Source organism: Mannheimia haemolytica, from assembly GCA_900638155.1.
Classification (GTDB): Bacteria; Pseudomonadota; Gammaproteobacteria; order Enterobacterales; family Pasteurellaceae; genus Mannheimia; species Mannheimia glucosida.
Window position 1 is genome coordinate 403,701 of sequence record LR134495.1, and the last position, 57,671, is coordinate 461,371.

The window sequence follows — 57,671 nt, forward strand, 5'->3', positions numbered from 1 at the left end:
TTTGCCAATTTACGGGCATCTTCATCATCTTTAAACACACGCCCTTGTGCCACTTTCAAACCAGTTTTGCGGAATACCTCTTTCATTTGGGCTTTGGTTTTAATTGAGAGCATATCATCGCTCTTATAACCAAACACATTGAAATCGGTACGCAATTTCGCATCTAACTCCAGCCAATATTCATTGTGCGATTCAATGCGGTCAATTCGCCCGTATTTATGGGCAAAGTACGCGACCGCACGATAAACTTGTTCGTAATCTTCCATATTATCTACACGATAATATTCAGTCAGGGAATGACGCAGATTTTCGCTCAATGATTCATAAGGGGCATCTGCAACTCCCAATGTATTAAAACCGGCTTCGCGTAAACGCACCGCAAAGGTTTCAAAATTGGTTGGGAAGTGAGGGGAAATCATCACAAAATTTAGAGGTTTGGACATAAGTTTTCCTTTCGAGTTTGCATATTATTAAAATGATTAGAATAGATTTTAGGCTAAATTTATTAATTTTCAAAATGTATTCACACAAGCAATAATTTTTACAATAAATTAACTTTTATAAAAACTCAATTTAACATCAGAATAAATCGTATAAATTTAGTCAGGTATTTTTACAAAAAAACCATATTTATGATTTACATTAATATTTCCATCTATTATCCTAAATATGTTGTCAGTATTTATACTGATAAACACATAACAAAATTCATTTATATTAATGGAGATTCAACATGGCTGAACAAATTGTTCCTTCAAATGAAGCTGTTTTAAAAGCAGTCCACGATACTTTAGTTATTTCAACAACTGATTTACAAGGTGTTATTACTTACGCTAACGACCTTTTCTGCAAATTAACCGGTTTTACCCGTGAAGAATTAATTGGACAACCGCATAATATCGTACGCCACCCAGCTGTACCAAAAGAAGTTTATAAAGATATGTGGGATACAATCCAAGCCGGTAAAATCTGGACAGGTATCGTACCAAACTGCGGTAAAGGCGGTGTAGTTTATGTGGTTGATACCACCGTTCAACCAATGTTTGATGAAGCGGGCAAAATTACAGGCTACATCAGCGTTCGCCGTGTAATTAACGATTTAATGACCAACTTTGAAGCAGTAGAATCAGCAAAAGAAATCTTTGATGACTTCTACGGTGAATAATTAAAAAACAATGATTGCGTGTAAAAGATGATCTCTTTTACACGCAATTTTTTATTTTCGAGGAGTTTGTATGTCTCTCATTCCCCATATCCACATTGCTTATGGTTCGGAGTCTGGTAACGCAGAAAAGCTTGCCCAACAATTAGCTCTCCAACCCTTTTTACTTCCCTACTCGCCCACACTTTCTACATTAAATGAAACCGATTTAAGCCAATTATCTCCCAAGAGTTTATTGCTTATTGTAACCAGCTCCTTTGGTGATGGCGAACCGCCGGAAAACGCCGATGAATTTACAGAAAAGTTGGAAAATTTGACCGCTTGTAATCTGCAATATGCGATATTCGGGCTGGGTGATATTACTTACGATAAATTCTGTGGCTATAGCAAACAATTAGATGCATTATTACAACAAAAACAAGCGAAAGCAGTAATTGCAAGGGTTGATGCCGATTTAAACTATCAAGAAATTTTTAAACAATGGCTACCGTTAGTGGAGCAGGCATTGCATTCAACAAACGACGAAACCATTCAACATTCACTTTCTGTTCAAGCTTACGGCGAGGAAATGGCATACCAAGCAGAAGTGTTGGAAATTAAGCATTTGGCAAACTCAAGCCCTGCGGTGTATCATATTCGTTTATCATTAAAAGAGAGCGGTATTTTCTATCAAGCAGGGGATTTAATTTATGTCAAAGTGCAGCAACCGGACAGACTATTAAACGAATACGCAGAATGGTTTAACGATCAAAATGCAGTTGCATTACTACGCCATAAAGAACTCCGACTACTAAGTAAAAATGTACTGCGTGATATTCAAAAAATTTGCGGCAGTAATGAACTCAAAGATTTAACTAAAATTTCCAATAAAAAAGCATTGGAACAATATGTCTATGGGCGGGATTTATTAGACGTATTACGCGATTTTGACCCAAACAAAAGCGTGACATTAGCCGATTTAGAGCCAATTTTATCTAACTTAGCCGCACGAGCCTATTCAATTAGCTCTTGCGGTAAAACTCACCCTGATTATGTTGATTTATGTATCCGCCACGTTTCGTATCATTTAAACGGTAGAGATTATCAAGGGACTGCAAGTGGGTATTTATCCGAATTACAAGCGGGCGATTTTGTCTCGATTTTTGCAAATGCCAATCCGAATTTCCGTTTACCCGAAACATTAACAGCCCCGGTGGTGATGATTGGCTCAGGTACTGGCATTGCTCCGCATATCGCATTTTTACAAGCGTTAGAGCAGCAATATCAGGGGGTTGAAAGCTATTTATTCTTCGGCGAGCGTTATCGTGATAAAGATTTTCTGTATCAAACGGAACTGGAAAATTACTTAGCAAAAGGCACCTTAACTCAGCTGTTTACTGCTTTTTCACGTGATCAGGCAGAGAAGTTTTATGTGCAAGATGCCCTATCGCAACAAGCAGAGTTAGTTTGGCATTTAATTCAGCAAGGGGCTTATTTCTATATTTGTGGCAGTAAAGCAATGAGTAAAGCGATAGATGCGGAACTCATCAAAATTGCAGATCAAATCGGAGGAGAGCCTTATGTTGATGATTTCAATAATATTATTGCAAAATTGGTCGCGGAAGGCCGATTAATGCGAGATGTATATTAGAAAATGACAAAAACTAAAAACCCAGCAAAAGCTGGGTTTTTATTTAATCATAGTTCATTAAGCAACAACTGCTTTCTCAACTACACGAACTAAAGTCCAAGATTTAGTTTTTGAAATAGGACGACATTCCTTAATTTCAACAACATCACCTAATTTAGCTTCGTTGTTTTCATCGTGTACATGAAGTTTAGTAGTACGACGGATAAACTTACCGTATAACGGATGTTTAACTGTACGTTCGATAGCAACAACAAATGATTTATCCATTTTGTCGCTAACCACTTTACCTTGTACTGTACGAATTTTATCAGTCATTATTCACCCGCCTTTTCGGTTAATACAGTTTTAACTTGTGCAATACTACGACGCACTTGTTTTAACTGGTGGGTTTGTTGAAGCTGACCGGTGGCTGCTTGCATACGCAATTTGAATTGTTCACCTAAAAGGTTCACTAACTCACCATTCAGCTCTTCAACACTTTTATTACGTAGTTCTTGAGCTTTCATTACATCACCGTCTTAGTTACAAATGTGGTTTTGAACGGAAGTTTAGCTGCCGCCAATGCAAACGCATTGCGTGCAACTTCTTCAGAAACACCATCCATTTCATAGAGAACTTTACCCGGTTGGATTAAGGCTACCCAGTACTCAACGTTACCTTTACCTTTACCCATACGGACTTCTAATGGTTTTTCAGTAATTGGTTTGTCTGGGAACACACGGATCCAGATTTTACCTTGACGTTTAACCGCACGGCTCATCGCACGACGAGCTGCTTCAATTTGACGAGCTGTTAAACGACCACGGCCAATAGCTTTTAAACCAAATGAACCGAAGCTCACTTCTGTGCCACCCGCGATACCACGGTTACGGCCTTTGTGTACTTTACGGAATTTTGTGCGTTTTGGTTGTAACATTCAGTGATTCTCCTTATTTACGACCTTTGCCACGTGGCGCCTTTTTAGGCTGTGCCGCTGGTTCTTTTTCAGATTCAATCACTGCAGCCATTCCACCAAGAATTTCACCTTTGAAGATCCACACTTTTACGCCGATTACGCCGTAAGTAGTGTGAGCTTCAGCAGTACTATAATCGATGTCTGCACGAAGCGTATGTAGAGGTACACGACCTTCACGATACCATTCTGAGCGAGCAATTTCTGCACCACCTAAACGACCGCTAACTTCAACTTTGATACCTTTAGCACCTAATTTCATCGCGTTTTGAACTGCTTTTTTCATTGCACGACGGAACATCACACGACGTTCAAGTTGAGAAGCGATGCTATCTGCGACTAATTTCGCATCTAGCTCTGGTTTTTTCACTTCAGCGATGTTGATTTGAGCTGGAACGCCAGCGATTTTCGCAACTGCGTTGCGTAATTTTTCAACATCTTCACCTTTTTTACCGATAACGATACCCGGGCGAGCTGTGTGAATAGTTACACGAATGCTTTTTGCAGGACGCTCAATAGTGATGCGTGATACAGAAGCGTTCGCTAACTCTTTGTTTAAAAATTTACGTACTTTGAAGTCGCCGTCTAAGTTATCAGCGAAATCTTGTGTATTCGCGAACCAAGTAGAGTTCCAAGGTTTAACAATACCTAGGCGAATACCATTAGGATGTACTTTCTGACCCATTTGTTATTCTCCTACTTAATTAACGATCTGACACAACCACAGTGATGTGGCTTGTACGTTTTAAAATACGATCTGCACGACCTTTTGCACGTGGCATTACACGTTTCATGCTTGGACCTTCATCAACGAAGATTTTAGCAACTTTAAGATCATCGACATCTGCACCGTCATTATGCTCTGCGTTTGCAATAGCTGACTCTAATACTTTCTTAACAAGCGTCGCTGCTTTTTTGTTAGTGAAAGTTAAGATTTCTAATGCTACAGAAACTTTTTTACCGCGAATTAAATCAGCAACTAAGCGAGCTTTTTGGGCAGAAGTACGAGCGTAACGATGTTTAGCAATAGTTTCCATCTTTTACCTCTTATTTCTTAGCTTTCTTATCTGCGGCGTGACCGCGGTATGTACGAGTCGGTGCAAATTCACCTAATTTATGACCGATCATTTCGTCGGAAACATAAACAGGAACGTGCTGACGACCATTATGGACTGCGATGGTCAAACCAATCATTGATGGAATGATCATTGAACGACGGGACCAAGTTTTAATTGGTTTTTTATCCCCGCTTTCCACCGCCTTCTCTACCTTCTTCAACAAGTGTAGGTCAAGGAAAGGACCTTTCTTGAGGGAACGTGGCATTGGTGTTTACCTTTTAGTTAATGAATTAAATTATTTGCCACGACGACGTACGATGAATTTATCAGTACGTTTGTTGTGACGAGTTTTCTTACCTTTGGTTTGAACGCCCCAAGGTGTAACAGGGTGTTTACCGAAGTTACGACCTTCACCACCACCGTGTGGGTGATCTACTGGGTTCATTGCAGTACCACGAACGGTTGGACGAATACCTCTCCAACGGTTTGCACCTGCTTTACCAAGAACGCGAAGCATATGCTCTGAGTTACCTACTTCACCAATGGTTGCAGTACATTCAGCTAATACTTTACGCATTTCGCCTGAACGAAGACGTAAAGTTACATAGTTACCTTCACGGGCAATGATTTGAACGTAAGCACCAGCAGAACGTGCAATTTGACCACCTTTACCAGGTTTTAATTCAACGTTGTGTACAGTTGTACCTACTGGGATGTTACGCATTGGTAATGCGTTACCTACTTTAATCGGAGCTGAAGCACCCGCTTGAATTTGATCACCAGCAGTTAAACCTTTTGGTGCTAAAATATAGCGACGTTCACCATCTTTATAAAGTACTAATGCGATATTCGCAGAACGATTTGGATCGTATTCTAAACGCTCAACAACACCCGGAATGTCTAATTTATTACGTTTAAAATCAATTAAACGGTAGTGTTGTTTGTGACCGCCACCAATGTGACGAGTTGTGATACGACCTAAGTTGTTACGACCACCAGTTTTAGATTTAGTATCTAAAAGTGCTGCAAAAGGTTTACCTTTGTGAAGCTCAGCGTTTACAACTTTAACAACGTGACGACGACCAGCGGAGGTCGGCTTACATTTAACGATAGCCATTTATTTTATCTCCTCTGATTACTCTGCCGCACCTTCAACGAAGTCAAGTGATTGACCTTCTTGAAGAGTTACATAAGCTTTTTTCCAGTCACTACGACGACCAACTTTAGCACCACGGCGTTTAGTTTTACCTTTAACTACTACGGTACGAACAGAATCAACTTTTACTTCAAACAGTTCTTCAACTGCATTTGCAATCTCAACTTTGTTTGCATCTAATGCAACTTTGAATACGATTGTATTGCCTTTTTCTGCGTTGTTTGTCGCTTTTTCAGAGATATGTGGTGCTTTAAGCACGTTTAGCAAACGTTCTTGTTGAATCATGCTAACATCTCCTCAATTTGTTTTACTGCATCTACGGTTACAACCACTTTATCGAAAGCAATTAAGCTAACTGGGTCAATACCTTGCACATCACGCACATCAACTTTATATAAGTTGCGTGCTGCTAAGAATAAATTCTCATCTACGTTTGCAGTAATGATAAGAGCGTCATTTAACGCCATATCTTTTAATTTTTGTGCTAATACTTTAGTTTTTGGTGCATCGATCTCGAATTTCTCAACAACCACTAAACGGTCTTGACGAACTAATTCAGAAAGAATGCTTTTGATTGCACCACGGTACATTTTTTTGTTCACTTTTTGGCTGTGATCTTGTGGTTTCGCAGCAAAAGTTACACCACCCGAACGCCAAATTGGTGATTTAATATCACCAGAACGCGCACGGCCTGTACCTTTTTGACGCCAAGGTTTTTTACCTGAACCAGACACTTCAGCACGAGTTTTTTGAGCACGAGATCCTTGACGAGCACCTGCTGCATAAGCAACAACTACTTGGTGGATTAATGCTTCATTGAACTCACGTCCGAAGGTAGTTTCAGAAACAGTTAGTGCGTTTGCACCTACAACTTGTAATTCCATCTCTATCTCCTAGACTTATGCTTTAACTGCCGGTTTTACGATAACATCACCATTAGTTGCACCAGGAACGGCACCTTTAACTAATAATAATTTACGCTCAACATCTACACGAACAACTTCAAGTGATTGAACGGTTACACGCTCTGCACCTAAGTGTCCTGCCATTTTTTTACCTTTAAACACACGACCTGGAGTTTGGTTTTGACCAATAGAACCAAGTACACGATGTGATAAAGAGTTACCGTGAGTTGCATCTTGAGTACGGAAGTTCCAACGTTTAACACCACCTTGGAAGCCTTTACCTTTTGATGTACCAGTAACATCGACTTTTTTAACATCAGTAAAGATGTCAACATTGATTTCTTGACCTAAAGTGAATTCTTCACCTTCAGTAGTACGAAATTCCCATAAACCGCGTCCAGCTTCAACACCTGCTTTCACGAAATGACCTGCTTCTGGTTTAGTTACACGGCTAGCTTTTTTAGAGCCAGTAGTAACTTGAATTGCAGAGTAGCCATCGTTTTCAAGGGTTTTAACTTGAGTAACACGGTTGGCTTCGATTTCGATAACGGTAACTGGAATAGACACGCCGTCTTCAGTGAAAACGCGGGTCATACCAACTTTACGACCGATTAAACCAATCATTGTAATAACCTCTTAAAATTCCCAATTAACCTAGACTAATCTGAACGTCAACGCCAGCAGCTAGATCTAAACGCATTAATGCATCAACAGTTTTTTCTGTTGGTTCAACAATATCAACTAAACGTTTGTGAGTACGGATTTCATATTGGTCACGTGCATCTTTATTCACGTGTGGAGAAATCAATACAGTGAAACGTTCTTTACGAGTTGGTAAAGGAATTGGACCACGAACTTGTGCACCAGTACGTTTAGCTGTTTCTACGATCTCCGCAGTAGATTGATCAATTAAACGATGATCAAATGCTTTTAAGCGGATACGGATTCTTTGGTTCTGCATTAGACCAGAGCTCCAATTAAAAAATTTAGCTAATAAAAAAACCAAACTACCACTTAACAAATTAGTTAAGGGAGCTCAGTTAAACCTATATAGTTCCAAAATTAGGAACATTGTATACACTACAATATCTGTAGTGCCATTTGATAAATGATTACATCAAATGTCTTTAGATACCTAAAGCTTTGCTATCATACTCGTTTCATTTCCCTTATGCAAGTAATTTTTGTTTTTTATATTGACAATAATTTGATTCGATAAAACTTCTAAAGATACACAATATTTCCAACACTTCATTTGAAGTGGCTCAAATAAATTGTATTTATGCATTTTTTTATTCAAACTTTTCGAGCCACTTCACAAATCTAAAAAATCCTAGTTGAAATTTAATCCATAAGAGTATTTATTATTAAATAAGTTTCATGACCTTACATCGGAGTACATATATGCAAACAATCAATGAAATTAAAGAAGAAATCTACCCTATATTTGAGCCTATCATTGGAACAATTCGGCTAAAAACCTACTTTTCCTACTACGCAGTTTTTAAGGATGGATTGATGATTGCATTGTATCAAAATGGAGCAACTTATTTACGTATTGCGAAAAAAGATATTGAATACATTCGTCAGTATCCTAAAACCTGTATCTTATGCGATGAAAAAATTGGTATACAAAGTAGAAAATTTCATTATATTCCGCAAGTTCTCATAGATGATACACCAAAATTTAGCTCGCTACTCTTTGGAATTATAGAGGAACTCCGAACGGAGAAGTACAAAATAAGCCAAAAGCGAGCTACACAAATCCGAAACCTACCAAATATGAATTTAAAGTTAGAAAGAATGTTGAAAAAAATAGGGATTCATTCCATTCATGATTTTACTCAAGAAGGGTATATGTCAACTTTTATCAAACTGATTCTCCAGGGCTTTGATGTTACCGAAGACTTACTGTTTAAGCTAAACGGGGCCTTAAATCACCAATATATTTATACCTTCACAGATCAACAAAAAAGGGAACTAATGCAAGAAGCAAATCAAGCGCTATATAATTCAGGCCTAAGAAAAAGATTTAACGCCCTGTAGTTAAATAATGTGATCCAAATCATAAAATATAAAAAAACCAATAAGGAATTGCACTTCGCAGTTCCTTTCTTTTTCTTTTATATGCTAGTATCACCTTATACCTCTAAATTATTAGTGCCTACTGATTTTCAATTAATCCAACAATTTAGGAGAGCGAATCATGGAATTCCGTATCGAAAAAGACACCATGGGCGAAGTGCAAGTCCCTGCCGATAAATACTGGGCGGCGCAAACCGAGCGTTCACGCAATAACTTCAAAATCGGGCCGGAGGCATCAATGCCGGCGGAAATTATCGAGGCGTTTGGCTATCTGAAAAAAGCGGCTGCCTATGCCAATCACGATTTAGGCGTACTAGCGGTCGAAAAACGGGATTTAATTGCAAAAGCCTGCGATGAGATTTTGGCGAATAAGCTGGGCGATCAGTTCCCTCTGGTGATTTGGCAAACCGGCTCGGGTACGCAATCAAATATGAACGTGAATGAAGTAGTAGCAAACCGTGCCCACGTTTTAAACGGCGGTAAATTGGGCGAAAAATCGATTATTCACCCGAATGATGATGTGAATAAATCCCAATCTTCCAACGACACCTACCCGACTGCAATGCACATCGCTGCTTACAAAAAAGTGGTGGAACACACCCTGCCTTGCGTCAAACGTCTGCAAAAAACCTTAGCGGAAAAAGCCGAAGCCTTTAAAGATGTGGTCAAAATCGGGCGTACTCACTTAATGGACGCCACCCCGCTCACCCTCGGTCAAGAGTTCTCTGCCTATGCGGCACAGTTGGCTTTCGGCATCAAAGCATTAGAAAACACCCTGCCACACCTGCGTGAGCTGGCTCTCGGCGGCACGGCAGTCGGCACCGGCTTGAATACCCCGAAAGGTTACGATGTGAAAGTGGCGGAATACATTGCGAAATTTACCGGCTTACCGTTCGTTACCGCCCAAAACAAGTTTGAGGCACTTGCGACTCACGATGCGATTGTCGAAACCCACGGGGCATTAAAACAGCTTGCGGTGTCGCTCTATAAAATTGCTAACGATGTGCGTTTATTAGCCTCCGGCCCGCGTTCAGGCATTGGCGAAATCTTAATTCCGGAAAACGAGCCGGGTTCATCAATTATGCCGGGCAAAGTAAATCCAACCCAATGCGAAGCAATGACAATGGTCTGCGCCCAAGTATTAGGCAACGATGTCACTATCTCCTTTGCCGGTACGCAAGGGCATTTCCAACTGAATGTCTATAAACCGGTGATGGCGTACAACTTCCTACAATCGGCTCAACTGCTAGGCGATGCGTGCGTGTCGTTTGACGAACACTGTGCAGTCGGCATTGAACCGAACTACCCTCGCATTAAACAACAGCTCGACCAATCGCTAATGTTAGTGACTGCATTAAATACTCACATTGGTTATGAAAATGCAGCGAAAATCGCCAAAACTGCCCACAAAAACGGCACAACACTGAAAGAAGAGGCGATTAACTTAGGCTTAGTCATGGCAGAACAGTTTGATGAATGGGTTCGTCCGGAAGATATGGTAGGCAGTTTGAAATAAGCCAATTTTTCGCTTGTAGCCTAATTTACACCTCAATCTACCAGTAAGATTGAGGTGTAATTTTTTATAGCGAGGGTACTAATTTTGTTTTAGAATGAAGCATCATTTTTTAAGCGGGAAAACCTATGAAAAAACTCATTTTAATCGCATTAGTAACTACTTTAGGCTTAAGTGCTTGCGGGGTCAAAGGCCCACTCTACTTCCCTGAGCAAGCCCCTAAACACGAACAAAAATAAGCATTGCAAGCGGTCTATTTTTGCTAAAATTTTGCAAATTTTTGTGAAAAAATGACCGCTTGTTGCCTCTTCTCTTTCAAAATCCCAAACACAACGGACTTTCAATGAACCATTTTGAATATAAAAACAATCAACTTTTTGCTGAAGAAGTCGCTATTGCCGATATTATCGAGCAATACGGCACGCCGGCTTATGTTTACTCCAGAGCCACCCTTGAACGCCACTGGCACGCATTCAATAATGCGTTTGGCTCACACCCACACCTCGTTTGCTTTGCAGTCAAATCTAACTCTAACATTGCTCTATTAAATGTAATGGCTCGTCTCGGCTCAGGCTTTGATATTGTCTCTCAAGGCGAATTGGAGCGAGTTCTAGCAGCTGGTGGCGAAGCCTCTAAAGTTGTCTTTTCCGGTGTGGCAAAATCGCACAGCGAGATCAAACGAGCGTTGGAAGTCGGGATTCGTTGCTTCAACATTGAATCGGTTTCCGAACTTCACCGCATTAACCAAGTTGCCGGTGAGGTAGGCAAAATCGCACCGATTTCACTGCGGGTAAACCCGGATGTGGACGCCCACACTCACCCCTACATTTCCACCGGTTTAAAAGAAAACAAATTCGGCGTGAGCGTTACTCAAGCCCGTGAAGTGTATCGCTTAGCCAAAACCTTACCGAATGTGAAAATCACCGGTATGGATTGCCACATCGGCTCGCAATTAACCGAATTACAACCGTTTTTAGATGCAACCGATCGCTTAATCGTCTTAATGGAACAACTGCGTGAAGACGGCATTGAGCTACACCACTTAGACTTAGGCGGCGGTTTAGGCGTGCCTTACAATGGCGAAGAACCTCCGCATCCGACCGAATATGCCAAAGCCTTGCTGGAAAAACTCAAAGGATATGAAAACTTAGAAATCATCATTGAGCCGGGGCGTGCCATTACCGCAAATGCCGGTATTTTGGTGACGAAAGTGGAATATTTGAAACAAAATGAAGATCGCAATTTTGCGATTGTTGATACCGGTATGAACGATATGATTCGACCGGCTCTGTATGAAGCCTATATGCAAATTACCGAAGTGGATAAAACCTTAAACCGTGACAAAGCTGTTTACGATGTGGTCGGCCCGATTTGCGAAACCTCGGATTTCTTAGGCAAACAAAGAGAACTGGCGATTGCCGAAGGGGATTTAATCGCTATTCGTTCTGCCGGAGCTTATGGTGCGGCAATGTCTTCAACCTACAACTCTCGCCCACAAGCGGCAGAAATTATGGTTGATGGCAACCAAGCCCATTTAATTAAAGCCAGGGCCACTTTTGCTGATTTATGGCGTTTAGAAAAATTATTACCTTAATGAGGAAGAAAAGATGAAATTATATGGATTAACCGGTGCTTGTTCATTTGTGCCACACGTTGCCCTAGAGTGGGTGAAATTGCGTGCCAATCAAGATTATGCGTTTCAAGCTGTCAGCCGTGAATTTATTAAATCGGCGGAATATCTGGCTTTAAACCCTCGTGGCAACGTACCATTGTTGGTTGATGGCGACTTGGCCCTCACGCAAAACCAAGCTATTGTCCACTATTTAGACGAGCTTTATCCGGAAGCTAAATTATTCGGCAGCAAAACTGCTCGTGATAAAGCCAAAGCGGCTCGTTGGTTAGCTTTTTTCAATTCAGATGTGCATAAATCATTCGTGCCACTGTTCCGCTTGCCAAGTTATGCGGAAGGCAATGAAACGCTCACCAAAACTATTCGCCAACAATCGGCTGAGCAAATTTTAGAACAACTGGCTTTTGCGAATGCTCATTTAGAAAATCATATTTTCTTTGGTGAAGAAATTTCGGTTGCCGATGCGTATCTCTACATTATGCTCAACTGGTGTCGCCTGCTAGGGTTGGATTTCTCTCACCTTTCCCAACTTTCCGCCTTTATGCAACGAGTGGAGGCAGACCAAGGTGTGGATAATGTGCGTGAACAAGAAGGCTTAAAAGGTTAATTCACCATTGTTCACTTAAGACGGTAGATTTTATGTTAAAATTTACCGTCTTTTATTTTTAGGAATCACCATGCTAAATCAGGTTTCAAACAGCTTGCTTGCTCCAAGCGGGCTTGAATTATCACACTTAACTCAAGTGTTAGATCACTTCTCCGGCCGTCATATTGATTATGCCGATCTCTACTTCCAACTCAGCCAAGATGAAAGCTGGAGCTTGGAAGATAGCATCATCAAAGAAGGCGGTTTTTATATCGAGCGAGGGTTCGGTGTGCGTGCCATATCAGGCGAAAAAACCGGCTTTGCCTACGCCGATCAAATCACATTAAAACAGCTTGAGCAATGTGCCGCTGCCGCTCGTTCAATCAGCCCAACAAGCGGTCAATTATCGGTAAAAAATTTCAAAAAAACGACCGCTTGTTCTCGCTATCCGGCAATCAACCCGCTAGAGACGATCAGCCGTGAACAAAAGGTCGAATTGCTCCATTTGGTGGATAAAACCGCTCGAATGGCAGATCCGAGAGTGATTCAAGTAAATGCGAATCTCTCAGCGGTATATGAAGAAATGTTAGTAGCAGCGACTGACGGCACACTGGCTGCGGATATTCGCCCGTTAGTGCGTTTATCTGTGTCGGTACTGGTGGAACAAAATGGCAAGCGTGAACGAGGTTCAGCAGGTGCCGGGGGGCGCTTTGATTTAGACTGGTTCTTAGCAGCAAGCGAAACCGGCTTTAGTCGTGCGGAATCGCTTGCCAAAGAGGCTGTTCGCCAAGCCCTCGTGAATCTCACAGCCATTCCTGCACCGGCAGGCACAATGCCGATTGTTCTCGGTGCCGGCTGGCCGGGCATTTTGCTCCACGAAGCAGTTGGGCACGGCTTGGAGGGGGATTTTAACCGTAAGGAATCTTCACTCTTTAGCGGTAAAATCGGGCAAATGGTCACCTCTGAGCTTTGCACCATTGTAGATGACGGCACGGTGCCGAATATGCGGGGCTCAATCACAGTAGATGACGAGGGCGTGCCTTCACAACGTAATGTGTTAATTGAAAACGGCATTCTAAAAGGCTATATGCAAGACAAACTCAATGCCCGCCTAATGGGGGTTGCCCCAACAGGCAACGGCAGACGCGAATCTTACGCTCATTTGCCAATGCCACGAATGACCAACACCTACCTCACCGAAGGCAATCACGAATTTGAAGAGATGATTGAATCGGTCGAATACGGTTTATATGCTCCACACTTCAGCGGCGGGCAAGTGGATATTACCTCCGGCAAATTTGTGTTCTCCACCGCCGAAGCCTACTTAATCGAAAAAGGCAAAATCACCAAACCTGTCACAGGAGCAACCCTGATCGGCAGTGGTATTGAAGCAATGCAACAAGTTTCAATGGTCGGTAAAAAAATGGAACTCGACCCCGGCATCGGCACTTGCGGCAAAGAAGGGCAATCCGTACCGGTCGGCGTAGGACAACCTACGGTGAAGCTGGATAAAATCACGGTGGGGGGAAGAGGGTAATGGAAAAACCAATGGTTTCATATTGGAAAGAAGATACAATAGAAATTTATATTGATGAAGATGGAGATGGAGATGGAGAGCAAGTTATTATTTTAGGCACATATGATCACAAAAACTCAGGAAATCCTCAATTAGCTATTGGCATCATTGGAGAAATTATCCAAACTCTCGAGGGTATCTCTCCCCTTGTGTTCTTTCTACAAAAAATGCAACAGCATTATTAAATGGTTTGCTACTTGGGGAGCAAGATAAAAAGAAAATAGATATCCTACAAAAGGCCCTCTTACGAATTAATAAACAATAGGAAAATCAAAATGGCTTGGGTACAAATTCGTTTAAACAGTACAGATAAACAGGCTGAGGAAATCAGCGATTTTTTAACCGAGATTGGAGCGGTGTCGGTGACTTTTATGGATAGTCAAGATACTCCAATTTTTGAACCTCTTCCGGGGGAAACCCGTCTTTGGGGAAATACCGATGTAGTTGGGCTTTTTGATGCGGAAACTGATATGAATCTCATCGTAGAAGCACTAAAAACCAGCAAATTAGTGGACGAAAACTTTGCTCACAAAATCGAGCAAATCGAAGACAAAGACTGGGAACGGGAGTGGATGGATAATTTCCACCCAATGCAGTTTGGCAAGCGTTTATGGATCTGCCCAAGCTGGCGTGAAGTGCCTGACCCGAATGCAGTTAATGTGATGCTCGACCCCGGGCTTGCATTTGGTACCGGCACACACCCAACAACCTCGCTCTGCTTACAATGGTTAGATAGCTTAGATTTAGAAGGCAAAACGGTTATCGACTTCGGCTGTGGTTCAGGTATTTTAGCTATCGCTGCACTTAAACTCGGTGCAAAACAAGCCATCGGGATTGATATCGACCCACAGGCGATTTTAGCTAGTCAAAACAACGCCGAGGCGAACGGCGTAGCAGAGAAACTACAACTTTTCTTAGCCAAAGATCAGCCAAAAGAGTTACAAGCCGATGTTGTTGTTGCGAATATTCTAGCCGGCCCACTCAAAGAGTTAGCACCAAATATTATCACACTGGTTAAACCAAACGGAGATTTAGGCTTATCTGGTATTCTTACTACTCAGGCTGAAAGTGTGTGTGAGGCTTACACCGAAGCCTTTACGCTAGACCCTGTTGTAGAAAAAGAAGAATGGTGTCGTATTACAGGTCAAAAAATCTAATAAAAGCCCTGTTTAAAACAGGGCTTACGTTTTTTTAAATACTACGACTTACTACTCCCCTATCTTAGCAACTATCTCCCGGACACTAACTAACACAAGCGGGAGAAATAACAGAAAAATTTACAAATTATATAAATGAAAAAACCGACTGAAATTTCAGTCGGTTTCTAATATCTGGCAGGGGCGGAGAGGCTCGAACTCCCAACACCCGGTTTTGGAGACCGGTGCTCTACCAATTGAACTACGCCCCTATTGATAGCTATTTATTTTGTACTTATAGGGGCAAATAATTATTTGCCCCTATGTTTAAATTATTGGCGGAACGGACGGGACTCGAACCCGCGACCCCCTGCGTGACAGGCAGGTATTCTAACCAGCTGAACTACCGCTCCTAAATTAATAGATTGATAATGCCCTACTCTCACATGGCGAATCACCACACTACCATCGGCGTTACTGCGTTTTACTTCTGAGTTCGGGATGGAGTCAGGTAGAGCCACAGCACTCTGGTTATCAATCAAATTCGTTCTATTTAGTCAGTTTACTAATTGTTGTTTGTTTACTTATTAATAAACTCACTAAATAAATTAAAACCCCGACGATGCTCTACTCTCACATGGCGAATCACCACACTACCATCGACGTCACTGCGTTTTACTTCTGAGTTCGGTATGGGGTCAGGTAGGACCACAGCACTCTTGTCGTCGGGAAAATTCCTTTCTATCTTATGATTTCTTTATCTTTTCTTTATTCGTTCTTCTCAATACAAAAACAAGCCTAAAAACATTTGAGCGTTGTATAGTTAAGCCTCTCGGGCAATTAGTACTGGTTAGCTCAATGTCTCACAACACTTACACACCCAGCCTATCTACGTCGTAGTCTCCAACAACCCTTACACACTTATAGTGTGGGAGAACTCATCTCTTGGCAAGTTTCGTGCTTAGATGCTTTCAGCACTTATCTCTTCCGCACTTAGCTACCCGGCAATGCGTCTGGCGACACAACCGGAACACCAGTGGTGCGTCCACTCCGGTCCTCTCGTACTAGGAGCAGCCCCAACCAATTCTCCAACGCCCACGGCAGATAGGGACCGAACTGTCTCACGACGTTCTAAACCCAGCTCGCGTACCACTTTAAATGGCGAACAGCCATACCCTTGGGACCTACTTCAGCCCCAGGATGTGATGAGCCGACATCGAGGTGCCAAACACCGCCGTCGATATGAACTCTTGGGCGGTATCAGCCTGTTATCCCCGGAGTACCTTTTATCCGTTGAGCGATGGCCCTTCCATTCAGAACCACCGGATCACTATGACCTGCTTTCGCACCTGCTCGACTTGTCTGTCTCGCAGTTAAGCTTGCTTATACCATTGCACTAACCTCACGATGTCCGACCGTGATTAGCAAACCTTCGTGCTCCTCCGTTACTCTTTGGGAGGAGACCGCCCCAGTCAAACTACCCACCAGACACTGTCCGAGACCGCGTTCCGCAATCTTCGTTAGAACATCAAACGTTAAAGGGTGGTATTTCAAGGACGCCTCCACAATCACTGGCGTGACTGCTTCTAAGGCTCCCACCTATCCTACACATCAAAATTCAATGTTCAGTGTCAAGCTATAGTAAAGGTTCACGGGGTCTTTCCGTCTAGCCGCGGGTACACCGCATCTTCACGGCGATTTCAATTTCACTGAGTCTCGGGTGGAGACAGCCTGGCCATCATTATGCCATTCGTGCAGGTCGGAACTTACCCGACAAGGAATTTCGCTACCTTAGGACCGTTATAGTTACGGCCGCCGTTTACTGGGGCTTCGATCAGGAGCTTCTCTTTCGATAACACCATCAATTAACCTTCCAGCACCGGGCAGGCATCACACCCTATACGTCCACTTTCGTGTTTGCAGAGTGCTGTGTTTTTAATAAACAGTTGCAGCCAGCTGGTATCTTCGACCGGTTCAACCTTCGTGTGCAAGACACTACAATCTACGCCGGCGCACCTTCTCCCGAAGTTACGGTGCTATTTTGCCTAGTTCCTTCACCCGAGTTCTCTCAAGCGCCTGAGTATTCTCTACCTGACCACCTGTGTCGGTTTATAGTACGGTTTATAATAACCTGAAGCTTAGTGGCTTTTCCTGGAAGCGTGGTATCAGTTACTTCATCTCCGTAGAGACTCGTCATCACTTCTCGGTGTTAATAAGCGTCCGGATTTGCCTAAACGCTCCACCTACCGGCTTAAACAGACATCCAACAGTCTGCTAACCTAACCTTCTCCGTCCCCACATCGCAGTTATTACAAGTACGGGAATATTAACCCGTTTCCCATCGACTACGCTTTTCAGCCTCGCCTTAGGGGCCGACTCACCCTGCCCCGATTAACGTTGGACAGGAACCCTTGGTCTTCCGGCGAACGAGTTTTTCACTCGTTTTATCGTTACTTATGTCAGCATTCGCACTTGTGATATCTCCAGCAGACTTCTCAATCCACCTTCATCGACTTACACAACGCTCCCCTACCCAACAGACTTTCATCTGATGCCGCAGCTTCGGTGCTATATTTGAGCCCCGTTACATCTTCCGCGCAGGCCGACTCGACTAGTGAGCTATTACGCTTTCTTTAAATGATGGCTGCTTCTAAGCCAACATCCTAGCTGTCTAAGCCTTCCCACTTCGTTTCCCACTTAATATAGACTTTGGGACCTTAGCTGGCGGTCTGGGTTGTTTCCCTCTCCACGATGGACGTTAGCACCCACCGTGTGTCTCCTGAGTATCACTCTTCGGTATTCGCAGTTTGCATCGGGTTGGTAATCCGGGATGGACCCCTAGCCGAAACAGTGCTCTACCCCCGAAGGTGTCCGCTCAAGGCTCTACCTAAATAGATTTCGGGGAGAACCAGCTATCTCCCGGTTTGATTGGCCTTTCACCCCCAGCCACAAGTCATCCGCTAATTTTTCAACATTAGTCGGTTCGGTCCTCCAGTTAGTGTTACCCAACCTTCAACCTGCCCATGGCTAGATCACCGGGTTTCGGGTCTATACCTTGCAACTAGACGCCCAGTTAAGACTCGGTTTCCCTTCGGCTCCCTTATTCAGTTAACCTTGCTACAAAATATAAGTCGCTGACCCATTATACAAAAGGTACGCAGTCACAGAATAAATCTGCTCCCACTGCTTGTACGCACAAGGTTTCAGGTTCTATTTCACTCCCCTCGCCGGGGTTCTTTTCGCCTTTCCTTCACAGTACTGGTTCACTATCGGTCAATCAGGAGTATTTAGCCTTGGAGGATGGTCCCCCCATCTTCAAACAGGATATCACGTGTCCCGCCCTACTTGTTGTTAGCCTAGTACCACAATGGAGTTTTAAGGTACGGGATTATCACCCTCTACGATTGTCCTTCCCAGAACATTCCCCTAACTTCACTGCTATCACTAACTGGCTCTTTCGCGTTCGCTCGCCGCTACTAACGAAATCTCGGTTGATTTCTTTTCCTCGGGGTACTTAGATGTTTCAGTTCTCCCGGTTTGCCTCACACAGCTATGTATTCACTGGGTGATAGTAGGTTCTTCACCTACTGGGTTTCCCCATTCGGACATCTTGGATTAAACGCCTCTTATCGACTCATCCAAGCTTTTCGCAGATTAGCACGTCCTTCATCGCCTCTGATTGCCAAGGCATCCACCTTGTGCGCTTAGTCACTTAACTATACAACCTCAAATGTTTTCTAAAACTTCTTAGAAATAAAAAGTAAAAAACAATGAAGTCAGTTTTACAACTAAACACTTGACTGCTTTTGTTCAGTCAAGATTTTTTTACTACTCAGACTTTCAATTTATTCGTTATCACTTATGTATAATTACTTATGCGTAACGAACTTGAAATATCTCTCAGTTTTTCAGCTTGTTTCTATATTGTTAAAGAACAGAAGACAATAAAAATCATCTTTAAATGGCGTCCCCACGGGGATTCGAACCCCGGTTACCGCCGTGAAAGGGCGATGTCCTAGGCCTCTAGACGATGGGGACAACATTTAAAGATGCTTTCCACTTTGCCATTTGAGAGTAAAATATTCTAGCCAATTTTGTAAAAATCTTCAAGATTTTCACCGCTTGAATGGCTATCTTTCACTCATCTTCTCTCATTCATCTATCAAACAATCTGTGTGAACACTTGCTGTCGTTCTCGATTTTGGTAAGGAGGTGATCCAACCGCAGGTTCCCCTACGGTTACCTTGTTACGACTTCACCCCAGTCATGAATCATACCGTGGTAAACGCCCCCCTTTCGGTTAAGCTATCTACTTCTGGTACAACCCACTCCCATGGTGTGACGGGCGGTGTGTACAAGGCCCGGGAACGTATTCACCGCAACATTCTGATTTGCGATTACTAGCGATTCCGACTTCATGGAGTCGAGTTGCAGACTCCAATCCGGACTTAGACGTACTTTCTGAGATTCGCTCCCCATCGCTGGCTCGCCGCCCTCTGTATACGCCATTGTAGCACGTGTGTAGCCCTACTCGTAAGGGCCATGATGACTTGACGTCATCCCCACCTTCCTCCGGTTTATCACCGGCAGTCTCCTTTGAGTTCCCGACCGAATCGCTGGCAACAAAGGATAAGGGTTGCGCTCGTTGCGGGACTTAACCCAACATTTCACAACACGAGCTGACGACAGCCATGCAGCACCTGTCTCAGAGCTCCCGAAGGCACCCTCGTATCTCTACAAGGTTCTCTGGATGTCAAGAGTAGGTAAGGTTCTTCGCGTTGCATCGAATTAAACCACATGCTCCACCGCTTGTGCGGGCCCCCGTCAATTCATTTGAGTTTTAACCTTGCGGCCGTACTCCCCAGGCGGTCGATTTATCACGTTAGCTACGGGCACCAAGCTTAAAGCCCAATCCCCAAATCGACAGCGTTTACGGCGTGGACTACCAGGGTATCTAATCCTGTTTGCTCCCCACGCTTTCGCACATGAGCGTCAGTACATTCCCAAGGGGCTGCCTTCGCCTTCGGTATTCCTCCACATCTCTACGCATTTCACCGCTACACGTGGAATTCTACCCCTCCCTAAAGTACTCTAGTTGTCCAGTCTGAAATGCAATTCCCAGGTTAAGCCCGGGGCTTTCACACCTCACTTAAACAACCGCCTGCGTGCCCTTTACGCCCAGTTATTCCGATTAACGCTCGCACCCCCCGTATTACCGCGGCTGCTGGCACGGAGTTAGCCGGTGCTTCTTCTGTGATTAACGTCAATCGACTGTTCTATTAAAACAGTCGCCTTCCTCGTCACCGAAAGAACTTTACAACCCGAAGGCCTTCTTCATTCACGCGGCATGGCTGCATCAGGGTTCCCCCCATTGTGCAATATTCCCCACTGCTGCCTCCCGTAGGAGTCTGGACCGTGTCTCAGTTCCAGTGTGGCTGGTCATCCTCTCAGACCAGCTAGAGATCGCGGGCTTGGTGAGCCTTTACCTCACCAACTACCTAATCCCACTTGGGCTCATCTTATGGCAGGTGGCCAAATGGTCCCACCCTTTAGTCCTAAGACATTACGCGGTATTAGCTACCGTTTCCAGTAGTTATCCCCCTCCATAAGCCAGATTCCCAAGCATTACTCACCCGTCCGCCACTCGTCAGCAAAGAAGCAAGCTTCTTCCTGCTACCGTTCGACTTGCATGTGTTAAGCCTGCCGCCAGCGTTCAATCTGAGCCATGATCAAACTCTTCAATTCAAAAAGTTTAATCGCTCAATACTGCTGACATAAAATCGCACTTTCAAATTTAAACCTAATTAAAATCAGGTTAAACGAAAGTAATGAATTTCTAGTTAGCACCTATTAAGACTTCAAAATTAAAAAAATATTTTCAATCAAGTCAATCAACAAGTGCCCACACAGATTGTCTGATAAATTGTTAAAGAACAAAAAGAAACGACGCACTGGAAATCAATTTTAAATCGTTCACAACAGTGCGTCGTTGTGTGCTGCGTATTATAGGGAAAAACAAAAACAACGCAAGCGGTTTTTGTAAAAAAATTGAAAAAAGATCTTTTTTGCAGATATTTAATACAAAACGATCGTTTTATCGGCAGAATTTCCAATATTTGCAAATTTCCTTATAAATTCGACCGCTTGTTAGTATATAAAAATGAAAAGACCATCTGCTTTATACCAGATGGTCCTCTCAAATTAGATCTGCACGACTGCAATGATTACTAGAATTGTGTATAAGATAGACAATCCGTAGAAAATCACATTACCTGCCGGCGTGTGAACTTTCAAGTCATGTAGTCCGTGATGGATACGGTGCATTCCTGCCCACATAGGGAAAATCGCTAATACCATTATGGCGAGCTTGCCGATCCAAGTGTGAGCAAAAGCAATAATGTTATCCGGTGACACTAATCCAAATGGAAGCAGTAAGCCGATAATAAAGATTACCACAGGGAAAAATAATGCACTTACCATTCCTCCGGCACTAAAAAGCAACCATACAGGCGGTTCATTCGAACGTTTTGGGTTTTGATCAAGACTCATTTTCTTCCCCTTCTTAAATATAAACCAAGATTAATGCAATTACGCTAATTACGCCTGTTGCTGCCCAAAGAATATTTCTTCCAACCGAGACTGGTAAGTGTTTACCTTTAACCATCACGGACATGACGGCAGGTGTCATCACAAAAAGTGTTGCCGCATGATATAACATTGCTGCCAATGAAATTATGTTTAGGATAACAACTAACGGATTTTGTAAGAAATCTACAAAATCGGTGGCGAATGTGCCTTTACTTAACGCAACTGCTCCATAAAAGAGCACAATACAGAACCAAACCGTTGGAAGACAGGTAGCTTCACGCACCATATACATTTTATAGAAGTCGAGTTTTTTCCACCAGCTGGCTTTCATTCCCCTTACATAAGGTCTACGTTTTGTTGCTGACATTTCTTCCTCCTATCTCGGTTTGATCATTGAGATAACATAATCTTTCGCACTTTCAAGTTTACCTTGGTTTACAGCCGAAGCAGGGCCGACGTGTTTCGGACAGACTTCCGAGCAGTAACCCACGAAAGTACAGCTCCAAACACCGTTTTTGCTGCTGAGTAGCTTCATACGCTCTTCACGACCATTATCACGGTTATCCAAGTTATAGCGGTGAGCCAATGTAATCGCAGCAGGTCCGATAAATTCAGGGTTTAAACCAAATTGTGGGCAAGCCGCGTAGCATAAACCACAGTTAATGCACATTGAGAATTGACGATATTTCTCTAATTGTGCCGGCGTTTGTTTAGTACGTTGCCCTTCCGGTGCTTTATTATCAATAATATAAGGTTTAATTGCCTCGATGCTATCAATAAAGTGGCTTAAATCCACTACTAAGTCACGCTCAATCGGGAAGTTCGCTAGCGGCTCAATTCGCATAAAACCGCTGTAATCACGCAGGAATGTTTTACAAGCTAACTTCGGCTTACCGTTTACCATCATTCCGCAAGAACCACAAATCGCCATACGGCAAGACCAGCGATATGAAAGCTCAGGCTCAAGCTCGTCTTTAATGAAACCCAATGCATCTAAAAGTGAAGTTTGGCTGTCATACGGCACTTCATATCTATCTAAATGTGGCTCGCTATCTGATTCAGGGTTGTAGCGTAGCACTTCGATGGTCATTTTATCTAAATTTGCCATTTTACTGCTCCTTCTCTATTGTTGTGCTTGAGCTTCTGCTGCTTTTTTGGCTTTTTCTTGGGCTTCAGCCTCTGCACCATACACACGTTTAGCCGGTTGTGATTTGGTGATTTTCACATCGCTGTATTTAATCGTCGGTGTACCGTCTGCATTATAGTAAGCTTGTGTGTGTTTTAAGTAGTTTACATCATCACGCTCAACATAGTCTAAACGCTGGTGAGCCCCACGAGATTCTTTACGCTCTACCGCAGAGCAAGCAATGGATTGAGCCACATCTAAAATAAAGCCTAATTCAATTTTGTAGAGTAAATCGGTGTTAAACACGCTGGATTTATCTTTTACGCTAATTTTTTTATAACGCTCTTTTAGCTCTTGGATTTTGTTTACAGTGGCTTCCATACTTTCTTGTGTACGGTAAATACCACAGCCTTCTTCCATCGCATCACCCATTTGGTTACGGATATCCGACCAAGATTCATTACCCTCTTGGTTCGCTAATGCGTGCAAGCGAGCCACCACATCTTTTGCTTGTGCATCAATTTGTGGCTGGTTGCGAGCAGTCACTTCTAACGCACGGCGAGCCGCATTTTCACCGGCAACTTTACCGAACACCACAAGCTCTGCTAATGAGTTAGAACCCAAACGGTTCGCACCGTGCAAGCCTGATGAAGCACATTCACCTACTGCGAATAAGCCTTTAATTGAGGTTTCCGCATTCATATCCACTTCAATACCACCCATCGTGTAGTGAACCACCGGGCGAACAGGAATCGGCGCTTTAGCAGGATCGACCCCTTCATAGGCTTTCGCTAATTCACAAATAAACGGTAAACGCTCAAGTAAATATTTTTCACCTAAATGGCGTAAATCTAAGTGAACCACATCAACACCTTTTGCTGTTTTTAAGGTGTTGCCTTTACGCCATTCTTGCCAGAATGCTTGTGAAACCTTATCACGAGGGCCTAATTCCATATATTTATTTTCCGGTTTGCCGATTGGTGTTTCCGGTCCTAAACCATAATCTTGTAGGTAACGATAGCCATCTTTATTAACTAAAATACCACCTTCACCACGACAACCTTCTGTCATCAAAATACCGGTATTTGGCAAACCGGTTGGGTGATATTGTACAAACTCCATATCACGCAAAGCCACGCCGTGACGATACGCCATTGATAAACCGTCACCGGTTACAATACCACCATTAGTGTTAAAGCGATAAGTACGGCAGCCACCACCAGTTGCAATCACAACCGCATTGGCATTAATTTGCACCAATGTGCCTTCCATCATATTCATTGCCACACAACCGCGAGCTTCGCCGTTGTCGGTGAGAATATCCAGCACAAAATGCTCATCAAAACGCACAATATTTGGGTATTTAATCGAAGTTTGGAACAAAGTATGCAAAATGTGGAAACCAGTTTTATCCGCCGCAAACCAAGTACGCTCGATTTTCATTCCCCCAAAACGGCGAACATTCACTTCACCGTCTTCACGACGACTCCAAGGGCAACCCCAGCGTTCTAATTGTGTCATTTCAATCGGCGAATGCTCTACAAAATACTCCACTATATCTTGCTCACATAACCAGTCACCACCACCGACGGTATCATTAAAGTGATTGTCAAAAGAGTCGGTATCTTTAATTACCGCTGCAGAACCACCTTCTGCTGCAACCGTATGGCTACGCATTGGGTAAACTTTTGAAATTAAAGCAATTTTTAGATTTGGATTTGCTTCAGCCGCCGCAATAGCAGCACGCAAGCCACCACCACCGGCACCTATAATCGCGACATCAAAATTAACACTTTGCATAATGCACTCCGAAAGTTAAATAACTTAATTCATTAAAAAGTAATCATATTGTGCCACTATTTGAGCAATGAGATAACCTATTTTTACAAATTTGTAACATAAAAAATGTAATTTTGTGATCTACCTCAAAAAAGGTAATAAAGCTTCATAAAGGTATTGAGAATGGCTCTTAATTGGACAGTGATAGAAAGAAAATTTCTAATGTTTAAAATGAGAAAATTTAATTTGTTGCAAAAAAGTTAAAACCCCCTCTTTATTTTTCTTGATCGGTAACTAGGGCAACTCATTTTTTTAGGCTAAAATAGCTACACATTTTCAAGCGGTCATTTTTTATGAATAATTTACAACTCGATAATATTGATTGGCATCCAACAGCCACTATTCCTCACCTGATCCAACGTTCAAAAATCATTACGGAAATCCGCAAATTTTTTACCGATCGTGGCATTTTAGAAGTAGAAACCCCGATTTTAAGCGAATTTTCGGTGACCGACGTTCACCTTTCGACTTTCAATACACAGTTTCAATCGCCTTTTTCCCCCGAGGCGAAAACACTCCATCTGATGACCAGCCCGGAATATCATATGAAGCGACTACTTGCGGCAGGCAGTGGACCGATTTTCCAACTGTGTAAAGTATTTCGCAACGAGGAAGCCGGTAAGCGACACAACCCTGAATTTACGATGCTGGAGTGGTATCGCCCGCATTTTGATATGTATCGCTTAATCAATGAAGTGGATGATTTACTGCAACAAATTTTGGACTGCGAGCCGGCAGAATCATTCAGCTATCAATTTGTGTTCCAAACCTATGTCGGATTAGATCCGCTTTCTGCCACCAAAGCACAACTTGTGGAAAAAGCCCGAAAACACGGCTTGCAATGTGACGATGATGAACAGCGTGACACCTTGTTACAATTTTTATTCAGCGAGGTTGTCGAAGCCAATATCGGGCAAGAAAGACCAACGGCAGTTTATCATTTCCCTTCCACCCAAGCGGCATTAGCCCAAATCAGCTCGGAAGATCACCGTGTTGCCGAACGTTTTGAGTTTTACTACAAAGGCCTGGAACTCTGTAACGGCTTCCACGAATTAGACGATGCCGATGAGCAAATTCATCGCTTCGAGCAAGATAATCTGCAACGTGAAAAAATGGGGCTGGAGCCACAGCAGCTAGATGTACGTTTTCTTGCTGCCCTCAAAGCCGGTTTTCCAAACTGTTCAGGTGTCGCCCTTGGGGTTGATAGGCTGTTAATGCTGGCAATGGATGCGGAAAAAATTGAAGAGGTTATTTCTTTCGGCATTGAAAAAGCCTAATTTTTTATGCCGTTTTGTGATTTGCAATTTGCAAAAAAATCGACAAATATGACCGCTTGTACACTCGTTTAGGAAAGCAAAATGAATATTTCAGGCAAATTACAGGGTTGGCACTATGCCCTACTGTGCTACTTAACTTGGGGAACCTTTCCGATTTATTGGTATCCGATCAACCAATCAGGAATGCCTGCCGAGCAAATTTTGGCTCAACGGGTGCTTTGGTCTGCCCTATTTGCTGTGTTTCTGCTGCTGATTTTCCAACAAGGCCGAGCGGTTATTAATGCCTTTAAACAGCCAAAAGTACTGGGGCTGTTCGTGCTTTCTTCTTTTATGATTGGCGTGAACTGGCTGGTTTACTTATGGGCAATCGTCAATGAGCATATTTTAGATGCCAGTCTAGGTTATTTTATCAACCCCATTTTTAACGTGTTTGTCGGTAGGCTTATTCTAAAAGAGCAGCTGAATAAAGCCCAATTATTGGCTCTGCTGTTTGCAATTAGCGGCATTTTATGGCTTGCCATTCCTGCCGGACAAATTCCGTGGGTCGCATTGATTCTAGCCGCCAGTTTCTGTATTTACGGGCTGATTCGTAAACTTGCCCCAATGGAACCTTTGTCTGGTTTGGCGTTAGAAACTTTGCTGATGTCGCCTTTTGCCATCGTCTATCTATGTTTTTGTTACCACCAAAACAGCTTAGTATTCAGTGAACTCAACCCTTTACAAATGACGGTACTACTCTGTTCCGGCATTGCCACCACCTTGCCACTCCTGTGGTTTGCAATGGGCGCAAGACGCATTTCAATGTCGCTACTCGGTATGCTGCAATATATTTCGCCTACTCTGCAATTTTTATGCGGTGTGCTGATTTTTAATGAGACACTCTCCATCGAACGTGCTATCGGCTACATTTTGGTTTGGATCGGTGTGGGGGTTTTCTTATTGGGTATGAAAAAAGCTGGTGTCAAACGCTAAAAATAAAACGTTAAATATTTCGTTTTGGTAGCCCTAATGCAGCAAAACCAAGCAGTGGCAAATAGGCACAGGCTTTAAAAATACTCTCCAAGCCATATTCATCCGCAAAAAAACCCAATACGGCGGCACTTAAGCCGCCAATACCAAACATTAAACCGAACATTGTGCCGGAAATCAGCCCTACTCTGCCTGGTACGGCTTCTTGAGCATAAACCACCATAGCGGAGAACGCTGATGACATAATAAAACCGGCAAAAATCGCACACACAATCGTCCAAAAGAGATCTGCGTGAGGCAACAACAAAGCAAAAGGTGCCATACCTAAGAAAGAGAACCAAATCACCGCATTTCGTCCAATCTTATCGCCAATCGGCCCGCCGACAAAAGTGCCTAAAGCAACTGCACCTAAAAAGGTAAATAGAGATAGCTGTGCCGTTGCCATATTGAGTTGAAATTTTTCCATTAAATAAAAGGTGAAATAGTTACTGAGGCTCGCAATATAAATAAATTTCGCTAACATCAATAAAGCGATAATTAATAATGCTCTGGCTAATAATTTACCGTGTAAGCGTTGTTGAATATGGTTTGGTGAAACAATGAGCGGTTTGGCTTCATATTTCACCCAACGGCTTACTTTATATAAAACCCATAATGCCAATAATACAAATGCAACAACCCAAATCACCGCACTTTGCCCTAACGGCACAATAAATAAAGCAACCAAGAGCGGACCTAACGCCGATCCACTGTTTCCGCCCACTTGGAAAAGCGACTGAGCTGTACCAAATTTACCGCCCGATGCCATTCGAGCCACCCGAGAGGCTTCAGGGTGAAAAATGGCAGAGCCTATCCCCATTAACGCAGCGGCTATCAGTAACACGCCAAAATTCGGCGAAAAGGCAAGTAAAATCACGGAAAGAAGCGTAATCAGCATACTGATGGGCAATAAATTCGGTTTTGGGTATTTATCGGTATAAAGCCCAATACCCGGCTGAATAATAGATGCGGTAATTTGATAAATGAGTGAAATCATACCAATTTGAGCAAAACTCAGTTGGTAATTTTCTTTTAGCATTGGATAGATCGAAACCATTACTGCTTGAACTAAATCATTCAACAAATGAGAAAGGGAAATCAGCAGTAAAATGGGCAAAACCATTTTTTGAGCGTTATGTTGTGTGTGCATTCTTTATTCGTTTTTTATAAATGAAAAATATTCTACTCGCAAATAATGAATGTGCAAGAGCGGTCAAATTTCCCGATTTTTTTACCAAACCCATTAGGTTGCAATATTATTACCAATACGTCTTAAATTTGTTATTTTTATATCTTTTTGCTATATTCAAGCCTCTAACCATTCAAAAATAGAGGAAATAGCATTGGATTTAATCAAAAAATTAAACACAGGAAGTACCTTTAGAGCACCGATTTTCCTACCGAGTTTACTCTTTGTCAGCTTTGTTGCCGTTTTCTGTATCATCTTTCCACAGCAAGCACAAACCTCACTTGATACCATCAAAAATAGTCTCTTCCAACATTTTAGCTGGTTCTATATTTTTGCAGGCTCAATCTTTTTCCTGTTTCTAATTTTTCTCTCTTTCAGCCGATTGGGTGATATTAAATTAGGGGCAGATACCGATGAGCCTGAATTTGGTTTTGGCTCTTGGATTGCGATGTTATTCGCCGCCGGAATGGGGATCGGGTTAATGTATTTTGGGGTAGCAGAACCTATTTTGCATTACCTTAAACCCGTCCAACAAAATTTAACTGAGCCGGAGCGTATGAAAGAAGCGATGATGACAACGTTCTATCATTGGGGTATTCACGCTTGGGCAATTTATGGTGTGATTGCCTTAGCTCTTGCTTATTTTGGCTTCAGATATAAGTTAGCACTAACTATTCGTTCCGGATTTTATCCCTTACTAAAACATCGTATTTCAGGCTTCTGGGGGCATTTAATTGATATTATTGCCCTTTGTAGCACAATTTTTGGTCTAACTACTACGCTTGGCTTTGGGGTGATGCAGGTCAGTGCCGGCTTTAACAATCTAGGTTTAATAGAACAAAGTAATTTTACTGTTCTTGCGGTTATCGTAACAGTAGCAATGGCTCTTGCCGTGTTATCTGCCGTTTCGGGCGTAGGCAAAGGGGTTAAAATCTTAAGTGAAATCAATCTCACATTAGCCGGATTGCTACTTATTTTTGTGATAATCACTGGCCCAACTCTATTACTTTTCTCAAGCTTCACCGAAAATTTAGGCTATTATTTTAGCTCGCTGCTTGAGATGAGTTTCCGTACCTTCGCTTATGAACCAGAACATCAAGGCTGGCTAAGCGGCTGGACGGTGCTTTATTGGGCATGGTGGGCGTCTTGGGCGCCATTTGTTGGACTGTTTATTGCCAAGATCTCGAAAGGCAGAACCATTCGTGAATTTATTTTAGGGGTGTTATTTGTTCCATCGCTGTTTAACATTTTATGGATGACCAGCTTCGGCAGCTCTGCCATTTGGTTCGATCAACAAACTGCCGGTGCTTTAGCTGAAGTCAGCGGCAATACCGAACAACTGTTATTTACCTTTTTTGAGCAATTACCGTTTGGCTCTATTGCCTCTTTCGTTGCTGTCATTGTTATCAGTATTTTCTTTATCACCTCTGCCGACTCAGGGATTTTTGTTCTCAACAGCATTGCTTCACAAGGCGAAGAAAATGCACCTAAATGGCAAAGTGTACTTTGGGGGGCATTATTAGCCATCTTAGCGCTATCGCTACTCTATTCGGGTGGCTTGGCTTCTCTGCAAACAATGACACTGATTATCGCCTTACCATTTACCTTCATTATGCTGATTCTCTGTATCGGCTTATGGAAAGGATTAATGGTAGATAACCAATACTTCAACAAAAAATTCTCGCAAGGTAGCCAACATTGGGCTGGTAAAGATTGGAAACAACGCTTGGAGAAAATCATCAACCCAAGCAATAAGCAAGATGTCCGTCACTTCTTTATTAAAGTTGCCAGACCGGCATTTTTAGAACTTATCGAGGAATTTGAAAGCTATGGCTTAATCGCTAAAATGAATTTCACCAACGAACAAAACCCGAAATTAGAGTTTGAAGTGGTGAAAGAAAATTTACGCAATTTCATTTACGGCATTGAAAGTGTGCCACGGGAATTATCGGATTTGGTGGTAGGTGACGACAACCTACCGAACATTGAGCAAAATACCATTTACGAGCCGATTACTTATTTTTTAGACGGGCGGAAAGGTTATGATGTGCAATATATGACCAAAGAAGAGTTGATTGCCGACGTGCTGCAACAGTATGAACGCTTTATCAATTTAGCGATGGACAACTCGCACGACTTAATGACTGCTGATTTCAATCACTAACCCCACAAGCGGTGAGATTTTCGGAAAAATTTGCAAATTTCCAACAAAATCTCACCGCTTGCATTTAAAGCCAACGCCTTACTTGGGTGCAATACTCAGCATAATGCGTGCCGAATTTTTGGGCTAAAATTTGCTCTTCCGGCTTGATTTGAAAATAGGTTATCAACCATACAAACAGCGGTAAAACCAGCCACGCCAACATAGAACCCAACCATAATGCCCAAGCAATCAAACCTAACAGTAACGAAAGATACATTGGATTGCGACTTTTGCGGTAAATGCCCCAAGTGACCAATTTAGCGGTCTGTTGCGGACGAAAAGGGCTGTGTGTCGTTTGAGCTTGGTGTATGACCCAAAGTGCCGAGACGGCAACCGCTCCGCCAATTATCGCCACAACTAAACCGCTAAAAAATATGGCTGTATGCTGATAATTCGGCAAGCTCGCCGGCACATATTGAGCTACTAGCCACATTAAAGCGGCACAAAGCAAGAACCAAGCCGGCGGCGGGATTTTCAGTTTTAATGATTTCATTTTATGCCGAGCGGAAATCTTTTTTACGAATGCCTAACACCAAAATAGAGGCAAAATAACTACCGCCGGCTAAGATCATCAGCCAAATCAGCCAATACATTTTCTGCCACATTGTCATTAATGCCCAAAGTTCAATCTCAGGCGTGAAATAGGCAACCAACGCCCCCATTACACAAGCGGCGATGAATAGTTTCAACACAAAAAGCACGGTTTTACGGCTTACTTTATAGTAACCATTCTTTGAAAGGTTCACATACAGCAAGCTCACATTCACTAATGCCGAACACGCAGAGGCTAACGCTAAACCAATGTATCCCAAAAACGGAGCAAACGCCAAGCCAAAGCAGATATTACTTAAGGCGGCAATAATTCCGACTTTTACCGGTGTTTTGGTGTTTTGGTTGGCATAAAAACCGTTTGCCAGCACGCTAATCAACATATAGCTGTTTAACCCCAAGCACATTACCCAAAGTGGATAAGAGGTTGCCAGCACATCTTCAAAACCAAATTTACTCCGCATAAACATTGTCATAATAATCGGCTGAGCCAGCACTGCCATACCGATCATTGCCGGAATGCCGAGCAACAGCACCATTCTCACCCCCCAATCCATTGTGTTTTGAAAGTGTTCTCCACGTTGGATTTCGGTGAGTTCTTTGTTTTTCGCAATACGGGAAAGGCTAGGTAATACCACAGTTGAAATCGCAATCCCAAATAAACCGAGCGGAAATTCAATTAAACGGTCGGCATAATACATCCAGCTAATCGAGCCGGTAATCAAAAACGAGGCAATCACTTGGTTTAGCAGTAAATTTAACTGGGTAACGGAAACGCCAAATAATGCCGGAATCATTAATTTACGGACTTTAGTGACACCTTCGTCTTTCCACGCCCATTTTGGCTTAACCAGTAAGCCCTCTTTTTTCATAAATGGAATTTGGAATAAAAATTGCAACAAGCCGCCTAAAAATACCCCCCACGCTAAGGCAATATCCGGGGAATCGAAATAATCTCTGCCCCATAACGCTACCGCAATAATCGCCACATTCAGCAACACCGGGGAAAATGCCATCACCCCAAACTTACCGATGGTATTTAACACCGCACCGGATAACGCCACAAAGGTAATAAACCACAAATAAGGGAAAGTGATTTTGAGCAAAAAAGAGGCTTGGGTGAATTTTTCGGCATTTGGCCCGTCGTAAAGCCAATCTAAAAACCAACCTGTACCAAAAAGAGCGGCAACCACAGGCGAGGCAATCATTGCCACAAGGGTAACAACAGTTACCAAACCTCCTAATGTACCCGATACTTTGGCAATAAATTCTCTCGTTTTGTTTGGATCGTTATCCGCATTATATTCCGCCAACACCGGCACAAAGGCTTTAGAAAATGCCCCTTCGGCAAACAAACGGCGAAGAAAATTGGGAATTCGGTTCGCAAACAGGAAAATATCGGCACTCACGCCCGTGCCTAAAATAGTCGCCACCACAATATCGCGGATTAACCCGAGTATGCGGGAAATTAATGTCATTCCGCTTACGATCATGCCTGATCTTAAAAGTTTTTTGCTCATAATAAAGAGTAATATTGGTAAAATTATTGGAAAATCAGACCGCTTGTAGGCTGATCCTAAAAATCGATCATAATTTTAGCAGTTTGTTATAGGAAAATCAGAAAAAAACTGTTAAAATCTCGCCCTATCGTTTTCTATCAGAAAAACGGTGTTATTTTCAAGCACGTGTCTCGTTGAAAATGAATTAAAAACTATCGATAGGCAATATAAACAACGATTTTGTTTATATCTAATTTTTACACAGATATTTTAGGAGTTTGACCTTGGCTAATATCAAGTCAGCAAAAAAACGTGCGGTTCAATCTGAAAAACGCCGCCAACACAACGCAAGCCAACGCTCAATGATGCGTACATTCATCAAAAAAGTATATGCAGCAGTAGCAGCAGGCGATAAAGCAGCAGCTCAAACGGCTTTCGTTGAAATGCAAAAAGTTGTAGACCGTATGGCGTCTAAAAACTTAATCCACGCTAACAAAGCGGCTAACCACAAATCTAAATTAGCAGCGCAAATCAAAAAATTAGCGTAATATCGAACAGATATGAAAAAAACCGACTTTATGTCGGTTTTTTTCTTTTTAACCATAACACAAAGGGCTATTCTAGATATTCTAAAATAGCCCTTATTTCAAAATCAGTTAATTATTTTTTCAATAAATCACGGATTTCAGTTAATAATTTCTCTTCCGCTGTTGGCTCTGCAGGAGCTTCTTCTACAACTGGAGCTTTTTTCAGTGAGTTAATCACTTTCACCATACCGAATACCGCAAGTGCGATAATTAAGAAATCAAATACGTTTTGGATAAATGCACCGTATTTTAACATCACTGCTTCCGCACCTTCTTTTGCCGGGGCGATTTCAATGGCTAAATCTTTGAAATCCACGCCACCGATTAACCAACCGATAGGTGGCATTACAACATCGCTAACTAATGAAGAAACAATTTTACCGAATGCACCGCCGATAATCACACCGACAGCCATATCAACAACATTACCTTTTACCGCAAATTCACGGAACTCTTTTAAAATACTCATAGGGGGCTTTCCTTTCATTCAATGATTAAACACGGTCTTCGCAAGAACGTGGGCTGGCGATTATAATCAAAATCTTTAAAATTTATACAACATTTAAATAAATTTACATTTTTTTGATTTAGATCAGTTTGATTATAACTGATTGGCTAATAATTTGCCAAAATTCTCTACCTGTTGCCAATCGGTGTACTCATATTCTTTAGAGGTATCGGTTTCGCCTTTGGTGATTTTCATAATAAAGCGAATCATCACTCGGTCGAATGGCTTATAGCGTGGGTAGAACAATGCTCCGGCAATCACCTCAACCAGAGTTGGCTTCCATTTCACTTTGGCTAAAAATTTTCGCACATAAGTATTGGTTTCAGGCGTGTTGCGATTGTCTTTGCGAGCGGTTAAATTCACGCCGTAAAAGGCGGTTTTCTTTGCATTTAACGCCAAATAATGCTGTTCCACAAACTGATAAACCAACGGGTTAAAATGCCCATAGCGAATTGAAGCTCCGATGACAATTTGGTCTGCATTTGCAATTTTTCCGGCAAAATCGACCGCTTGATCTTTCAGCGAAATCAGTTCGACTTCGTGGGTAATCACGCTCGCCAATCGTTCGGCAATTTTTTTAGTTTGACCATCAGTCGTAAAATAGAGAATTAAGGTTTTCATTTAATCTTTCCAAAAAACAGGGCTTAAAATCACCAACAAGGTGAACACTTCCAAACGTCCACATACCATCGCAAAAGTCAGCACCAATTTGGCACTGTCCGGCACTTGGGTGAAATTGCTGCTCACGCTACCTAACGCCGGGCCTAGATTATTCAGGGTGGCAATCACCGCATTTAGGGCATCAAAGGTTTCCATTCCACAGGCGATTGAGGCAAGCCAGCAGATCACAAACACGAAAAAGTACGCCGAGAAAAACGCCCAAATACCATCAACTACCCGTTCCGATAAAACGTGGTTGCCTAATTTAATCGGTTGAATCACATTGGGGTGAATGTAGCGGTGGATTTCACGTTTACTTTGTAAATAAAGTAACAACACCCGAATCACTTTCAAGCCGCCACCGGTTGAGCCGGCACAACCACCGATAAAGGAAGACAATACCAACAGCGTGGGTAAAAACGAACTCCAATGGCTAAAATCATTAGTAGTAAAACCGGCAGTAGTGGAAATGGACACCGATTGAAACAATGCTTGCTCAATGGTGACAGAGGTGTTATCGAAATAACCGTAGCCCACTAATACCAAGGTACAGACTAAGAAAAGCCCTAACTGTACCATCAAGAAAAAGCGAAATTCGTAATCGCCCCAATACAAGCGGCTTAAAATACCACCTTTTTTGCGGGTCTGAATATCACGCAACCGGTCGATCACCGCAAAATGCAATGCAAAGTTGCAGGCAGAAAGTAGCAGGAAAAACACGGTAATATAACTAATTGCCGCATTATTAAAATAACCGATGCTAGCATCGTGGGTAGAGAATCCGCCAATCGAAACCGTGGAAAAGCTATGCGAAATAGCATCAAATACCGTCATTCCGGCAAGCCAAAATGCCACTGCACACAGAATCGTCAGGCTGAGATAAATCAACCACAACGCTTTTGCCGTTTCCGCAATGCGAGGTCGCATTTTCTGCTCTTTGAGCGGGCCGGGCATTTCCGCACGGTAAAGCTGCATTCCACCAATGCCTAACAGCGGAATAATCGCAACCGCTAATACGATGATCCCCATTCCCCCCAACCATTGCAGAAATTGGCGATAGAATAAAATCGCTTTAGGCAGACTGTCTAGGCCGGTGATAACAGTTGCCCCCGTGGTGGTTAAGCCGGAAAAGGACTCAAAAATGGATTCCGCCACATTTAAATCGGGGTTTTCCAAAATAATAAAAGGCACAGCCCCGAGCAAACCCAACACCACCCAAAACAGCACTACAATTAAAAAGCCCTCGCGGGAACGTAGCTCATTTTTGTTGTCACGGCACAGCCACCAAAGCAGCGTACCGACCATAAAATTCAAGGCGAAGGCTTCTAAAAATGCCCGCCCACCGCCATCGCCATAAATTAGGGCAACCGTTGCCGGCACAAGCATTGTGAATGAAAAACACATCACCAAAATGCCAACAATTCGGATAATCGAAAAAAATTGCATAGACTAGATTTCTTCTTTTATTAATGCGAGCTTGCCCGAAAAGCGTTGAGTTAATTCATCTGCAAAGGCCTCAACCTCGCTCGGGTTAAATGCCAGCAACAAATCCACTTTATCGCTAAAAAGTTGCTCGACAATCACAATATCTTTCTCGCTAATGAGATGAGAAATGGTATTAAACTGCTCATATTCACACTGCAAGCGGTAATTTTTTCGCAAAACTTTGCGAACCCGTTCCAACTGCAATAACGCCTGCTGAACACCATTGCCATAGGCTTTCACCAAGCCGCCGGTGCCAAGCTGGATACCGCCATAGTAGCGAACTACCACCGCCGTAATTTCCCCCAAGCCTGAACCAAGCAAATAATTGAGCATTGGCTTACCTGCTGTGCCGGACGGTTCTCCATCATCAGAAAAGCCGTATTGTTGCGAGTCATTCGGCAAGCCTGCTACCGTTGCCCAACACCAATGGCGTGCGTGCGGGTGCTGAATTTTCAACTCCTGCCAAAATGCCTTGGCTTGCTCCATACCTTCAGTGTGGCGAAGGTAGGTGATGAATCGGCTTTTTTTAATCTCTTCTTCAAAAATTGTATCCGCTTTGGGGATAAAAAATTCCATTGTTTAATTCTCTTATCTTGAATGTGGCAATGATACCATATTCAAGCCACTTTTTATTTGTGCTGTTTAATGGTTTAATAAGTCTTTCATTGATAACTTGAACGAATAAAAAAATATGTCAAAACTCAATATTATTTTTGCCGGCACGCCTGATTTTGCCGCTCAACATTTACAAGCCTTATTAAATTCCGAACATAACGTGATTGCAGTTTATACCCAGCCGGATAAACCTGCTGGGCGAGGGAAAAAACTGCAAGCCAGCCCGGTGAAACAACTTGCTGAGGCTCACAACATTCTGGTTTTTCAACCTAAATCTCTGCGTAAGGAAGAGGCTCAAGCTGAACTGAAAGCCTTAAATGCCGATGTGATGGTGGTGGTGGCTTACGGCTTAATTCTACCTGAAGCGGTATTGAATGCCCCTAAATATGGCTGCCTAAACGTACACGGTTCGCTACTGCCCCGCTGGCGTGGTGCAGCTCCGATTCAGCGTTCGATTTGGGCGGGCGATAGTGAAACCGGTGTAACCATTATGCAAATGGACGTTGGCTTAGACACCGGCGATATGTTACATAAAGTCACGACCCCGATTGAGCCGAATGAAACCTCCGCCTCACTGTATGCCAAACTGGCAGAACTTGCCCCTCCGGCATTGCTTGAAGTGTTAAACGGTTTAGAAAGCCACGCATTCAAAGCCGAAAAACAAGACGAGAGCCAATCTAACTATGCCGAAAAATTATCAAAAGAAGAGGCAAAATTGGATTGGCAACTCCCCGCTGTTCAACTGGAACGCAATATCCGAGCCTTTAACCCTTGGCCGTTTAGTTTTCTAACCTTAACCGTTGATGGCGTTGAGCAAAGTATCAAAATTCACCAAGCCACGGTGTTACCTCATCAAGAAAAAGCAGCTGGCACGGTACTCAATGTGGATAAAACCGGGATTCAAATCGCCACTCAACAGGGCGTGCTGAATATTACCCAGCTTCAACCGGCAGGCAAAAAACCAATGTCGGTGCAAGATTTCTTAAACGGTCGAGCGGATTGGTTCGTCAGCGGTACACAACTAAGTTAAAACGGGAAAGATATGCAAACACAACCTTTACTCACAATAACCAATGCCCGATTTTCACTGGTTAAACAACATAAACTCACGATTGATGCCTTACAGATCCAACCCAATGACTTTTGGGTGGTCGTAGGCGGAAACGGTTCGGGGAAAACAGCTTTTTCACTGGCTTTACAAGGAAATATCTCGCTCTATTCCGGCGAATATGACAATTCGTTCCAACATATCCAACTGCTTTCTTTTGAGCAACAACAAAAAATGCTGGAGCAGATTTTCAAAGATCGCAACAATGACAGCGTCTCACCCGATGATTTCGGCTTAACCGCCCGACAAGTGATTTTAAACGGTAGTCAAAAAGTGGCGTTATGTGAGAACTATGCCCACAAATTGCATATTCAACATCTGCTTGAACGCCCATTTATGCACCTTTCCACCGGTGAAAGTCGCAAAGTGCTATTTTGCCAAATGTTAGTGAGCGAGCCGGATTTACTCATTTTAGATGAGCCGTTTGAAGGGCTTGATCAGCAGTCGGTGCAATATTGGCAACAACTGATTGCCGAACTACAAAGCAAAATGGCGTTAGTGCTGATTGTAAATCGTTTTAACGATATTCCTGACGCAGCTAGCCATATTGCCTTATTAGATAATTTATCGCTGATTTTACAAGGAAAGCGAGCAGAAATTGAACAGCAAGCGGTCTATTCTCAGCTAAAATTTGCAGAACAGAATGTGAACGTCCCTTTGCCTGAAAGTGCCGCTCCGCTACTCAGCCTGCCGGAAAATATCAATCCGTTTGAGCTGGAAAAGGTGACTATCCAATACGGCGAAAAGAAAATTTTAGACAACCTCAGTTGGACGGTTGAGCCAAAACAACATTGGTGGATTAAAGGCCCGAATGGAGCAGGAAAATCGACCTTACTTTCGATTATCACCGGCGATCACCCCCAATCTTATGCCAACAAAGTCCGACTATTTGGCAAACAACGAGGAAGCGGCGAAACTATTTGGGATATTAAGAAAAATATTGGCTATGTCAGCAGCCAGTTGCATATGGATTATCGGGTAAATTGCTCCGCGATGGAGGTCATTCTTTCCGGCTTTTTTGACAGCATCGGCGTGTATCAACAAGTGCCGAATGCCTTGCAATTAAAAGCAATGGAATGGTTGGAACGCCTCAATTTAAGCAATGTTGCCAAAAAGCCGTTTCGCTCGCTCTCGTGGGGGCAACAACGCTTACTTTTGATTACTCGAGCAATGGTTAAACACCCACCGATTCTGATTTTAGACGAACCACTACAAGGCTTAGACGGCATTAACCGCAAATTAGTCAAACAGTTTATCGAACAATTAGTGACCAACAGCCAAACGCAACTATTGTTTGTATCACACCAAGACAGCGATGCTCCAAACTGCATTACGCATTTGTTTGAGTTTGTACCGAAAGGCGAAACCAACGAGTTTGGGTTTGAGTATCACCAAACAGCACTTGGAGCATAAATGAATTTTCTTGCCCATTCGCTGATTTCACTTGAAATTGACACCCAAACCAAGCAACAAACCCTATATGGCAACTTTGCCGGCGATTTCTATAAAGGTTTAGTTCAACATCTCAATTTAGCGGAGAGCTTAAAAGGCGGTGTGGTTTTACACCGCTTGATCGATAAGATTTCAGACAGACCGGACAGCCTGACAACCCAATTACTCCAAGGCACATTTGGGCGCTATAAAGGTATTGTGTCGGATATTATGATTGATCATTTCTTAGCTAAAAATTTTCAAGCCTTATTTAGCAAAGATTTGAATACTATACAAAGAGATATCTTTCAACAGATAAATCAATATCGAGCAATTTTTCCTGAAAACTTTATTCCTATGTTTAATTGGCTTGAATCCCGTAATGCATTAAGTAGTTATGCGGATTTAGATTTCTTAGAAAAGGTATTCTTGGGAATGTCATCAAGAGTTAAGAAAGGCGAGATTTTAAGAAATGCCGTAACCGAAATTCGGCAAAATTATACTCTTTTAGAAGAAGCAGCTATTCAGGAATTTTTTACGGTAAAAGACAAGGCTACTAGAGGACTTGGTTGAATACTTTAGTCTGTATCTCTGATATTCTTGAATTTATCGATCTTTTCTCTTATCCTGTCTGATAATAATTCTCAAACATTACATTTTTATGCAAACAACGCTCTCTCCCCAACAAATAGCTAAAAAGCAGCGAACTATCGAAAAGAAACGCAGTTTTTTATTACTCTTTTTCTTACTCATTTGTTTACTCAGCCTCATTTTCGATATTATGACAGGCCCTTCCCTGCTTCCGTTTAATGAAGTTTGGAAAGCCTTATTCCAATTAGGCGAAACTGAAGAAACCACCAAAGTGATTGTCTATGAGCTACGCTTACCAATGGCAATAATGGCATTGGTGGTTGGAGCGGCTCTTGGTGTCGGAGGAGCGGAAATTCAAACTTTGCTTAATAATCCAATGGCAAGCCCTTATACACTGGGTTTAGCAGCTGCAGCTGGTTTTGGTGCTTCGATTGTTATTGCCTTTGGCGGTTTTAGTTTACCCACCGAGATTGCTGTACCTATCGGGGCTTTTGTGATGACACTATTCTCTTCCGCTATTTTATTTGCCTTTTCCTCTTTAGGGCGTTTTAGCTCGGCAATATTAGTACTGGTAGGAATTGCCTTATTGTTTTTATTTCAGTCTTTACTGTCATTGGTGCAATTTATTTCTGCACCTGAAGTATCCCAACAAATTCTGTTTTGGCTATTCGGTAATTTAACTAAAGCTACTTGGCAGACTATCTCAATTGCCTTTGGCGTAACTACAGTCTGTATTTTATTATTACTCAAAGATGCGTGGAAATTAACTGCCTTGCGTTTGGGCGAAGCTCGAGCATTGAGCTTAGGTATTAACTTAACTTGGTTACGAATGAAAACATTGCTGATTGTGTCTGTAATGACGGCCACCTGCATTAGCTTTGTAGGCATTATCGGCTTTATTGGCTTAGTTGCCCCGCATATTGCCCGAATGTTGCTAGGCGAAGACCAACGCTTTTTCCTGCCCGGTTCAATGTTAGTGGGTGCGGCATTTTTATCGATGTCATCCGTGCTATCAAAAAGCCTTGTGCCGGGCGCATTATTTCCGGTCGGTATTATTACGGCATTAGTCGGTGTGCCGTTCTTTTTCTGGATTGTGTTGGCGAAACGATAAGGATTTTCTATGCTCAACTTAAACGATGTAACTATTAAGCGTGGAAACTTAGTGGTGGCTGATAAAATCAATCTACATTTTGAACAAGGCAAGATCTATACTTTACTTGGCCCAAATGGTGCGGGTAAATCTTCTCTCCTTAAAACTCTATTTGGGGAAATTGCTCATCAAGGCACAATTGATTTTGACGGTAATAAATTAACCTCAAGCCACTTGCATAGTTGGCGTAAAGAAATTGGCTATATGCCACAAGACACACAGGTAGAGGCCTCACTCAGTGCCTTAGAGGTTATTTTATTAGGGCAACTTGATAGCCTGAATATGTATATTAGCGATGAATTACTCAATGAAGCCGTTGATATTATGGATAAACTCGGTATTTCACATCTAGCTCATCAAGATATTATGCGACTAAGTGGCGGGCAACGGCAAATGGTAATGTTCGCACAAGTATTGCTACGTAAACCACACATTCTGCTGCTAGATGAGCCTGTCAGTGCGTTGGATATGTATCATCAAATCAACTTACTTGAATATGTGAATGCCTACACTCGAGCGAATAACCTAATTACAATTATGGTGCTGCACGATTTAAGCCTTGCGGCTCAATTTTCGGATAGTGTGATGCTATTAAGCGAGGGGAAAATTCAAGCACAAGGCAGAGCTTGTGATGTGTTGGAATGCGATATTATTCGGAGACTCTATAATGTCAATATTGAGATTTTATATGATGGAAACGGCTCGCCGATTATCCGCCCGCTTCGCAAATGTTTAAATATTGATTGCTGTTTGAACCGCAAATAGTAAAAGTAAATACAAGCGGTCATTTTGCAAAATAAATCTGCAAAATGACCGCTTGTTGTTATTTCAGTTGAATAAAGAATGTGCCTTTTGGCGTAATTGGTAAGTAGTTGTTGTGAAAATCCAAATACGTTTTTTCAGGATCGATATCTTTAAACAATTCAGGATAAAGCGCTTTCGCCATAAATTGAGCGCTCGCTAAATCTGAAATCGAGCGAGACGCTGTATGATATAAACCATAAACACGCCCTGATTTTACCGCAGGTAAATCTTTCCAACCTGTACGCTCCATAAAGCCTTTCAAACGTTTTTGAGCATCGGCTTCTTCAATATTAATCCCCATCGACATAATCTCAGGGTTAGTGTCGTTGCCTAGTTCCGTACCTGAAATCATAATCACATCAGGTTTAGAAACTAACACCTGCTCAGGGTTAATCTGCCCCCAGTTTTCTACAAACGGGGCACTAATGTTATCGCCTCGCACCGTTTCGGCAATCGCTCCCCACATATTTTTACCAAAGGTAAAACTATGCTCTTTCGGGCCTTTATTACCAAATTCAACATAGATTTTCGGCTTACTTACTTTTGCATTATCAATACGGCTCTGAATATCAGCAATGCCCTCTTCATACTCTTTGGCAATTTTCTCCGCTCTCTCTTCAGTGCCTGTAAGCTGACCGAAAACTCTCACGCTTTTTGTATGGTTTTCAACAGTTTGCTTGTTGAAATCTACTACTACAACAGGAATGCCAGCTTGCTCAATGCGTGGAATCTCACTGGCTAACGCTTGATATTGAATTTCAGGTAGCACTAACACATCAGGTTTTAATGCAATAGTTTTTTCTGTTGAAAAAGTACCACTATTCACATAGCCAAGATCGGCAATGTTTTTTAGATTTGGCATTTTTTCTGCAAATAATGCCCAACTGCCTGGGTTGAACTTTTCCCAAAACTCTCGTGAAATCCCTACTACCTTATCGAAATTTTCAACACCGGTTACCGCAATATAGTCAGGGTAATAGAAAGTCAGTGCAACACGTTTAGCAGGCACATCAACTTTGACCTCACGCCCTAATACATCAGTGATGGTTTTAATTTCGGCATTGGCAGTTGTACCAAAAGCAAGCAATGTGGCAGCAAATACGCTGTTTAATAGTAATTTTTTCATTGGAACTCCAAAAAGAAATGGAAAGTTGAATTGTAACTTTCTATAACAAATAGTCAATGAAAATAATTCGCAACAACGAATTTATACATTAATCTATAAAAGCCGGAAGGGTAAATTCAAAGAAATAACAAGCGGTTTAATTTTGCTAAAACTTTGCAAATAGTAAAACAAAGGGCGAATAATATTCGCCCTATTTTTTATTTCACTAATTCGCCTTTTGCTTGTAAGTCTGCGTGGTAAGAAGAACGGACAAATGGTCCGCAGGCTGCGTGTTCAAAGCCCATTTTTTCGGCTTCCTCACGGAACATATCAAACTCTGCCGGTGGTACATAGCGTTCCACTTTTAGGTGATGGCGACTCGGTTGTAAATATTGCCCGATAGTGAGCATTGTTACACCGTGGTCGCGTAAATCTTTCATTACTTCCAAGATTTCTTCGTTGGTTTCGCCTAAGCCTACCATTAAGCCGGATTTGGTCGGAATATTCGGGAACTCTTGCTTGAAGATTTTCAATAATTCCAACGACCATTTGTAATCCGCCCCCGGGCGAACTTCACGATAGAGACGTGGCACATTTTCTAAGTTGTGGTTAAAGACATCAGGTGGATTTTCTTTGAGAATTGCCACCGCTTGCTCCACACGTCCACGGAAATCCGGCACAAGAATTTCCACTTTGCAATGCGGATTTAAGGCTTTGATTTCACGCACTGTTGCCGAGAAATGAGCAGCTCCACGGTCAGGTAAATCATCACGATCCACTGAGGTAATCACCACATATTTGAGTTTCATATCTTGCACCGTTTCTGCCACTTTGCGAGGTTCGTCAGGGTCAAGCGGAAGCGGTTTGCCGTGTGCCACATCACAGAACGGGCAACGACGGGTACAAATTGCACCCATAATCATAAAGGTTGCGGTGCCGTGATTAAAACATTCGTGTAAATTCGGGCAAGAGGCTTCCTCGCACACCGAGTGCAACCCGTGGCGACGCATACCGTTTTTAATGCTGTCAATTTTCGCTGAGTTTGCCGGCAGTTTGATTTTCATCCACTCCGGTTTTTTTAAGAGTTCTTGATCCGGGTCGATATTACGCACCTGAATCACAGAGGTTTTGGCGGCATCACGATATTTCACCCCTTTTTCCATTTTAAAAGGGCTCATTTTTTTCACTGTAGCAGTTGCCGTCGTTTGAGCTGTCGATGTAGCCATTACTGTATTTTATCCTAATTGTTAATAATTTGTTGGTTATTATAGCCTAAAATTGTGCTGAAATGAGCCACTAATTTTGGAGCAACCTCTTCGCAACGCAAATCAGGGCGATGAATCAGCTCGCTTAATTGGCACATTTCAAGCCCGGCATAACCGCACGGATTGATGTTGCGAAAAGGCGTTAGATCCATATTGATATTTAATGCCAAACCGTGGAAAGAGCAACCTTTGCGAATGCGTAATCCAAGCGAACAGATTTTTTTCTCATTCACATAAACCCCCGGGGCATCGGCTTTTGGGTAACTTTCTATGCCATATTCTGCCAAGGTTTGTACCACCGTTTGCTCAAGGGCGGTGACTAAATCCCGAACCGACACTTCTTTCCCCAAGGATTTCAGCCGTTTGATATCAATCAGCACATACATAATTTGCTGCCCTTCGCCGTGGTAAGTAATTTGCCCGCCACGGTCGCTTTGCACTACCGGAATATTAGTTGGGTTTAACAAATGCTCCGGTTTGCCTGCCGATCCTTGAGTGAATACAGACGGGTGCTGAACCAGCCAGATCTCATCATCGGTGTTCTCATCACGGCTATCTGTGAAAGATTGCATTTGGTGCCAAATCTCTTCATAGGGCTGAATGCCTAGTTGGCGAATTATTAATTTCATTTTCTATTTTCCAACATTGCTTTATTGAAAAATTGAGGGCGAATGTGATTCGCCCCTCGCATTATAATACCATTCTCACACCGGCAATTTTAGCCAATTCAGTGTAAAGGGTTTCTACTTGCTCAATATTTTCCGCCACAATATCAATCGAAACGGAGTTATAAGTACCTTTTGAGCTTTTTTGCTGACGTGGGTTGTAGTCGCCTTTGGCATATTTTTGGGTGACCACCACTACATCATCAACTAAATCTTCTCGGTTTGCGCCCACCACTTTGAACGTGAAATGACACGGGAACTCTAACAGATCTTTTAATTTAGCTTGAGGTAAATCTTGTAAGTTTATCGCTTTTGGTTGAGACATTTTCGATCCTTCTTCTATTTTTTCTTCGGGGCGAAAGATTTTTTGCCCCTACATTTTTTATACATTCATATCTAAAACGGTAAGCGGTGAAATTTTGCAAATTTTTTGCAAAATCACACCGCTTGCATTGCTCCCTAGATGGGGATAAAAAGGCAAATCACAAGATTAATCAAACAGGCTCTTCACGGTAAGGGCAATCCAATCCCACGCTTTACCGAAAATACCGGCTTCCGGTACATCTTGTAAGACTTGTAAGTTAGTGCTTGCAACATCTTTGCCGTCAAGTTGGTAGATCATTTTACCCACTACTTGTCCTTTTACTAAAGGGGCTTCAAGGTTTTTCTTCTCTAACTCATAACGGGCTTTCAAATCTGCCGAGCGACCTTTCGGAATAGTCACAAAGCTATCTTGTACCGAGCCTAATTGCACCTTATTCGCTTCACCATAATAGACACTTTGCTCGGCAACCGATTGAGCTGCCGGAATAGATTTAATAGTTTCAAAGTTCGCAAAGCCCCATTGCAGTAATTTCTTACTTTCTACTTCACGGCCTTTATAAGTTGGCACGCCCATCACCACCGAAATTAAACGTGTATTCGGGTTGGTTGCTGATGCGACTAAGTTATAGCCGGCTTTATCGGTATGCCCGGTTTTCATACCATCAACTTGAATGGTTTTGTCCCACAATAATCCGTTGCGGTTTGGTTGTGGTTTTTTGATGTTATATTGGAACTCTTTTTCCGAATAAATTTTATACTCTTCAGGCTGATCACGAATAATATGCGAGCCGATAATTGCCATATCACGAGCAGAAGAATATTGTTCCGGATCGTCTAAACCGTGCACGGTGGTAAAGTGAGTATTCTTTAAACCAAACTGTTGGGCATATTTGTTCATTTCATTCACAAAAGCCACTTGTGAGCCGGAAACGTGTTCAGCTAATGCAACAGAAGCATCATTACCAGAGACGATAATCAGCCCTTTCATCAACTCACCTACAGAGACTTTGCTGTTTAAATCTAAAAACATTAATGAAGAACCAGGGAATTTTTGCGCCCACGAGTTTTCGGTGACAGTCACCATATCGCTGTTTTGCACTTTCCCTGATTTTAAGGCTTCACCCACCACATAACTGGTCATCATTTTGGTTAATGATGCAGGATATTGACGCTGATCTGGGTTCAAACTCACCAAAACTTCACCGGAGTTGTAATCCATCAAAATATAGGTTTGTGCGTTGATCTGGGGTGCAGATAAATTGAAGTTGGTGTTTAAATCTGCATAGGCAATGCTTGAAACCGCAAGACCTACCACGCTCATCGCTTTCACTAATGTTTTTTTCATATTTCCTCTTAAAATTAATTCATTACATATAACTGATTAGTCGATCCCAATTTTGACTTATCAACAATCGCAATTTTCACTCTTGCCGTCCCCGAATGGTGCATACCGATTTTTTTCGCTGCGGCTGATGATAAATCCAAGACCCGTGCATGAGCATAAGGTCCACGATCATTCACACGAACCACCACAGAACGCCCGTTTCGTAAATTCGTCACTTCAATTAAAGTACCAAATGGTAAAGTTCGATGTGCAGCCGTCATTTTAGCGTTGTTGAAAGTCTCCCCATTAGCGGTTCGGCGACCATTAAATTGATTTGCATAATAACTAGCAACACCGGTTTGAAAATGTTTTTTAACCAGTAGCTTATGTTGCCCCTTTACCAATTTTTTCTTAGCAATTACCGTTTTCTTAACAACCTTGCGAGCCAACTTTTTTTTAGATTTAATCGCCTTAGTTGTAACAGTAGAAATGGTTTTCTTTTTTGTGGCTTTAGCTACTACTTCTTTTTTCTTAACTTTAGAAGTACCTACTTTTTTTATTGCTTTAGAAGTTGCTTGCTTCTTGGTTGAAATACTTGATTTAGCTTTTGTATTCTTTGTCGCAGCCAAAGAATTTAATGAGCTAAAAGTCAGAAATCCAGCTAACAACAGGGTTACAATTTTACCTAATCTCATATAAGTTTTTTCCTCTATGTGGATGTCGTTATTGTTTGTAACGATGATCGTTTCACTGCTTTTTGATACCGCAAAAAAGCAAAAGTTTAATTTATTTCAGTTTATCATAAGGATTATTACTGCCTACGCGCTTACGGTGAACATAGGTTGACATCATCAAACCAAATGCCGCCATCAGCGTCACATAGGAAGTTCCACCGTAACTGAAAAGCGGTAATGGTACACCGACTACCGGTAAAATACCACTTACCATACCAATATTTACAAAAACGTAAACAAAGAATAAAAGGGCTGTGCCGCCCGATAAAATACGCCCAAAAGCAGAATCTGATTTTGTGCCAATCACTAAACCTCGGGCAATAATAAACAAATAAATCGCCAATAAAATCAGCACGCCTATCATACCATGTTCTTCGCTTAACACCGCAAAAATAAAATCCGTATGCGGTTCAGGCAAAAATTCAAGCTGGGATTGTGTGCCTTCCATCCAACCTTTGCCGTTAATACCTCCTGAGCCTATCGCAATTTTAGATTGAATAATATGATAGCCAGCACCCAACGGGTCTTTATTAGGATCAATTAACGTCATCACTCGGGTTTTTTGATAATCGTGCATTAAGAAAAACCACATTATCGGGATAAATCCGGCTAAAAACACCACACCCGCCCCAATTAATTTCCAACTGAGTCCCGCCAAAAACAGCACGAAAATCCCAGCAGAACAAACTAAAATTGCAGTCCCTAAATCGGGCTGAATTGCCACTAATAAAGTTGGCATAATAATAATGGCGAGTGCGATAAAGGTATCTTTAAAACTCGGAGGAAGCGGTCGCTTACCCAAATAAGTTGCCACCATCAGCGGCACAGCGAGCTTGGCAATTTCAGAGGGTTGAAAGCGAACAAAGCCTAAATTCAACCAACGCTGTGCCCCTTTACTGGTTTCGCCTACTAAATCGACTAAAATCAATAAAACCAAACAAAAAACATACAGATAAGGCGATACTTTTTGATAAAAACGAGGGGGCACCATTGCCATTATCAACATCAACCCAAGCCCGAGCGACACTTGAATCAGCCTGCTGGTAAACATTCGCTCATTTGCACCGCTTGCACTGTATAACACTAATAAGCCGTAGCCAGTAATCGCCAACAGCCCTGCCAATAACAGAAGATCGAGCGAAAAAATTTTCCAGAAAAGTTTTTTAAAGCCACTATTCATGATTTTCCTCTGTAACAAGCGGTCGATTTTGCTCAGAATTTTGCGAATCCGGCTGTTCGCCAACACCTTTTCTTAAAACATAATCCATAATCTGACGAGCCACCGGTGCCGCAGCACTACCGCCCCCCCCTGCATTTTCTAAAATTAACGCCACCACCATTTTCGGCTGTTCATAAGGGGCATAGCCAATAAACCACGCGTGGTCGTGTAGCTCTTTTTTAATCGCATTTTTATCGTAATTCTTACCGTTTAAGTTAAACACCTGCGCTGTACCGGTTTTCCCCGCTGCGTGATAAAACGCACCGGCAAACACTTTGCGAGCTGTACCGTTGGCAGCGTGAGCCACATTAAACATTCCCTGTTTCGCCAAGTTCCAGTAAGCACTCGGCACGTCTTTAATATCTTCATACAACAGTGGATCTTGATATGGCGTCACCGAATTACTGCTTTGTACTTCCAGCATTAAATGCGGGGTATTCACCCGGCCGTTGTTGATTAGCACCGCAGTGGCTTTCGCCAACTGTAACGGGGTCGAAATCCAGTAGCCCTGTCCAATCCCAACCGGAATAGTATCGCCCTGCACCCAAGGTTTTTTATAGCGTTTTTGTTTCCATTCACGGGTTGGCATTACCCCTGCGGATTCCTCAAAAATATCGATACCGGTTTTCACCCCGAAACCGAATTTTTTCATCCAATCCGACATTTTATCAATCCCCATTTTATAGGCTAATTGATAGAAAAAAGTATCAGAGGATTCGGTAATCGCTTTATTCACATTAGTTGCACCGTGTCCGCTACGTTTCCAATCTCGATAACGTTGTGTAGTGCCGGGCAAAATCCAATAGCCGGGGTCTGAAATGGTGGTAGAAGGGGTAATCATTCCCTCTTCCAAACCTGCCACCGCCATAAATGGCTTAATAGTTGAAGCCGGTGGATAAGTGCCTTGTGTAGTACGGCTATAAAGTGGTCGGGTTGGATCGTCCAATAATGCTTTATAAGCTTGCCCTGAAATACCGCCCACAAATAAATTATTGTCATAACTCGGGTTTGAGACCATCGCTAAAATACTGCTATCACGAGGGTCAAGCACCACCACCGCCCCTTTATGCTTAGCAATTAACGACATCACATATTGCTGTAATTCCACATCAATACTCAAGCGAATACTGCTACCGGCAACCCCTGCTTGGTCACGCAATTTACGGATCACTTTCCCTCGGTTATTAATTTCTACCTCTTCAAAACCGGTTACACCGTGAAGTTGGTCTTCATAGAATTTCTCAATCCCCAATTTGCCCATATCGTGCGAACCGGCATAATTACCGAATTTACCCTCTTCTTGTAGCTTTTTCTTGTCATTTTCGTTAATTTTCGCCACATAACCGATAATATGGGTTAAAAGTTCGCCGTAAGGATAATTCCGTTTGTAATACGCCTGCACATCTAAACTCGGAAAACGGTATTGATTCACGGCAAAACGTGCCATCTGAGTCTCGTTCAAATTGCCTTTGAGCATAATCGGGGTATAGCGAGAACTGCGTTTTTTCTCTTTATGATAATTCTCGATATCTTCGTCCGTCAGCCCAACAATATCCTTCAGCTCGGTTAAAGTTTGCTCAATATTTTCCGTCTTTTCAGGCACAATAAACAGCCCGAAATAAGTTAAATTTTCCGCCAATACTTTACCGTTACGGTCATAAATTAAGCCTCGGGCCGGTGGCACAGGCAACAATTTAATGCGGTTACCGTTTGAACGGGTTTGGTAGTCCTCATAATTCACCACTTGTAAGTGATACAAGTTGGTTAATAAAACACCACTTAACGCCAACACCCCCAGAAATGCAACTAAGGCACGGCGAGCATACAGATTGCTTTCTGCCTGCCCGTCTCGCACCTTTTCTCGCTGGTTTGATGCTGTGAATTTTGCTAATTTACCAAACATATAACACTATCTAAAATGACTCACTTCGATGATAAGGGTGATTAATGGTAACCGACCACGCCCGATACAAACTCTCCGCCACCACCACACGCACGAGCGGGTGTGGTAAGGTTAAAGGCGACAACGACCAACTCTGCTCGGCAGCGGCTTTGCATTCCGGCGATAATCCTTCTGGGCCGCCAATCAATAACGCCACATCTCGCCCATCGTTTTTCCAGCCCTCTAACTGAGTAGCTAACTGTTCGGTTGTCCACGCTTTGCCCGGAATATCCAAGGTAACGATTTTTGCTTTGCCTGCTGCGGCTAACATTGCTTTGCCTTCAAGCTCAAGAATCCGTTTGGTATCGGCATTCTTGCCTCGTTTTCCTGCCGGAATTTCCACCAACTCAAACGGCATATCTTTCGGAAAACGGCGTTGATACTCTTCAAACCCTGTCGTCACCCACGCCGGCATTTTGGTGCCAACCGCAATTAATTGAATTTTCATCTCTCTTTCACTTACAAGCGGTTTAATTTGCAAAAAATATTGCAAACATTACCGCTTGTCGTTCCTTATTGAACTGGCTACGCCCAAAGTTTCTCTAATTGGTACATCTCACGGCTATCGGATTGCAACAAGTGAACCATTGCCTGACCAAAATCGACCACAATCCAATCGGCAACTGCTTTACCCTCTTCACCAAACACCTCAAATCCTGCTTGTTTCGCTTCCGTAATCAAACGCTCTGCGGTAGAAGCAACGTGACGGCTCGATGTGCCGGTAGCTAAAATCATTGTATCGGTAATGCTGGATTTCCCTTTCACATCAATGGCTAAAATATCTTTTGCTTTTAAATCATCTAAGGTATTGGTTAAAAATTCAACTAAATTCTGTTCCACGTTTATTTTCTCATTCTATCTTGTAAAAGCGTTGGATTTTAACACAGATTGGACAGATAAAAGAAAGAAAGCGGTCATTTTTGCAAGATTTTTTGCAAAAATGACCGCTTGTTACTTACTCTAAAATGCCTAACTACTTCCAATACTATGGCATATTTGCTTTTGTTTTACCTATTTTTTGAGTCGTAGAATAGGGAGTCGATAAATAATCAAGGCTATCAAAATCAAACCGCAACCTAGCCATTTTGTCGCACTAAGTTGTTCCCCCAATAACATCACGCTCAATAACAATGTCCAAGCCGGCTCAAGTAACATAATGAGTGCAGAAGTACCAATATGGCAATATTTTTGCCCCAGTGTTTGCATTAAAAAACGTAAATTTGTCGCAATCAATACACTTGCGGCAAACCAGAACCACACTTCAGTGGGAATCGGGAAATGCCAACTTTCCATAAAATAGGAATACAAGCTACAGACCGCACCGACCATCGCCAATTGGATAGTAATTAATGGAAACAATGAGACTTGTTTGGCGTATTGATTATTTAACACAAAATATAACGCCCCAAACACTGATGACACCAGAAAAATCGTACTGCCTAAGGAAAAATGAAAGATGCCTTTCTCCGCAGAAAGAAAGTAAAGCCCACTTAATGCAATGGGTAAGGCTAACCAAAAAATCTTCGGTGGCGTATGTTTGAATATCAACCAAGAGAGCAAAGGAGCAATCAGCATCGCAAGGCTCACCAAAAAAGCCCCTTCACCAAACACTGTACTAAAAGCCAGCCCCAATACCCAAAAAATAGTATAAATTCCGTAAGTAAGACCAGTAATCACCGAATATTTAACTTGAACCTTATCTAAACGATACAGCTCTCGATAAGAAAAAGGCAGAAGAATCAAAGAGGCTAATATAAAACGTCCTCCCATAAAACCAATAGGCGGTAATCCCACCAAAGCATGCTTAGAGAAAAACCAACCCGCTGCAGCAATAAAGGTAACGAGAAAAAGGATTATTTCGCCGAAATATTTTTTGAACATATCAAACTATAAAATGCCCTCTACAGTAGAGGGCATTATAATAAATAAGGCTAATTGTTAAAATAGACTTTCTTAAGTGCCAACTCCAATCCACGGAACTCTGCTAATCCTCTTAAACGACCAATCGCAGAATAGCCTGGGTTGGTTTTCTTTTTGAGGTCATCTAACATTTGATGACCGTGATCCGGACGCATTGGAATTAAGCGGTGATCGCCATTTGCTTTGCGACGATATTCTTCGGTAAGTAATGCTTTCACCACTCCAAACATATCGACATCACCGGCAAGATGATCCGCCTCGTGGAAGCTTTGTGGATTTTCTTCACGTTGGGTAGCTCGTAAGTGGGCAAAATAAATGCGATCTGCAAACTGCTCTGCCATTTTGACCAAATCATTCTCGGCTAATACACCGTATGAACCGGTACAGAACGTGAAACCATTGGCTGCAAGCGGTTGAGTTTCCACAAACCATTGCATATCCTCGATGGTTGAAACAATGCGTGGCAGGCCTAAAATCGGGCGGGGCGGATCGTCAGGGTGAATTGCCATACGAATGCCCACTTCTTGTGCAACCGGCACAATCTCATTTAAGAAATAAGCTAAATGGGTACGGAATTTTTCAGCAGAGATCTCTTTATAGCGGTCAAGCTGTGCTTGGAATTCTTCGAGCGTATAACCTTCCTCAGACCCCGGCAAACCGGCAATGATATTTTTGGTTAATTTTGCAATATCAGCTTCGCTCATCTGCTCAAAATAGGCTTTGGCTTCGGCTTGTTCTGCTGATGAATAAGTTGCTTCCGCTCCCGGACGTTTTAAGATATATAACTCAAACGCCGCAAACACCACTTGGTCAAAACGCAATGCTTTTGAGCCGTCAGGCATTTCATACTCCAGATCGGTACGAGTCCAATCTAACACCGGCATAAAGTTATAGCACACCGTATCAATGCCACAGCTTGCCAGATTACGCAAGGTTTGCTTATAGTTATCAATCCATTGCTGATAGTTGCCGGTTTGAGTTTTGATTTCTTCGTGAACAGGCACACTTTCTACCACCGACCAAACCAGTCCTTTTTCAGCTAACAATGCTTTACGTTTATTAATTTCCTCAATCGACCACACCTGTCCGTTAGGAATATGGTGCAACGCTGTCACAATCCCCGTTGCTCCTGCTTGTCTTACATCATCTAAAGATACCGGATCATTTGGGCCATACCAACGCCATGCTTGTTCCATCGTAAACTCCTCATCTAATTAAAAATTGACAGCCAAAGGGCTAACATTAAACAGATAACCATCAAAATTTGGATCAGCTAAATCCGATAATTCAAACAGTTTTTGTTTCACATTTTCCAAATGCTGCCACATCATTTTTCGTGCCAATACAGGATCTTTACGCTGTATTGCCGCAATAATATTTTCGTGATCTTTTAACCATAACGTGCGGTAACTTTGATCGGGAATATGTGAATGTAACCCTTTCCACATCGGGCTATTGGTTCGATACTCCCATAAATCTTTTTGCATACGGATAATCACTTCATTTTGCGTTATTTCAGCAATCGCTTTATGAAAATCTTCATCTGCAACATAATCTTCATCACCGTGTTCTAAGGTTCTGCGTTCACGCTCTAAAATCTCTTTTAAGTGTAAAACATCTGCCCGAGTGGCTTGAATAGCAGCGAACTCGGCAATACTACTTTCCAATAGCTGCCTTGCTTGCAACAATTCAAAAGGACCAACATCAGGTAACTCTTCCGTTTCCTCAGCATTTGATTTGGGTAAATTAATCACATAAACACCGGAGCCTTTACGCACTTCAATTAAATTTTCCAGCTCAAGCATAATCAGTGCTTCACGAATAACGGTACGGCTGACATTAAAGTAATTAGATAAATCACGCTCCGGCGGTAATTTATCCCCTACTTTGTATGCACCACTTAATAATTCTGCTTTTAATTCTTGCCCGATTTTTTTATAAGAGCGTAGATCTTCAGCTGCCATAATGCCTTCTATTAAATATCTGTAATGGGTAATACATAGCCATCTTCAACAGGTTTACCGTTTATGATTAATCGGCGTTGCTCCTTATGAGGCAATCTAAAGACCCATTCTTTATACTGTGGCTCATACTGCCCTGTTTTGGTTAAATTGATTTCAATCGTTTGATTGGTACAAATTAACTCAATAGCTAAGGTTAAATGTTTACCGCTTAAATAATCAAAACTGACACCATCATCATCAAAAATAGAGAGGTTGGTTTTGCCCTGATCAATAAACGGCATAATTAATAATTCACGATAATCATCGGTTAATGTGTTAGCACGCCCTTTTAAACCTAGTGGGATAATAGAACCTGCTCTTAGGAATAAAGGAATACGTTCCAACGGTGCATCAACCGTCACGTTCTCACCGCCATAGTACCATTGGTGAGTATAAAAATCATACCAACCCGTATAATTACAAGGTAAATAGACCTCACGTTGACGTTGCCCAGCCTCCACCACAGAAGCCACTAATAAATCTCTGCCGAATAAGTAATCATCATTTTCAGCAAAAGTGTTTGCATCATTTTCGTGATCTAAAAAGGTTGGGCGTAGCATTGGTTCTGCGTGTTTATGTGCTAACCATAATAAGTTATAGATATATGGCATTAAGCGATAACGTAGCTGAATCGTATCTCGGATAATATTCGTTACCTCAGGATACATCCAAGGCTCATTCACCGTTTTATCATCGTTCCAAGAGTGGATAGTAAAACGAGGGTGCATTACTCCATTTTGAACCCAGCGAACAAATAATTCCGGATCAGGCTTATTACCGGAAAAACCACCTACATCGTGTCCAACGTTATAAAGGGCTGACAAACTCATTCCTAAGCCCATTTTGATATTATATTTTAAGGTATGCCAGCTGGTACGGTTGTCACCTGACCACGTCTGTACATAGCGATTCATTCCGGTTGAACCCGAACGAGAAATCAAATAAGGGCGAATATTCGGTGCAAACTCTTGTTGAGCTTCAAAAGAGGCTTTCATCATCAGCAAGGGTTGAAGTGGGCGAATTAACTTCACTGGCAACCCTTTGCCGAAGAAATGGCATTTAGCATAATCGTCCCAAACCTCAAACTCGTTATTATCATTCCAAGTTGAGCTAATGCCCATTTCCAGCAACTGTGATTTCACATTGGCTTTCCACCACGCCACTGTTGCCGGATTAGTGAAATCTAAGTGAGAGCCTTCATCGTCCCAAAACATTGAACGTTCCGGGTTATCAGATTCCGAATCCTGAATAAACAAGCCTTTCTCGGCAACTTCATCGTAGCGAGGGTGATCTTGCAACATACAGGGTTTTATATTGGCAGCTAAGTGCATTCCTGCATCAGAAAAATACTGACTCATTAATTTTGGCTGCGGCACTTTGTCGTAATTCCAGTTAAACACATAACGTTTACCGTTAATGGAAGTATAGCCGGAGGATAACTGGAATGAATCACACGGAATATTATGTTCACGACATAAATCCACAAATTTTTTCAGCTGTTCTTGTGCATCTGGTGCATCGGTATAGCTCATTGTTGAACCGCTATAACCTAAACTCCAACGAGGCCCGAAAATAGTACCACCAGTAAGCTGAGTATATTTTTTAGTCACATCAAGGATTTGAGGGCCTAGAATCATATAGTAATCTAGGTCTCCATCTTCTGCTTTGTAATTGCGGTAATAAGCGTGGTAGTTATCAATTTCGCTACCCAGCACAAACCAACACGGAGCTAAGTTATCGTAATAAATACCGTAGCTGACCTCTTCTGTGTGCGTGATATAAAATGGAATATGCTTATAAAGCGGATCCATAGACTCTGCGTTATATCCCATTGCATCGATATTACGCATTTCAAAACGGCGACCGTGGCGGTTTAAGTTACCTGTTTTTTCACCTAAACCATAATATTGTTCACTGAGATGACGATTTAAATAATGGGTCACATTAGTGTTAGACACCCCAAATAAATAAGCACCGGTTTTGCGATCTGATGCAAAGGTTTTCCATCCATTACCTGCCTTATATTGCCATTCCAAATAAAGCGGTTGATGAACAATCACTTTTAAGCAAGCGGTCGAAATTTCTAAAAAATTTGCAAAGGCTTTAATTTCATAATCGGGTAAAGCAAAACCGTCCACAGACCATTTATCCCGTCCTTCCCATTGAATATCAGCTTGATTAGGGCTAATTGCCCAGGTTGCAGGCACTTTAAATTCATTATTACGAGTAAAAGCCACTCGAAACATATCCTGTTCTAATACAAAAATATGTAATCCGATACCTCTCTCACACTGAATATCAATTCGGTTATTTTCGTTTTTAATAAACTGCCAATTTTTTAATGTTTTCACGTGAAAGTCCTCGATTTAATAACCCAATAAGAGTTGCGGTAGGGCAAGACTTAATGAAGGAACATAAGTCACTAATAACAATGCTAAAATTAATGCTGTATAGAAAGGTAATAACGGTTTGATCACTTGATTGATTTTTACACCACCTACAGAACAACCAATAAATAAGGCACTACCGACCGGTGGAGTACAAATACCGATGGATAAGTTGAACGCCATTAAAATCCCGAAATGCACCGGATCCATACCTAAATCAGTAACAATAGGGAAAAAGATAGGGGTAAAGATAAGCAGTGCAGGTGTCATATCCATAAACACACCAACAATAAGTAAAATAATGTTGATGATTAATAAAATCACGATAGGATTATCTGAAATGGCAAGTAAGCCGTCACTAATCGTATAAGGAATATCGGCATTTGCCATTACCCAAGACATTCCCATTGAGGTGCCAATTAAAAGTAGTACGATTGCGGTAGTTACAACCGAATCTAAAATCACTTTCGGTAACTCTTTAATGGAAACTTCTCGATAAATCAACACCGCCAGAATTAAGGTATAAACAACCGCAAATGCCGAAGCTTCAGTAGCAGTGAAAATACCGCCGATAATGCCGCCCATAATCACAACGATTAACCCGAGGCTAGGCAAGGCATCTAACGTTTTCTTAATCACTTCTGATTTTGTGGGTTTTGGCGAAACAGGATAATTCCGTTTCTTAGCGATATAACCGATGATGAGCATAATGGATAGCCCCATTAAAATGCCCGGTATATAACCTGCCAAGAATAAAGCCCCTATTGATGTTCCTCCCGTGACCAATGAATACACAATAAATGTATTACTCGGCGGAATAAGCAAACCCGTTGGGCAAGAGGCAATGTTTACCGCAGCAGAAAACGCAGGATCGTAACCTTCCTTTCTTTGTAATGGTGACATAATACCGCCCATTGCCGCCCCTGATGCCACTGCCGAGCCTGAGATGGAACCAAACATCATATTTGCCAGCACATTAACGTGAGCCAGTGAACCGGGTAAACGACCGCCAATCACTTTTGCAAATTCAATCAAACGTAATGCAATCCCACCTCTATTCATAATATTGCCGGCAAGAATAAAGAATGGAATGGCAAGTAGAGAGAAGCTATCTAAACCTGATGCCATTTTTTGCGTAATAACGGTAATTGCCGCATCAAACGGAATTGACATCATC

At 42.3% G+C, this 57,671-nt stretch carries 57 protein-coding genes, 3 tRNA genes and 4 rRNA genes (2 of these 64 cut by a window edge); 19 read left to right on the forward strand and 45 right to left on the reverse strand.

Going from position 1 to position 57,671, the window contains the following annotated elements:
• Window positions 1–443, reverse strand: the beginning of a protein-coding gene (locus EL242_RS02145; RefSeq protein ID WP_126301323.1) for an ATP-grasp domain-containing protein. The gene continues 742 nt to the left of window position 1, outside the view; the window shows 443 of its 1,185 coding nt (coding positions 1–443); its start codon is at window positions 441–443; its stop codon lies off the left edge, out of view.
• Between the two features lie 290 nt (window positions 444–733).
• Here EL242_RS02145 and EL242_RS02150 point away from each other — a divergent pair, with 290 nt between their 5' ends.
• Both EL242_RS02150 and EL242_RS02155 read left to right on the forward strand, forming a co-directional pair.
• Entirely contained in the window at window positions 734–1,165 is a 432-nt protein-coding gene (locus EL242_RS02150) for a PAS domain-containing protein (RefSeq protein WP_126301324.1), read from the forward strand.
• 70 nt (window positions 1,166–1,235) lie between these two features.
• On the forward strand, window positions 1,236–2,792 hold the full coding sequence (locus EL242_RS02155; RefSeq protein ID WP_126301325.1) for a sulfite reductase flavoprotein subunit alpha: 1,557 nt from the start codon (window positions 1,236–1,238) through the stop codon (window positions 2,790–2,792).
• A 57-nt stretch (window positions 2,793–2,849) separates the two neighbouring features.
• Here the strand turns inward: EL242_RS02155 and rpsQ are convergent, their stop codons facing one another.
• From rpsQ to rpsJ, 11 genes are read right to left on the reverse strand one after another with little or no spacing between them, the layout of a single operon-like run.
• Window positions 2,850–3,107, reverse strand: coding sequence for a 30S ribosomal protein S17 (rpsQ, locus tag EL242_RS02160; protein ID WP_006249356.1), 258 nt, complete (start codon window positions 3,105–3,107; stop codon window positions 2,850–2,852).
• Window positions 3,107–3,298: a 50S ribosomal protein L29 gene (rpmC, locus tag EL242_RS02165; RefSeq protein WP_005711179.1), complete on the reverse strand. Its 192-nt coding sequence runs from the start codon at window positions 3,296–3,298 to the stop codon at window positions 3,107–3,109. Before rpmC ends, rpsQ begins: the two co-directional genes overlap by 1 nt.
• Window positions 3,298–3,708: a 50S ribosomal protein L16 gene (gene rplP / locus EL242_RS02170; RefSeq protein ID WP_006249357.1), complete on the reverse strand. Its 411-nt coding sequence runs from the start codon at window positions 3,706–3,708 to the stop codon at window positions 3,298–3,300. Before rplP ends, rpmC begins: the two co-directional genes overlap by 1 nt.
• A 13-nt stretch (window positions 3,709–3,721) precedes the next feature.
• On the reverse strand, window positions 3,722–4,429 hold the full coding sequence (rpsC, locus tag EL242_RS02175) for a 30S ribosomal protein S3 (RefSeq protein ID WP_006249358.1): 708 nt from the start codon (window positions 4,427–4,429) through the stop codon (window positions 3,722–3,724).
• Between the two features lie 19 nt (window positions 4,430–4,448).
• Entirely contained in the window at window positions 4,449–4,781 is a 333-nt protein-coding gene (rplV, locus tag EL242_RS02180) for a 50S ribosomal protein L22 (protein WP_006249359.1), read from the reverse strand.
• Between the two features lie 10 nt (window positions 4,782–4,791).
• Complete coding sequence (gene rpsS / locus EL242_RS02185) at window positions 4,792–5,067, reverse strand: 30S ribosomal protein S19 (RefSeq protein ID WP_005539416.1); 276 nt, start codon at window positions 5,065–5,067, stop codon at window positions 4,792–4,794.
• 30 nt (window positions 5,068–5,097) lie between these two features.
• Window positions 5,098–5,919: a 50S ribosomal protein L2 gene (gene rplB, locus EL242_RS02190; RefSeq protein WP_006249360.1), complete on the reverse strand. Its 822-nt coding sequence runs from the start codon at window positions 5,917–5,919 to the stop codon at window positions 5,098–5,100.
• 18 nt (window positions 5,920–5,937) lie between these two features.
• On the reverse strand, window positions 5,938–6,243 hold the full coding sequence (rplW, locus tag EL242_RS02195; RefSeq protein ID WP_006249361.1) for a 50S ribosomal protein L23: 306 nt from the start codon (window positions 6,241–6,243) through the stop codon (window positions 5,938–5,940).
• A complete protein-coding gene (gene rplD, locus EL242_RS02200; RefSeq protein ID WP_006251166.1) occupies window positions 6,240–6,842 on the reverse strand; it encodes a 50S ribosomal protein L4 in 603 nt (200 codons plus the stop codon). The genes rplW and rplD overlap by 4 nt, the downstream gene beginning before the upstream one ends.
• A 15-nt stretch (window positions 6,843–6,857) precedes the next feature.
• Window positions 6,858–7,487: a 50S ribosomal protein L3 gene (rplC, locus tag EL242_RS02205; RefSeq protein WP_006249363.1), complete on the reverse strand. Its 630-nt coding sequence runs from the start codon at window positions 7,485–7,487 to the stop codon at window positions 6,858–6,860.
• A 25-nt stretch (window positions 7,488–7,512) separates the two neighbouring features.
• Window positions 7,513–7,824: a 30S ribosomal protein S10 gene (gene rpsJ, locus EL242_RS02210; protein WP_001181005.1), complete on the reverse strand. Its 312-nt coding sequence runs from the start codon at window positions 7,822–7,824 to the stop codon at window positions 7,513–7,515.
• A gap of 443 nt (window positions 7,825–8,267) precedes the next feature.
• Between rpsJ and EL242_RS02215 the strand changes: the two genes are divergently transcribed.
• The 8 genes from EL242_RS02215 to prmA all read left to right on the forward strand — a co-directional run bounded on the left by EL242_RS02215 (window position 8,268) and on the right by prmA (window position 15,410).
• Window positions 8,268–8,909, forward strand: a complete 642-nt coding sequence (locus tag EL242_RS02215; RefSeq protein ID WP_021280505.1) for a TfoX/Sxy family DNA transformation protein — start codon at window positions 8,268–8,270, stop codon at window positions 8,907–8,909.
• A gap of 160 nt (window positions 8,910–9,069) precedes the next feature.
• Complete coding sequence (gene fumC, locus EL242_RS02220; protein ID WP_126301326.1) at window positions 9,070–10,464, forward strand: class II fumarate hydratase; 1,395 nt, start codon at window positions 9,070–9,072, stop codon at window positions 10,462–10,464.
• Window positions 10,465–10,589: 125 nt separating this feature from the next.
• Window positions 10,590–10,700 (forward strand): LPS translocon maturation chaperone LptM, encoded by a 111-nt coding sequence (lptM, locus tag EL242_RS02225; RefSeq protein WP_006248213.1) that lies wholly within the window; start codon window positions 10,590–10,592, stop codon window positions 10,698–10,700.
• 104 nt (window positions 10,701–10,804) lie between these two features.
• Complete coding sequence (lysA, locus tag EL242_RS02230; RefSeq protein ID WP_126301327.1) at window positions 10,805–12,055, forward strand: diaminopimelate decarboxylase; 1,251 nt, start codon at window positions 10,805–10,807, stop codon at window positions 12,053–12,055.
• Between the two features lie 13 nt (window positions 12,056–12,068).
• Window positions 12,069–12,698, forward strand: a complete 630-nt coding sequence (locus tag EL242_RS02235) for a glutathione S-transferase family protein (RefSeq protein WP_006248215.1) — start codon at window positions 12,069–12,071, stop codon at window positions 12,696–12,698.
• A 70-nt stretch (window positions 12,699–12,768) separates the two neighbouring features.
• Window positions 12,769–14,214, forward strand: a complete 1,446-nt coding sequence (gene tldD, locus EL242_RS02240) for a metalloprotease TldD (protein ID WP_126301328.1) — start codon at window positions 12,769–12,771, stop codon at window positions 14,212–14,214.
• A complete protein-coding gene (locus EL242_RS02245; protein ID WP_126301329.1) occupies window positions 14,214–14,438 on the forward strand; it encodes a hypothetical protein in 225 nt (74 codons plus the stop codon). Before tldD ends, EL242_RS02245 begins: the two co-directional genes overlap by 1 nt.
• Window positions 14,439–14,528: 90 nt before the next feature.
• Entirely contained in the window at window positions 14,529–15,410 is an 882-nt protein-coding gene (gene prmA, locus EL242_RS02250) for a 50S ribosomal protein L11 methyltransferase (RefSeq protein ID WP_126301330.1), read from the forward strand.
• A 175-nt stretch (window positions 15,411–15,585) separates the two neighbouring features.
• On the opposite strand, the gene EL242_RS02255 is transcribed toward prmA, so the two are convergent.
• The 11 genes from EL242_RS02255 to frdA form a co-directional block, all read right to left on the reverse strand.
• A tRNA-Trp gene (locus EL242_RS02255) sits at window positions 15,586–15,661 on the reverse strand.
• 64 nt (window positions 15,662–15,725) lie between these two features.
• Window positions 15,726–15,802: transfer RNA gene (locus EL242_RS02260), tRNA-Asp, on the reverse strand.
• Between the two features lie 10 nt (window positions 15,803–15,812).
• Window positions 15,813–15,928: ribosomal RNA gene (gene rrf / locus EL242_RS02265) — 5S ribosomal RNA — on the reverse strand.
• A gap of 75 nt (window positions 15,929–16,003) precedes the next feature.
• A 5S ribosomal RNA gene (rrf, locus tag EL242_RS02270) occupies window positions 16,004–16,119 on the reverse strand.
• 89 nt (window positions 16,120–16,208) lie between these two features.
• Window positions 16,209–19,107 (reverse strand): 23S ribosomal RNA (locus EL242_RS02275).
• A 244-nt stretch (window positions 19,108–19,351) separates the two neighbouring features.
• A tRNA-Glu gene (locus EL242_RS02280) sits at window positions 19,352–19,427 on the reverse strand.
• A gap of 167 nt (window positions 19,428–19,594) precedes the next feature.
• Window positions 19,595–21,134 (reverse strand): 16S ribosomal RNA (locus EL242_RS02285).
• The 16S, 23S and 5S rRNA genes sit together here with 3 tRNA genes alongside, the layout of an rRNA operon.
• A gap of 456 nt (window positions 21,135–21,590) precedes the next feature.
• Window positions 21,591–21,938 (reverse strand): fumarate reductase subunit FrdD, encoded by a 348-nt coding sequence (gene frdD, locus EL242_RS02290; protein ID WP_021280522.1) that lies wholly within the window; start codon window positions 21,936–21,938, stop codon window positions 21,591–21,593.
• Window positions 21,939–21,951: 13 nt separating this feature from the next.
• On the reverse strand, window positions 21,952–22,344 hold the full coding sequence (frdC, locus tag EL242_RS02295) for a fumarate reductase subunit FrdC (RefSeq protein WP_032844922.1): 393 nt from the start codon (window positions 22,342–22,344) through the stop codon (window positions 21,952–21,954).
• Between the two features lie 9 nt (window positions 22,345–22,353).
• Window positions 22,354–23,085, reverse strand: a complete 732-nt coding sequence (locus tag EL242_RS02300; RefSeq protein WP_006251158.1) for a succinate dehydrogenase/fumarate reductase iron-sulfur subunit — start codon at window positions 23,083–23,085, stop codon at window positions 22,354–22,356.
• A gap of 15 nt (window positions 23,086–23,100) precedes the next feature.
• Window positions 23,101–24,903, reverse strand: coding sequence for a fumarate reductase (quinol) flavoprotein subunit (gene frdA / locus EL242_RS02305; protein ID WP_126301331.1), 1,803 nt, complete (start codon window positions 24,901–24,903; stop codon window positions 23,101–23,103).
• A gap of 332 nt (window positions 24,904–25,235) precedes the next feature.
• Here frdA and epmA point away from each other — a divergent pair, with 332 nt between their 5' ends.
• Together epmA and rarD are read left to right on the forward strand one after the other, a co-directional pair.
• Window positions 25,236–26,219, forward strand: coding sequence for an elongation factor P--(R)-beta-lysine ligase (epmA, locus tag EL242_RS02310; protein WP_126301332.1), 984 nt, complete (start codon window positions 25,236–25,238; stop codon window positions 26,217–26,219).
• Window positions 26,220–26,300: 81 nt separating this feature from the next.
• Entirely contained in the window at window positions 26,301–27,191 is an 891-nt protein-coding gene (gene rarD, locus EL242_RS02315) for an EamA family transporter RarD (protein ID WP_126301333.1), read from the forward strand.
• Window positions 27,192–27,201: 10 nt separating this feature from the next.
• Here rarD and EL242_RS02320 read toward each other — a convergent pair whose 3' ends face one another.
• The gene (locus EL242_RS02320; RefSeq protein WP_126301334.1) at window positions 27,202–28,377 is read right to left on the reverse strand and encodes an MFS transporter; all 1,176 of its coding nucleotides are present in this window, start codon (window positions 28,375–28,377) and stop codon (window positions 27,202–27,204) included.
• 193 nt (window positions 28,378–28,570) lie between these two features.
• Between EL242_RS02320 and EL242_RS02325 the strand changes: the two genes are divergently transcribed.
• Window positions 28,571–30,580, forward strand: a complete 2,010-nt coding sequence (locus tag EL242_RS02325) for a BCCT family transporter (protein WP_126301335.1) — start codon at window positions 28,571–28,573, stop codon at window positions 30,578–30,580.
• A gap of 64 nt (window positions 30,581–30,644) precedes the next feature.
• Here the strand turns inward: EL242_RS02325 and EL242_RS02330 are convergent, their stop codons facing one another.
• Window positions 30,645–31,112 carry a methyltransferase family protein gene (locus EL242_RS02330; RefSeq protein ID WP_126301336.1) on the reverse strand — a complete coding sequence of 156 codons (468 nt, stop codon included), beginning with the start codon at window positions 31,110–31,112 and terminating at the stop codon, window positions 30,645–30,647.
• A 1-nt stretch (window position 31,113) separates the two neighbouring features.
• A complete protein-coding gene (gene murJ / locus EL242_RS02335) occupies window positions 31,114–32,688 on the reverse strand; it encodes a murein biosynthesis integral membrane protein MurJ (protein WP_126301337.1) in 1,575 nt (524 codons plus the stop codon).
• Window positions 32,689–32,951: 263 nt separating this feature from the next.
• Here murJ and rpsT point away from each other — a divergent pair, with 263 nt between their 5' ends.
• Window positions 32,952–33,215 (forward strand): 30S ribosomal protein S20, encoded by a 264-nt coding sequence (gene rpsT / locus EL242_RS02340; RefSeq protein ID WP_006253359.1) that lies wholly within the window; start codon window positions 32,952–32,954, stop codon window positions 33,213–33,215.
• A 112-nt stretch (window positions 33,216–33,327) separates the two neighbouring features.
• Here the strand turns inward: rpsT and mscL are convergent, their stop codons facing one another.
• From mscL to EL242_RS02360, 4 genes are all read right to left on the reverse strand, one after another.
• A complete protein-coding gene (gene mscL, locus EL242_RS02345) occupies window positions 33,328–33,723 on the reverse strand; it encodes a large-conductance mechanosensitive channel protein MscL (RefSeq protein ID WP_006251148.1) in 396 nt (131 codons plus the stop codon).
• 132 nt (window positions 33,724–33,855) lie between these two features.
• Window positions 33,856–34,383, reverse strand: a complete 528-nt coding sequence (gene hemG / locus EL242_RS02350; protein ID WP_126301338.1) for a menaquinone-dependent protoporphyrinogen IX dehydrogenase — start codon at window positions 34,381–34,383, stop codon at window positions 33,856–33,858.
• Window positions 34,384–35,868, reverse strand: a complete 1,485-nt coding sequence (locus tag EL242_RS02355) for a TrkH family potassium uptake protein (protein ID WP_126301339.1) — start codon at window positions 35,866–35,868, stop codon at window positions 34,384–34,386.
• Window positions 35,869–35,871: 3 nt separating this feature from the next.
• The gene (locus EL242_RS02360) at window positions 35,872–36,483 is read right to left on the reverse strand and encodes a YigZ family protein (protein ID WP_126301340.1); all 612 of its coding nucleotides are present in this window, start codon (window positions 36,481–36,483) and stop codon (window positions 35,872–35,874) included.
• A gap of 115 nt (window positions 36,484–36,598) precedes the next feature.
• On the opposite strand from EL242_RS02360, the gene fmt reads away from it, so the two are divergent.
• The 5 genes from fmt (at window position 36,599) to EL242_RS02385 (ending at window position 41,567) form a co-directional block, all read left to right on the forward strand.
• Window positions 36,599–37,552, forward strand: coding sequence for a methionyl-tRNA formyltransferase (gene fmt, locus EL242_RS02365; RefSeq protein ID WP_126301341.1), 954 nt, complete (start codon window positions 36,599–36,601; stop codon window positions 37,550–37,552).
• Window positions 37,553–37,564: 12 nt separating this feature from the next.
• Complete coding sequence (gene modF, locus EL242_RS02370; RefSeq protein WP_126301342.1) at window positions 37,565–39,043, forward strand: molybdate ABC transporter ATP-binding protein ModF; 1,479 nt, start codon at window positions 37,565–37,567, stop codon at window positions 39,041–39,043.
• The gene (locus tag EL242_RS02375; RefSeq protein WP_126301343.1) at window positions 39,044–39,634 is read left to right on the forward strand and encodes an ACP phosphodiesterase; all 591 of its coding nucleotides are present in this window, start codon (window positions 39,044–39,046) and stop codon (window positions 39,632–39,634) included.
• Between the two features lie 88 nt (window positions 39,635–39,722).
• A complete protein-coding gene (locus tag EL242_RS02380) occupies window positions 39,723–40,763 on the forward strand; it encodes a FecCD family ABC transporter permease (RefSeq protein ID WP_126301344.1) in 1,041 nt (346 codons plus the stop codon).
• A gap of 9 nt (window positions 40,764–40,772) precedes the next feature.
• A complete protein-coding gene (locus EL242_RS02385; RefSeq protein WP_044427988.1) occupies window positions 40,773–41,567 on the forward strand; it encodes an ABC transporter ATP-binding protein in 795 nt (264 codons plus the stop codon).
• A gap of 58 nt (window positions 41,568–41,625) precedes the next feature.
• On the opposite strand, the gene EL242_RS02390 is transcribed toward EL242_RS02385, so the two are convergent.
• From EL242_RS02390 to EL242_RS02460, 15 genes are all read right to left on the reverse strand, one after another.
• Complete coding sequence (locus EL242_RS02390; protein ID WP_126301345.1) at window positions 41,626–42,732, reverse strand: ABC transporter substrate-binding protein; 1,107 nt, start codon at window positions 42,730–42,732, stop codon at window positions 41,626–41,628.
• A 197-nt stretch (window positions 42,733–42,929) separates the two neighbouring features.
• Window positions 42,930–43,937, reverse strand: a complete 1,008-nt coding sequence (lipA, locus tag EL242_RS02395; RefSeq protein ID WP_172595339.1) for a lipoyl synthase — start codon at window positions 43,935–43,937, stop codon at window positions 42,930–42,932.
• 14 nt (window positions 43,938–43,951) lie between these two features.
• Window positions 43,952–44,605 carry a lipoyl(octanoyl) transferase LipB gene (gene lipB, locus EL242_RS02400; protein WP_126301346.1) on the reverse strand — a complete coding sequence of 218 codons (654 nt, stop codon included), beginning with the start codon at window positions 44,603–44,605 and terminating at the stop codon, window positions 43,952–43,954.
• A gap of 61 nt (window positions 44,606–44,666) precedes the next feature.
• Window positions 44,667–44,966, reverse strand: coding sequence for a DUF493 family protein YbeD (ybeD, locus tag EL242_RS02405; protein WP_126301347.1), 300 nt, complete (start codon window positions 44,964–44,966; stop codon window positions 44,667–44,669).
• A gap of 165 nt (window positions 44,967–45,131) precedes the next feature.
• Entirely contained in the window at window positions 45,132–46,310 is a 1,179-nt protein-coding gene (locus EL242_RS02410; RefSeq protein ID WP_126301348.1) for a serine hydrolase, read from the reverse strand.
• Between the two features lie 14 nt (window positions 46,311–46,324).
• Window positions 46,325–46,984, reverse strand: a complete 660-nt coding sequence (locus EL242_RS02415) for a septal ring lytic transglycosylase RlpA family protein (protein WP_126301349.1) — start codon at window positions 46,982–46,984, stop codon at window positions 46,325–46,327.
• Between the two features lie 91 nt (window positions 46,985–47,075).
• Window positions 47,076–48,203 carry a rod shape-determining protein RodA gene (gene rodA, locus EL242_RS02420; RefSeq protein ID WP_126301350.1) on the reverse strand — a complete coding sequence of 376 codons (1,128 nt, stop codon included), beginning with the start codon at window positions 48,201–48,203 and terminating at the stop codon, window positions 47,076–47,078.
• Window positions 48,196–50,145, reverse strand: a complete 1,950-nt coding sequence (gene mrdA / locus EL242_RS02425) for a penicillin-binding protein 2 (protein ID WP_126301351.1) — start codon at window positions 50,143–50,145, stop codon at window positions 48,196–48,198. The genes rodA and mrdA overlap by 8 nt, the downstream gene beginning before the upstream one ends.
• A 10-nt stretch (window positions 50,146–50,155) precedes the next feature.
• Window positions 50,156–50,632 (reverse strand): 23S rRNA (pseudouridine(1915)-N(3))-methyltransferase RlmH, encoded by a 477-nt coding sequence (gene rlmH, locus EL242_RS02430; RefSeq protein WP_126301352.1) that lies wholly within the window; start codon window positions 50,630–50,632, stop codon window positions 50,156–50,158.
• A 77-nt stretch (window positions 50,633–50,709) separates the two neighbouring features.
• Window positions 50,710–51,024, reverse strand: coding sequence for a ribosome silencing factor (gene rsfS / locus EL242_RS02435; RefSeq protein ID WP_126301353.1), 315 nt, complete (start codon window positions 51,022–51,024; stop codon window positions 50,710–50,712).
• A 171-nt stretch (window positions 51,025–51,195) separates the two neighbouring features.
• Entirely contained in the window at window positions 51,196–52,065 is an 870-nt protein-coding gene (locus EL242_RS02440) for a DMT family transporter (RefSeq protein ID WP_126301354.1), read from the reverse strand.
• A 50-nt stretch (window positions 52,066–52,115) separates the two neighbouring features.
• Window positions 52,116–53,300, reverse strand: coding sequence for a mannonate dehydratase (gene uxuA, locus EL242_RS02445; protein WP_126301355.1), 1,185 nt, complete (start codon window positions 53,298–53,300; stop codon window positions 52,116–52,118).
• Window positions 53,301–53,318: 18 nt separating this feature from the next.
• The gene (locus EL242_RS02450) at window positions 53,319–54,068 is read right to left on the reverse strand and encodes an FCD domain-containing protein (RefSeq protein ID WP_126301356.1); all 750 of its coding nucleotides are present in this window, start codon (window positions 54,066–54,068) and stop codon (window positions 53,319–53,321) included.
• An 11-nt stretch (window positions 54,069–54,079) separates the two neighbouring features.
• On the reverse strand, window positions 54,080–56,458 hold the full coding sequence (locus tag EL242_RS02455; protein WP_126301357.1) for a TIM-barrel domain-containing protein: 2,379 nt from the start codon (window positions 56,456–56,458) through the stop codon (window positions 54,080–54,082).
• Between the two features lie 15 nt (window positions 56,459–56,473).
• A protein-coding gene (locus EL242_RS02460; protein ID WP_126301358.1) for a TRAP transporter large permease crosses the window boundary here: on the reverse strand, window positions 56,474–57,671 show its 3' portion. The gene runs 104 nt beyond the window's last position; 1,198 of the gene's 1,302 nt are visible here — the last part of the coding sequence; the start codon falls outside the window, past its right edge; it ends in the stop codon at window positions 56,474–56,476.

Excerpts from the sequence above, each read along its gene's own strand:
- EL242_RS02150 (WP_126301324.1), top strand. The coding sequence starts at position 734 with ATGGCTGAACAAATTGTTCCTTCAAATGAAGCTGTTTTAAAAGCAGTC.
- EL242_RS02155 (WP_126301325.1), top strand. The coding sequence starts at position 1,236 with ATGTCTCTCATTCCCCATATCCACATTGCTTATGGTTCGGAGTCTGGT.
- rpsQ (WP_006249356.1), bottom strand. The coding sequence starts at position 3,107 with ATGACTGATAAAATTCGTACAGTACAAGGTAAAGTGGTTAGCGACAAA.
- rpmC (WP_005711179.1), bottom strand. The coding sequence starts at position 3,298 with ATGAAAGCTCAAGAACTACGTAATAAAAGTGTTGAAGAGCTGAATGGT.
- rplP (WP_006249357.1), bottom strand. The coding sequence starts at position 3,708 with ATGTTACAACCAAAACGCACAAAATTCCGTAAAGTACACAAAGGCCGT.
- rpsC (WP_006249358.1), bottom strand. The coding sequence starts at position 4,429 with ATGGGTCAGAAAGTACATCCTAATGGTATTCGCCTAGGTATTGTTAAA.
- rplV (WP_006249359.1), bottom strand. The coding sequence starts at position 4,781 with ATGGAAACTATTGCTAAACATCGTTACGCTCGTACTTCTGCCCAAAAA.
- rpsS (WP_005539416.1), bottom strand. The coding sequence starts at position 5,067 with ATGCCACGTTCCCTCAAGAAAGGTCCTTTCCTTGACCTACACTTGTTG.
- rplB (WP_006249360.1), bottom strand. The coding sequence starts at position 5,919 with ATGGCTATCGTTAAATGTAAGCCGACCTCCGCTGGTCGTCGTCACGTT.
- rplW (WP_006249361.1), bottom strand. The coding sequence starts at position 6,243 with ATGATTCAACAAGAACGTTTGCTAAACGTGCTTAAAGCACCACATATC.
- rplD (WP_006251166.1), bottom strand. The coding sequence starts at position 6,842 with ATGGAATTACAAGTTGTAGGTGCAAACGCACTAACTGTTTCTGAAACT.
- rplC (WP_006249363.1), bottom strand. The coding sequence starts at position 7,487 with ATGATTGGTTTAATCGGTCGTAAAGTTGGTATGACCCGCGTTTTCACT.
- rpsJ (WP_001181005.1), bottom strand. The coding sequence starts at position 7,824 with ATGCAGAACCAAAGAATCCGTATCCGCTTAAAAGCATTTGATCATCGT.
- EL242_RS02215 (WP_021280505.1), top strand. The coding sequence starts at position 8,268 with ATGCAAACAATCAATGAAATTAAAGAAGAAATCTACCCTATATTTGAG.
- fumC (WP_126301326.1), top strand. The coding sequence starts at position 9,070 with ATGGAATTCCGTATCGAAAAAGACACCATGGGCGAAGTGCAAGTCCCT.
- lptM (WP_006248213.1), top strand. The coding sequence starts at position 10,590 with ATGAAAAAACTCATTTTAATCGCATTAGTAACTACTTTAGGCTTAAGT.
- lysA (WP_126301327.1), top strand. The coding sequence starts at position 10,805 with ATGAACCATTTTGAATATAAAAACAATCAACTTTTTGCTGAAGAAGTC.
- EL242_RS02235 (WP_006248215.1), top strand. The coding sequence starts at position 12,069 with ATGAAATTATATGGATTAACCGGTGCTTGTTCATTTGTGCCACACGTT.
- tldD (WP_126301328.1), top strand. The coding sequence starts at position 12,769 with ATGCTAAATCAGGTTTCAAACAGCTTGCTTGCTCCAAGCGGGCTTGAA.
- EL242_RS02245 (WP_126301329.1), top strand. The coding sequence starts at position 14,214 with ATGGAAAAACCAATGGTTTCATATTGGAAAGAAGATACAATAGAAATT.
- prmA (WP_126301330.1), top strand. The coding sequence starts at position 14,529 with ATGGCTTGGGTACAAATTCGTTTAAACAGTACAGATAAACAGGCTGAG.
- frdD (WP_021280522.1), bottom strand. The coding sequence starts at position 21,938 with ATGAGTCTTGATCAAAACCCAAAACGTTCGAATGAACCGCCTGTATGG.
- frdC (WP_032844922.1), bottom strand. The coding sequence starts at position 22,344 with ATGTCAGCAACAAAACGTAGACCTTATGTAAGGGGAATGAAAGCCAGC.
- EL242_RS02300 (WP_006251158.1), bottom strand. The coding sequence starts at position 23,085 with ATGGCAAATTTAGATAAAATGACCATCGAAGTGCTACGCTACAACCCT.
- frdA (WP_126301331.1), bottom strand. The coding sequence starts at position 24,903 with ATGCAAAGTGTTAATTTTGATGTCGCGATTATAGGTGCCGGTGGTGGT.
- epmA (WP_126301332.1), top strand. The coding sequence starts at position 25,236 with ATGAATAATTTACAACTCGATAATATTGATTGGCATCCAACAGCCACT.
- rarD (WP_126301333.1), top strand. The coding sequence starts at position 26,301 with ATGAATATTTCAGGCAAATTACAGGGTTGGCACTATGCCCTACTGTGC.
- EL242_RS02320 (WP_126301334.1), bottom strand. The coding sequence starts at position 28,377 with ATGCACACACAACATAACGCTCAAAAAATGGTTTTGCCCATTTTACTG.
- EL242_RS02330 (WP_126301336.1), bottom strand. The coding sequence starts at position 31,112 with ATGAAATCATTAAAACTGAAAATCCCGCCGCCGGCTTGGTTCTTGCTT.
- murJ (WP_126301337.1), bottom strand. The coding sequence starts at position 32,688 with ATGAGCAAAAAACTTTTAAGATCAGGCATGATCGTAAGCGGAATGACA.
- mscL (WP_006251148.1), bottom strand. The coding sequence starts at position 33,723 with ATGAGTATTTTAAAAGAGTTCCGTGAATTTGCGGTAAAAGGTAATGTT.
- hemG (WP_126301338.1), bottom strand. The coding sequence starts at position 34,383 with ATGAAAACCTTAATTCTCTATTTTACGACTGATGGTCAAACTAAAAAA.
- EL242_RS02355 (WP_126301339.1), bottom strand. The coding sequence starts at position 35,868 with ATGCAATTTTTTTCGATTATCCGAATTGTTGGCATTTTGGTGATGTGT.
- EL242_RS02360 (WP_126301340.1), bottom strand. The coding sequence starts at position 36,483 with ATGGAATTTTTTATCCCCAAAGCGGATACAATTTTTGAAGAAGAGATT.
- fmt (WP_126301341.1), top strand. The coding sequence starts at position 36,599 with ATGTCAAAACTCAATATTATTTTTGCCGGCACGCCTGATTTTGCCGCT.
- modF (WP_126301342.1), top strand. The coding sequence starts at position 37,565 with ATGCAAACACAACCTTTACTCACAATAACCAATGCCCGATTTTCACTG.
- EL242_RS02375 (WP_126301343.1), top strand. The coding sequence starts at position 39,044 with ATGAATTTTCTTGCCCATTCGCTGATTTCACTTGAAATTGACACCCAA.
- EL242_RS02380 (WP_126301344.1), top strand. The coding sequence starts at position 39,723 with ATGCAAACAACGCTCTCTCCCCAACAAATAGCTAAAAAGCAGCGAACT.
- EL242_RS02385 (WP_044427988.1), top strand. The coding sequence starts at position 40,773 with ATGCTCAACTTAAACGATGTAACTATTAAGCGTGGAAACTTAGTGGTG.
- EL242_RS02390 (WP_126301345.1), bottom strand. The coding sequence starts at position 42,732 with ATGAAAAAATTACTATTAAACAGCGTATTTGCTGCCACATTGCTTGCT.
- lipA (WP_172595339.1), bottom strand. The coding sequence starts at position 43,937 with ATGGCTACATCGACAGCTCAAACGACGGCAACTGCTACAGTGAAAAAA.
- lipB (WP_126301346.1), bottom strand. The coding sequence starts at position 44,605 with ATGAAATTAATAATTCGCCAACTAGGCATTCAGCCCTATGAAGAGATT.
- ybeD (WP_126301347.1), bottom strand. The coding sequence starts at position 44,966 with ATGTCTCAACCAAAAGCGATAAACTTACAAGATTTACCTCAAGCTAAA.
- EL242_RS02410 (WP_126301348.1), bottom strand. The coding sequence starts at position 46,310 with ATGAAAAAAACATTAGTGAAAGCGATGAGCGTGGTAGGTCTTGCGGTT.
- EL242_RS02415 (WP_126301349.1), bottom strand. The coding sequence starts at position 46,984 with ATGAGATTAGGTAAAATTGTAACCCTGTTGTTAGCTGGATTTCTGACT.
- rodA (WP_126301350.1), bottom strand. The coding sequence starts at position 48,203 with ATGAATAGTGGCTTTAAAAAACTTTTCTGGAAAATTTTTTCGCTCGAT.
- mrdA (WP_126301351.1), bottom strand. The coding sequence starts at position 50,145 with ATGTTTGGTAAATTAGCAAAATTCACAGCATCAAACCAGCGAGAAAAG.
- rlmH (WP_126301352.1), bottom strand. The coding sequence starts at position 50,632 with ATGAAAATTCAATTAATTGCGGTTGGCACCAAAATGCCGGCGTGGGTG.
- EL242_RS02440 (WP_126301354.1), bottom strand. The coding sequence starts at position 52,065 with ATGTTCAAAAAATATTTCGGCGAAATAATCCTTTTTCTCGTTACCTTT.
- uxuA (WP_126301355.1), bottom strand. The coding sequence starts at position 53,300 with ATGGAACAAGCATGGCGTTGGTATGGCCCAAATGATCCGGTATCTTTA.
- EL242_RS02450 (WP_126301356.1), bottom strand. The coding sequence starts at position 54,068 with ATGGCAGCTGAAGATCTACGCTCTTATAAAAAAATCGGGCAAGAATTA.